General features: G+C 69.9%; 51 protein-coding genes (1 of these 51 running past the window's edge). 14 read left to right on the top strand and 37 right to left on the bottom strand.

Features of this window, described 5'->3' with window-relative positions:
• A protein-coding gene (locus ABZ863_RS08615; protein WP_358532513.1) for an arylsulfatase crosses the window boundary here: on the bottom strand, positions 1–1,082 show its beginning. It extends 1,123 nt beyond the left edge of the window; 1,082 of the gene's 2,205 nt are visible here — the first part of the coding sequence; it begins with the start codon at positions 1,080–1,082; its stop codon lies beyond the left edge, outside the window.
• Between the two features lie 335 nt (positions 1,083–1,417).
• Between ABZ863_RS08615 and ABZ863_RS08610 the strand changes: the two genes are divergently transcribed.
• The 9 genes from ABZ863_RS08610 to ABZ863_RS08570 are packed head-to-tail and all read left to right on the top strand — an operon-like array spanning position 1,418 to position 12,567.
• Entirely contained in the window at positions 1,418–2,899 is a 1,482-nt protein-coding gene (locus ABZ863_RS08610) for an ABC transporter substrate-binding protein (RefSeq protein ID WP_358532511.1), read from the top strand.
• Positions 2,900–2,901: 2 nt separating this feature from the next.
• Positions 2,902–3,855, top strand: a complete 954-nt coding sequence (locus ABZ863_RS08605) for an ABC transporter permease (RefSeq protein WP_358532509.1) — start codon at positions 2,902–2,904, stop codon at positions 3,853–3,855.
• Entirely contained in the window at positions 3,852–4,733 is an 882-nt protein-coding gene (locus tag ABZ863_RS08600) for an ABC transporter permease (protein ID WP_358532508.1), read from the top strand. The genes ABZ863_RS08605 and ABZ863_RS08600 overlap by 4 nt, the downstream gene beginning before the upstream one ends.
• Positions 4,730–6,772 (top strand): ABC transporter ATP-binding protein, encoded by a 2,043-nt coding sequence (locus ABZ863_RS08595; RefSeq protein ID WP_358532506.1) that lies wholly within the window; start codon positions 4,730–4,732, stop codon positions 6,770–6,772. Before ABZ863_RS08600 ends, ABZ863_RS08595 begins: the two co-directional genes overlap by 4 nt.
• Positions 6,762–8,192, top strand: a complete 1,431-nt coding sequence (locus ABZ863_RS08590) for an MmgE/PrpD family protein (protein ID WP_358532504.1) — start codon at positions 6,762–6,764, stop codon at positions 8,190–8,192. Before ABZ863_RS08595 ends, ABZ863_RS08590 begins: the two co-directional genes overlap by 11 nt.
• Positions 8,189–9,397 carry a cytochrome P450 gene (locus tag ABZ863_RS08585; protein WP_358532501.1) on the top strand — a complete coding sequence of 403 codons (1,209 nt, stop codon included), beginning with the start codon at positions 8,189–8,191 and terminating at the stop codon, positions 9,395–9,397. Before ABZ863_RS08590 ends, ABZ863_RS08585 begins: the two co-directional genes overlap by 4 nt.
• Before the next feature lie 2 nt (positions 9,398–9,399).
• On the top strand, positions 9,400–11,115 hold the full coding sequence (dhaL, locus tag ABZ863_RS08580; protein WP_358532499.1) for a dihydroxyacetone kinase subunit DhaL: 1,716 nt from the start codon (positions 9,400–9,402) through the stop codon (positions 11,113–11,115).
• Entirely contained in the window at positions 11,115–12,068 is a 954-nt protein-coding gene (locus ABZ863_RS08575; RefSeq protein WP_358532497.1) for a PDR/VanB family oxidoreductase, read from the top strand. Before dhaL ends, ABZ863_RS08575 begins: the two co-directional genes overlap by 1 nt.
• Position 12,069: 1 nt before the next feature.
• Positions 12,070–12,567, top strand: coding sequence for a MarR family winged helix-turn-helix transcriptional regulator (locus tag ABZ863_RS08570; protein WP_358532495.1), 498 nt, complete (start codon positions 12,070–12,072; stop codon positions 12,565–12,567).
• Between the two features lie 35 nt (positions 12,568–12,602).
• Here the strand turns inward: ABZ863_RS08570 and ABZ863_RS08565 are convergent, their stop codons facing one another.
• Positions 12,603–13,487, bottom strand: coding sequence for a helix-turn-helix transcriptional regulator (locus ABZ863_RS08565; protein WP_358532493.1), 885 nt, complete (start codon positions 13,485–13,487; stop codon positions 12,603–12,605).
• Between the two features lie 187 nt (positions 13,488–13,674).
• On the opposite strand from ABZ863_RS08565, the gene ABZ863_RS08560 reads away from it, so the two are divergent.
• On the top strand, positions 13,675–14,553 hold the full coding sequence (locus tag ABZ863_RS08560) for an SDR family NAD(P)-dependent oxidoreductase (RefSeq protein WP_358532491.1): 879 nt from the start codon (positions 13,675–13,677) through the stop codon (positions 14,551–14,553).
• 33 nt (positions 14,554–14,586) lie between these two features.
• Here ABZ863_RS08560 and ABZ863_RS08555 read toward each other — a convergent pair whose 3' ends face one another.
• The gene (locus ABZ863_RS08555; protein WP_358532488.1) at positions 14,587–15,192 is read right to left on the bottom strand and encodes an XRE family transcriptional regulator; all 606 of its coding nucleotides are present in this window, start codon (positions 15,190–15,192) and stop codon (positions 14,587–14,589) included.
• A gap of 87 nt (positions 15,193–15,279) precedes the next feature.
• Between ABZ863_RS08555 and ABZ863_RS08550 the strand changes: the two genes are divergently transcribed.
• Together ABZ863_RS08550 and ABZ863_RS08545 are read left to right on the top strand one after the other, a co-directional pair.
• Positions 15,280–15,906, top strand: coding sequence for a class I SAM-dependent methyltransferase (locus ABZ863_RS08550; protein ID WP_358532486.1), 627 nt, complete (start codon positions 15,280–15,282; stop codon positions 15,904–15,906).
• Positions 15,907–15,937: 31 nt separating this feature from the next.
• Positions 15,938–16,438, top strand: coding sequence for a DinB family protein (locus tag ABZ863_RS08545; protein ID WP_358532484.1), 501 nt, complete (start codon positions 15,938–15,940; stop codon positions 16,436–16,438).
• A gap of 37 nt (positions 16,439–16,475) precedes the next feature.
• On the opposite strand, the gene ABZ863_RS08540 is transcribed toward ABZ863_RS08545, so the two are convergent.
• Genes ABZ863_RS08540 through ABZ863_RS08520 form a run of 5 tightly spaced genes read right to left on the bottom strand, consistent with a single transcriptional unit; the run spans position 16,476 to position 21,279 of the window.
• Positions 16,476–18,155 (bottom strand): allophanate hydrolase, encoded by a 1,680-nt coding sequence (locus ABZ863_RS08540; RefSeq protein ID WP_358532483.1) that lies wholly within the window; start codon positions 18,153–18,155, stop codon positions 16,476–16,478.
• Positions 18,152–18,847 (bottom strand): urea amidolyase associated protein UAAP2, encoded by a 696-nt coding sequence (locus tag ABZ863_RS08535; RefSeq protein WP_358532481.1) that lies wholly within the window; start codon positions 18,845–18,847, stop codon positions 18,152–18,154. The genes ABZ863_RS08540 and ABZ863_RS08535 overlap by 4 nt, the downstream gene beginning before the upstream one ends.
• 28 nt (positions 18,848–18,875) lie before the next feature.
• On the bottom strand, positions 18,876–19,724 hold the full coding sequence (locus ABZ863_RS08530) for an urea amidolyase associated protein UAAP1 (protein ID WP_358532480.1): 849 nt from the start codon (positions 19,722–19,724) through the stop codon (positions 18,876–18,878).
• Positions 19,721–20,770, bottom strand: coding sequence for a hypothetical protein (locus tag ABZ863_RS08525; RefSeq protein WP_358532479.1), 1,050 nt, complete (start codon positions 20,768–20,770; stop codon positions 19,721–19,723). Before ABZ863_RS08525 ends, ABZ863_RS08530 begins: the two co-directional genes overlap by 4 nt.
• Positions 20,767–21,279 (bottom strand): RidA family protein, encoded by a 513-nt coding sequence (locus tag ABZ863_RS08520; RefSeq protein WP_358532477.1) that lies wholly within the window; start codon positions 21,277–21,279, stop codon positions 20,767–20,769. Before ABZ863_RS08520 ends, ABZ863_RS08525 begins: the two co-directional genes overlap by 4 nt.
• A gap of 81 nt (positions 21,280–21,360) precedes the next feature.
• Here ABZ863_RS08520 and ABZ863_RS08515 point away from each other — a divergent pair, with 81 nt between their 5' ends.
• The gene (locus ABZ863_RS08515; RefSeq protein ID WP_358532475.1) at positions 21,361–21,861 is read left to right on the top strand and encodes a RidA family protein; all 501 of its coding nucleotides are present in this window, start codon (positions 21,361–21,363) and stop codon (positions 21,859–21,861) included.
• Positions 21,858–23,090 carry an MFS transporter gene (locus ABZ863_RS08510; RefSeq protein WP_358532474.1) on the top strand — a complete coding sequence of 411 codons (1,233 nt, stop codon included), beginning with the start codon at positions 21,858–21,860 and terminating at the stop codon, positions 23,088–23,090. Before ABZ863_RS08515 ends, ABZ863_RS08510 begins: the two co-directional genes overlap by 4 nt.
• 20 nt (positions 23,091–23,110) lie before the next feature.
• Here ABZ863_RS08510 and ABZ863_RS08505 read toward each other — a convergent pair whose 3' ends face one another.
• The 29 genes from ABZ863_RS08505 to ABZ863_RS08365 all read right to left on the bottom strand — a co-directional run bounded on the left by ABZ863_RS08505 (position 23,111) and on the right by ABZ863_RS08365 (position 57,397).
• Complete coding sequence (locus ABZ863_RS08505) at positions 23,111–24,169, bottom strand: ABC transporter ATP-binding protein (protein ID WP_358532472.1); 1,059 nt, start codon at positions 24,167–24,169, stop codon at positions 23,111–23,113.
• Positions 24,166–25,041: an ABC transporter permease gene (locus tag ABZ863_RS08500; protein WP_358532470.1), complete on the bottom strand. Its 876-nt coding sequence runs from the start codon at positions 25,039–25,041 to the stop codon at positions 24,166–24,168. Before ABZ863_RS08500 ends, ABZ863_RS08505 begins: the two co-directional genes overlap by 4 nt.
• A gap of 4 nt (positions 25,042–25,045) precedes the next feature.
• On the bottom strand, positions 25,046–25,915 hold the full coding sequence (locus ABZ863_RS08495) for an ABC transporter permease (protein WP_358533154.1): 870 nt from the start codon (positions 25,913–25,915) through the stop codon (positions 25,046–25,048).
• 216 nt (positions 25,916–26,131) lie between these two features.
• Positions 26,132–28,393, bottom strand: coding sequence for a N,N-dimethylformamidase beta subunit family domain-containing protein (locus tag ABZ863_RS08490; protein WP_358532469.1), 2,262 nt, complete (start codon positions 28,391–28,393; stop codon positions 26,132–26,134).
• Between the two features lie 16 nt (positions 28,394–28,409).
• Positions 28,410–30,041 carry an amidohydrolase gene (locus ABZ863_RS08485; RefSeq protein ID WP_358532467.1) on the bottom strand — a complete coding sequence of 544 codons (1,632 nt, stop codon included), beginning with the start codon at positions 30,039–30,041 and terminating at the stop codon, positions 28,410–28,412.
• Positions 30,026–31,099 (bottom strand): extracellular solute-binding protein, encoded by a 1,074-nt coding sequence (locus tag ABZ863_RS08480; protein WP_358532465.1) that lies wholly within the window; start codon positions 31,097–31,099, stop codon positions 30,026–30,028. Before ABZ863_RS08480 ends, ABZ863_RS08485 begins: the two co-directional genes overlap by 16 nt.
• A 94-nt stretch (positions 31,100–31,193) precedes the next feature.
• Positions 31,194–31,640 (bottom strand): hypothetical protein, encoded by a 447-nt coding sequence (locus ABZ863_RS08475; RefSeq protein ID WP_358532463.1) that lies wholly within the window; start codon positions 31,638–31,640, stop codon positions 31,194–31,196.
• Positions 31,637–32,413 carry an amidohydrolase family protein gene (locus tag ABZ863_RS08470; RefSeq protein ID WP_358532461.1) on the bottom strand — a complete coding sequence of 259 codons (777 nt, stop codon included), beginning with the start codon at positions 32,411–32,413 and terminating at the stop codon, positions 31,637–31,639. The genes ABZ863_RS08475 and ABZ863_RS08470 overlap by 4 nt, the downstream gene beginning before the upstream one ends.
• The gene (locus ABZ863_RS08465; RefSeq protein WP_358532459.1) at positions 32,413–33,492 is read right to left on the bottom strand and encodes an extracellular solute-binding protein; all 1,080 of its coding nucleotides are present in this window, start codon (positions 33,490–33,492) and stop codon (positions 32,413–32,415) included. Before ABZ863_RS08465 ends, ABZ863_RS08470 begins: the two co-directional genes overlap by 1 nt.
• 1 nt (position 33,493) lies before the next feature.
• Entirely contained in the window at positions 33,494–34,957 is a 1,464-nt protein-coding gene (locus tag ABZ863_RS08460; RefSeq protein ID WP_358532457.1) for an amidase family protein, read from the bottom strand.
• Complete coding sequence (locus ABZ863_RS08455; protein ID WP_358532455.1) at positions 34,954–35,973, bottom strand: hypothetical protein; 1,020 nt, start codon at positions 35,971–35,973, stop codon at positions 34,954–34,956. Before ABZ863_RS08455 ends, ABZ863_RS08460 begins: the two co-directional genes overlap by 4 nt.
• Complete coding sequence (locus tag ABZ863_RS08450; RefSeq protein WP_358532453.1) at positions 35,970–37,316, bottom strand: amidohydrolase family protein; 1,347 nt, start codon at positions 37,314–37,316, stop codon at positions 35,970–35,972. The genes ABZ863_RS08455 and ABZ863_RS08450 overlap by 4 nt, the downstream gene beginning before the upstream one ends.
• Positions 37,313–39,031 (bottom strand): gamma-glutamyltransferase, encoded by a 1,719-nt coding sequence (locus tag ABZ863_RS08445; protein ID WP_358532451.1) that lies wholly within the window; start codon positions 39,029–39,031, stop codon positions 37,313–37,315. The genes ABZ863_RS08450 and ABZ863_RS08445 overlap by 4 nt, the downstream gene beginning before the upstream one ends.
• 55 nt (positions 39,032–39,086) lie before the next feature.
• Entirely contained in the window at positions 39,087–39,416 is a 330-nt protein-coding gene (locus ABZ863_RS08440) for a hypothetical protein (protein WP_358532449.1), read from the bottom strand.
• A gap of 7 nt (positions 39,417–39,423) precedes the next feature.
• Entirely contained in the window at positions 39,424–40,935 is a 1,512-nt protein-coding gene (locus ABZ863_RS08435; RefSeq protein WP_358532447.1) for an FAD-dependent oxidoreductase, read from the bottom strand.
• On the bottom strand, positions 40,932–41,591 hold the full coding sequence (locus ABZ863_RS08430) for an isochorismatase family cysteine hydrolase (RefSeq protein WP_358532445.1): 660 nt from the start codon (positions 41,589–41,591) through the stop codon (positions 40,932–40,934). Before ABZ863_RS08430 ends, ABZ863_RS08435 begins: the two co-directional genes overlap by 4 nt.
• Complete coding sequence (locus tag ABZ863_RS08425) at positions 41,588–42,607, bottom strand: hypothetical protein (protein WP_358532443.1); 1,020 nt, start codon at positions 42,605–42,607, stop codon at positions 41,588–41,590. Before ABZ863_RS08425 ends, ABZ863_RS08430 begins: the two co-directional genes overlap by 4 nt.
• Positions 42,608–42,611: 4 nt before the next feature.
• Positions 42,612–43,625 (bottom strand): hypothetical protein, encoded by a 1,014-nt coding sequence (locus ABZ863_RS08420; RefSeq protein WP_358532441.1) that lies wholly within the window; start codon positions 43,623–43,625, stop codon positions 42,612–42,614.
• Between the two features lie 209 nt (positions 43,626–43,834).
• Positions 43,835–45,301 carry an aldehyde dehydrogenase family protein gene (locus ABZ863_RS08415; protein ID WP_358532439.1) on the bottom strand — a complete coding sequence of 489 codons (1,467 nt, stop codon included), beginning with the start codon at positions 45,299–45,301 and terminating at the stop codon, positions 43,835–43,837.
• Between the two features lie 36 nt (positions 45,302–45,337).
• A complete protein-coding gene (locus tag ABZ863_RS08410; RefSeq protein ID WP_358532438.1) occupies positions 45,338–46,867 on the bottom strand; it encodes a glutamine synthetase family protein in 1,530 nt (509 codons plus the stop codon).
• Positions 46,860–48,188, bottom strand: a complete 1,329-nt coding sequence (locus ABZ863_RS08405) for a Rieske 2Fe-2S domain-containing protein (RefSeq protein WP_358532436.1) — start codon at positions 48,186–48,188, stop codon at positions 46,860–46,862. Before ABZ863_RS08405 ends, ABZ863_RS08410 begins: the two co-directional genes overlap by 8 nt.
• Before the next feature lie 64 nt (positions 48,189–48,252).
• Complete coding sequence (locus tag ABZ863_RS08400) at positions 48,253–49,194, bottom strand: PDR/VanB family oxidoreductase (protein ID WP_358532434.1); 942 nt, start codon at positions 49,192–49,194, stop codon at positions 48,253–48,255.
• Positions 49,195–49,324: 130 nt separating this feature from the next.
• The gene (locus ABZ863_RS08395; RefSeq protein ID WP_358532432.1) at positions 49,325–51,280 is read right to left on the bottom strand and encodes a primary-amine oxidase; all 1,956 of its coding nucleotides are present in this window, start codon (positions 51,278–51,280) and stop codon (positions 49,325–49,327) included.
• Positions 51,277–52,851, bottom strand: a complete 1,575-nt coding sequence (locus ABZ863_RS08390) for a gamma-glutamyltransferase (RefSeq protein ID WP_358532430.1) — start codon at positions 52,849–52,851, stop codon at positions 51,277–51,279. The genes ABZ863_RS08395 and ABZ863_RS08390 overlap by 4 nt, the downstream gene beginning before the upstream one ends.
• Position 52,852: 1 nt before the next feature.
• On the bottom strand, positions 52,853–53,953 hold the full coding sequence (solA, locus tag ABZ863_RS08385) for an N-methyl-L-tryptophan oxidase (RefSeq protein WP_358532429.1): 1,101 nt from the start codon (positions 53,951–53,953) through the stop codon (positions 52,853–52,855).
• A complete protein-coding gene (locus ABZ863_RS08380) occupies positions 53,950–55,212 on the bottom strand; it encodes an aminotransferase class V-fold PLP-dependent enzyme (RefSeq protein ID WP_358532427.1) in 1,263 nt (420 codons plus the stop codon). Before ABZ863_RS08380 ends, solA begins: the two co-directional genes overlap by 4 nt.
• A 104-nt stretch (positions 55,213–55,316) precedes the next feature.
• Positions 55,317–55,673, bottom strand: a complete 357-nt coding sequence (locus ABZ863_RS08375) for a cupin domain-containing protein (protein ID WP_358532425.1) — start codon at positions 55,671–55,673, stop codon at positions 55,317–55,319.
• A 77-nt stretch (positions 55,674–55,750) separates the two neighbouring features.
• On the bottom strand, positions 55,751–56,473 hold the full coding sequence (locus ABZ863_RS08370) for a GntR family transcriptional regulator (protein WP_358532424.1): 723 nt from the start codon (positions 56,471–56,473) through the stop codon (positions 55,751–55,753).
• A 189-nt stretch (positions 56,474–56,662) separates the two neighbouring features.
• Positions 56,663–57,397 carry an NAD(P)H-binding protein gene (locus ABZ863_RS08365; RefSeq protein WP_358532423.1) on the bottom strand — a complete coding sequence of 245 codons (735 nt, stop codon included), beginning with the start codon at positions 57,395–57,397 and terminating at the stop codon, positions 56,663–56,665.
• Between the last annotated feature and the right edge of the window lie 274 nt (positions 57,398–57,671).

Below are 57,671 nucleotides of genomic sequence, written 5' to 3'. Positions count from 1 at the left end.
TTCGCGAAGGACAGTGGACCGCCGAGATCGTCGTAAGCCGCCAGCATGTCCTCGAGCGACACGCGGACCCCGTTCAACCCCGTGTAGTCGTTCACCGATCCTTCCGGGCCGCCTTCAGCGCTGGCGCCGTTGTCACCCTGGATGTAGAACACCACCGTGTTCTCCAACCGCCCGGCACGTTCCAGTTCGCCAAGCACCCGGCCGAGCTGATGCTCGAAATGGCTCAGCTGCGCGGCGTGGACCTCCATCATGCGGGTGGCGAGCTTGCGTTGCTCCGGGGTGAGCGAGTCCCAGGCGGGAATCCCGTCCGGGCGCGGGCTCATCCTGGTATCGGCGGGGACGATGCCCATGGCCTTCTGGCGTTCGAAGGTCTCCGCCCGTACCTGGTCCCAGCCCTGGTCGAAACGCCCGGCGTACCGCTCGATCCAGTCCTTGGGCGCCTGGTGCGGTGAATGTGCGGTGCCCGGCGCCAGATACAACAGGAACGGCCGGTCCGGGGTCAGCGTGCTCTGCAGGCGAAGCCAGTCGATCGCGTGGTCGGCGAGATCGCGGTCGAGGGTGTAGTCCGGATCGTCTTCCGGCGGCGCGATCGGGGTTGTTCCTGAGATCAGCGTGGGCCGGAACTGGCTCGTCGCGGCGCTCTGGAACCCGTAGAAGTAGTCGAAGCCCATCCCCGTCGGCCAGCGGTCGAACGGGCCGGCCGGGGTGATCTCCCAGTCCGGGGTGTTGTGGTTCTTGCCCAGCCACGCCGTGTTGTAGCCATGCGCACGCAGGATGTGGCCGATCGTCGGCGCCGATTCCGGGATCACCGAGGAATAGCCGTCCACATCAGTCGCCATGTTGGTGAGCGCACCGGTATTGACCGAGTGATGATTACGGCCGGTCAGCAGTGCGGCACGCGTCGGCGAGCACATCGCCGTGGTGTGGAACTGGTTGTACCGCAAGCCCTCCCGACTGAGCGCGTCCATGACAGGCGTGTCGATCGGCCCGCCGAACGCGCTCGACGCGCCGAAACCGACATCATCGGTCAGGACGATCAAGATGTTCGGGGACCCGGGTGCGGCTGGCGGACGGCCCAGCATGATGTGCCTCCAACTTCTGCGGTGGATGCGACAGACGACTCGTGTTCGGTGACCTGAATGGACAGACCAGGCGCTGCTCTCGGTGAGCATCTTGCTTGCCAAAGTTGAATGTTGCAATAACAACTCGCGTGTGTCAATGTCGACGATCGAGCCTGGCCAACGATGATCGAGCCAGGCCGACGCAGGACACTCGATCAGATCGGTCCCCAACACCAACGACGGTGCAGGAAAGGGAAAGCCCGATGGATCAACGACGATCTCCGCATCGCGCTCCCAGTACTATCTCCCGGCGAACCGCCCTGCTCGGACTCACGAGCGTAGGCTGCGGTGCCGCCTTGAGCGGCTGCCGGCTGGCGGTCGACGAGGCACGCGGCGAGTCGCACGGTACCGCGCCGCGCGCCGGCGGCACGCTGACGATGGCGGTGAACATCGACGCCGACCCTGCAGCCGCCCAGTCGCAGCTGACCAGCTCGATCACCTGGCGCCGGCTGGTGTTCGAAACGCTCACCGCCTACGACGAGAACGGCATCCCGCAACCACAGCTGGCGACCGGCTGGGAGTTCTCCGAAGGCGGCCGGGTGCTCACGCTTCGCCTGCGGCCGGACGTGTTGTTGCATTCCGGCCGCGCAGTAGACGCGCGCGACGTGATCTACTCGCTGGGGCGTACCGCGGATCCGGACGCCCGGTCGCAGGGGCGGTCGATCGCATCGGTGATCGCCGACATGACCGCCGACGACCCGCACACGGTGCGCATACGACTGCAACGCCCGGCATCGAACCTGTTCGACCTCTTCGAGCTGGCATCGGTCATCGACCACGAGAGTGCGAACGACCTCGCCCGCGGCACCTCCGTGATCGGAACCGGACCGTTCACCTGGGAATCCTGGACACCGGGCGACTCACTCCACCTGACCCGCAACCCGCACTACCGCGTTCCCGGCCGGCCGTATCTCGACCGGATCGAGCAGTCGACGATCATCGATCCGACCGCCTTGGTCACGGCTATCCGGGGCGGCCGTGCCCATGTCGGATACGGGTCCGCACCGCTGGACGCGAAGGGCCTGTCCGCCGACGGCCGCTTCGAGATCGGCCTTTCCGCGGGAGCGGCGTATTCCCTGGGGCTGGACGTCCTGGCCCCGCCGTTCACCGACATCCGGGTGCGCCAGGCGATCGGTTACGCGATCGACCGGGAACGCATCCGCACCCAGGTCTTCGCCGGTTACGGCGAGGCCAGCAGCCTCTGGTGGACCCGCAACGAACCGGGCTGGGACGAGACGCAGTCGACGACCTACCGGTACGACCCCGAGCTGGCGCGCTCGATGATCGCCGCCGCGGGCGCGACCGGCAAGCGGATCGTCATGGACGTGCGAGGGCTGGTGTCGGTACGCAGCATGGCCGAGATCGTGCGCTACGACCTGGAAGCCGTGGGGCTGGGCGTGCAGATCCAGATACTCGACAGCGCCACCTTCGACCAGCGCCTCGCGACCGGGAAGCTGAATCCGTTGTGGGCGACCGCATTCGGGATCGCAGATCTGGGCGCGGCAACGCTGGTCAGCTCGATCCCGCCGTTCCTGCCCTCGGGCAACGCGTCACATTTCCGCGCCGACGCCTACCAGGCGATCGTGCACACGGCGCTCACCGCACCGCCGGACAAGCGCAAAGCCAGCGTGCACGCACTGGGCGCGTACCTGCAGGAGCAGGCGTTCGACCACAGCCTCGTCGTGGCCCCGCTGATGACGCTGCGGTCCCGGCGCGTCCGCGACGCCGCGCAGACCAGGCTCGGCGCCCTCGTCCTCGACAACGCATACCTGGTGTGACCATGGCCCGCTACCTTCTGCGCAGGGTCCCCTCGGCCCTCCTCGTACTGTTCGCGACCTCCGTACTGGCGTTCGTCCTGCCGCGGCTGGCGCCGGGCGATCCAGCCGTGACCATCGCCGGCCCCGACGCGACCGCGGCCGAGGTCGCGGCCATCCGCGCCGACCTCGGACTCGACCGGCCGATGGTGACGCAGTACCTGCACTGGCTCGGCGACGCGCTGCACGGGAACTTCGGCACCTCCTACCTCACCGACCGCCCGGTGACGCAGCTCCTGCTCGACCGCGCCGGCAGCACGGTGCAACTCGCCATCCTCGCCGCACTGCTCATGGTGGTGCTCGGGCTCGGCCTGGGAATCATCGCCGGTTCCGTCCGCCGCCGTTCGGCTCGCAGCGCCCTCGACCTGTTCTCCACGACGCTGCTCGGGACACCGCCGTTCCTTTCCGGACTGCTCTTGGTGCTGCTGCTGGGCATCGCGGTGCCGCTCCTGCCGGTCAGCGGGGAGGTTTCCCTGTTCGCCGACCCGGTGATCGGCATCCAGTACCTGCTGCTTCCGGCACTGGCGCTGGCGTTGACGCAGTCCGCGGCGATCGCGCGACTGGTGCGCAGCGCGATGGACCAGGCCCGAGGCGAGGACTACGTGCAAACGGCGATCGCGAAAGGCGCCTCGGACACCCGCGTGACGCTGCGGCACGTCCTGCGGAACTCATTGTCGAGCGCGCTGGTGACCTTCGGCATCCGGTTCGGCGAACTGCTCGGTGGCGCGATCGTGGTCGAGGCCATCTTCGCCCGCAATGGGCTGGGCACGCTGGCGGTGACGAGCGTGAACCAGCGTGACTACGCCGTCCTGCAGGCCATCACGCTGCTGGCCGTCGCCATCGCCGTGATCACGCAACTGCTCACCGAGATCGGGCTCGCCGCGCTCGATCCCAGGATCAAACTGGAGAGTGCGCGATGACCGTCGACTCGCAGGCGCCGGCCGCGACCGCCGGCCCGACGACACCACGACCGACACGGCACCGGACCTTGCGCCGTTACCTTGGCGCGCTGCGCCGCCCGCGCGGCGCCGTGGGGATCACGCTGCTGGGCGTGCTCGTGGCCGCCGCGGTGCTGGTGCCGCTGTTCTCCTCCGGGTACGACGCCCAGTCGATGAACACCTTCGCCGGACCCAGCTGGGCGCATCCGTTCGGCACCGACGAGCTCGGCCGCGACATCGCCGTCCGGACGCTCTACGGCCTGCGGATCGATCTGGTCCTGCTGTCCGCCGGCGTGCTGACGGCCATGGTGCTCGGCACCGTCCTCGGCGCCATCGGTGCGCTGTCCCGGGCGCTCGGCTTGTTCTTCCAACGGGTGTTCGACATCATCCAGGGCTTTCCCAGCCTCATCCTCGGCATGGTGGTCGCCTTGCTCGTGGGCCCTGGCATGCTCGCCCTTTCCATCAGCATCGTGATCTTCGCGCTGCCCGGCTTCGGCAGGCTCGCGCGGGCCGGGTTGCTCTCCCAGGAACGCAGGGAGTACGTGCTCGCGGCACAGACGATGGGCATCCCGCGGTGGCGGGTGCTGGTCCGGCACATCCTGCCCAACACGATCGACCCGATCATCGTCCACACCGCGATCGCGATGGTGATCGCGATCTTCCTCGAGACCGGGCTGTCGGTGGTGGGCCTGGGTATCCAGCCACCCGAACCGTCGCTGGGCTCGCTGCTCAACAGTGGTGTGCGGTTCCTGTCGCTGGCCCCGGTCTACGTCCTCGGACCCGCGATAGTCCTGATTCTGCTCGCCTTGTCCTTCAGCCTGCTCTCCGACGCACTCAACGAGGAGGTGCTGCGGAAATGACCACGACCCTTCCCCCCGGCGACGGGCTGCTCGACATCGACGGCCTGCGGATCCGGTTCCCCAGTACGGACGGCGCGGTGACGGCCGTCGACAACGTGTCGCTGCGGATCCATCGCGGCGAGATCGTCGGCCTGGTCGGCGAGTCCGGCTCCGGAAAGTCGGTGACCGCACGCAGCCTGCTGCGCATGGTCCCGGAACCCGGCCAGGTCGCCGGCGGCACGATCAGCTACGGCGGCGACGACCTGCTCTCGCTCGGAAAGCGGGAGATGCGGGCGATCAGGGGCGACCGGATCGCCATGGTGTTCCAGGACCCGCAGGCCTCCCTCAACCCGGTCCTGACCGTCGGTGCACAGGTGGCCGAGGCACTGCTCGTGCACGGCACACCACGCCGGCACGCGTGGACGCGCGCCGCCGAGCTACTCGACCTGGTCGGCATCCCGGACGGCGAACGACGGCTGCGCGACTATCCGCACCAGTTCTCCGGCGGCATGCGCCAGCGGGTCGTCATCGCGATGGCATTGGCCCGCGAGCCCGAGATGCTGGTCGCGGACGAACCGACGACCGCGCTCGACGTGACGATTCAGGCGCAGATCCTGCGCCTGCTCGCCGAGCTGCGGGAGCGCACCGGTGTCGCTGTCCTGATGATCACCCACGACATGGGCGTGATCGCCGAGCTGTGTGACTCGGTGGCGGTGATGTACGGCGGGCGCATCGTCGAGCGCGGTGCGGTCGACGCGGTTCTGCGCACACCGGCGCACCCGTACACGCGGGCGCTGCTGCGCGCCATGCCGCGCCTGGACACGCCGATCGGGCAGCGGCTCACCGCGATCCCCGGCCAGCCACCGGATCCGGCGAGGCTCCCGGACGGCTGCGCCTTCCACCCGAGGTGCGCGCTGGCGGTGGACCGCTGCCGTTCCGAAGTACCGCCGCTCGATCCGCTGCCTGCGAGTCCCGGACGGCTCGCCGCCTGCTGGGAGATCGGCAGCACCGCCCCGGAGCCCGCCGGTGGCCCAGCCGCACCCGCTCCCATGGCTGGTTCGGGTAAAACGATCCTCGATGTCGAGGCCCTGCGGGTGAACGTCGGCAGCCGCCGTCGCCCGGTCTTCGCCGTCGACAGTGTGGATCTGCGCGTCCGGGCCGGCGAGACGGTCGGGCTGGTCGGCGAATCGGGCTGCGGCAAGTCCACCCTCGCCCGGACCCTGGTCGGCATCGAAACACCGCACTCGGGATCTGTCACCGTGCAGGGGCAGGACCTCAACGGGCTGTCCGGGCGTGCGAGGCGTGCGATGCGACGCAGCGTGCAGTACGTGTTCCAGGACCCGTACGCCTCGCTCAACCCACGCCGCACCATCCGCGAGGCCCTGGAGGAGGCATTGCAGGCACGGGGCGTGCCGCCGCACGAACGGCCCGGCCGGGTCGTCGAACTGCTGGAGCGCGTCGGCCTGGCGGCACGGCACCAGGAGCGGCTGCCGCACGCGTTCTCCGGCGGTCAGCGCCAGCGGATCGGCATCGCCAGGGCTCTGGCAGTCGAACCCGAGTGCCTGGTGCTGGACGAGCCGGTGTCCGCATTGGACGTTTCCATCCAGGCACAGATCATCAACCTGCTCGGGGACCTGCGCGACGAGCTCGGCCTCGGTTACCTTTTCATCGCCCACGACCTGGCGGTGGTACGGGCCATCAGCGACCGGACGATGGTCATGTACCTCGGCCGGATCGTGGAGAGCGGCCCCACCGAACAGCTCTTCGCCAGGCCACGGCACCCCTACACCCAGGCACTGCTGTCCTCCTCGCCGCAGGCCGAGCCGGGCGCGCGGCGGGAGCGGATCCTGCTCCGCGGTGACCTGCCGAGCCCGAAGGATCCCCCGTCCGGCTGCCGGTTCCGGACCCGCTGCCCCATCGGCCCACTGGCCCATCCGGACCGGACGATATGCGCCGAACAGTCGCCACCGTTGCTCGCCGACGACACCGGGCACGGCGCGGCCTGCCACTTCCCCGGTGAGCTGCTGGGCCTCACGGAAAGGGATGCCCATGCCCGCTGACGACGAGACGCTGTCGGAACGACTCGTCAGGGCTTTCCTGACGAAACCGGCGGCGCAGCTGCCTGACACGGTCCTTCGCGCGGCGGTGGACCGCGTGGTCGACACGGTCGGCGTGGGACTCGCCGGCGCGAGGACCCCGGCGGCGGAGGCCGTGGCGCGTGCCGCGCTCGCCGACGCCGGCCGGTCCGGCGTGCCGGTATGGGGGCACGGCGTCCGCACCCCCGCACGGACGGCCGTGCTGGTCAACGGCACCGCCGCACACGCGCTCGACTTCGACGACAGTATCTTCGGCACGATCATGCACATCGGCGCGCTCGTCGTCCCGGTGGCACTGGCTGTGGGCGAGGAGGTCGGCGCGACCGGCCACGAGCTCCTCGCTGCCGTCGCATGTGGATACCAGGTGGCCGACGTCCTCGGCGGGCTGGCACCCGCGCAGTTCCAGCCGCGCGGCTTCCAGCCGTCCGCGGTCCTCGGGGTGTTCGCCGGTGTCATGGTGGCGGCACGTCTGCGCGGTCTCGATGCCGAAACCACGGTCGACGCCTTCGGCCTCGCCGGCAGCATGGCAAGCGGGCTCATGGAGTTCGTCGTCAGCGGCGGCGACACGAAGCCACTGCAGCTCGGCTGGGCGGCGCAGTCGAGCCTCTACGCCGTCGATCTCGCCATCGCGGGCGCCCGTGGACCCAGGACCGTGCTCGACGGCAGGTTCGGCATCTTTCAGTCCTTTGTGGATAAGACCGTGCCGCCGGATGTCACCATGTGGGCGGACCACGCGATCCTGCGCGTGGCCACGAAGCCCTACCCGGTGTGCCACGGGATTCACGATCCCGCCGACCTCTGGCTCGACGTGGCGCAGGAGATCCGCGACCGCGGCCTCGACCCGGTCTCCGACGTCGAGCACCTCACCTGCCTGGTCTCCGAGTTCACCGCACGCCTCACCCTCGATCCGCTACCGGTCAAACGACGGCCGCTGAGCGCGCATCACGCCCGGTTCAGCATGCCGTACTGCCTGGCCCGCATCGCCATCGACGGCGAACTCGGTCTGCGCAGCTTTCGCACCGGCCTGCTCGAGGACCCGGCGGCCGCGGCGTTCATGGACAAGATCGACTATGAGGTGGTCCAGCCGGGCGCCCACACCGACCTGGCCCGCGTCGGGCTCCGTGTGCGCCTGGCCGGCGGTGAGGTACTGGAGCGCTTTCTCGAACGCGCGCGCGACGCGCGGCAGGACCTCTTCGGACCGGCCGAACTGCGGGACAAGTTCCGGCAAACCACCGGCGGGCACGGCGAACCCGACGCGGCGCTCGCCGCCGCGACAGCGATCCACGAGGAGAACGACGCGTCTGCGTTCTTCGCGTGGCTGGGTGGCCGAGGCCACCCAGTGGCAACTGACCGACCGGAGCCAGAAGGAGCCGCAGGGAATTGACCGATCTTCGACCAGATACCGCGCCGGTGTCCGATGTGGATCCGTTCGCACCCGCGTCACTCGCCGACCCGATCCCGGTCGACGAAGCGCTACGCGAGCTGGGACCGTTGGTATGGCTGAGAAAATACGATCTGTGGGCGACCGGACGTCATGAGACGGTCGAGCGGATCTTCCGCGATCCGACAGTGTTCGAGTCATCCGCGGGTACGGGGCTAACCAACATCAAACATGAGGAGAACTGGCGTCCGCCGAGCGTGATCCTGGAAGCGGACCCACCCGAGCACGGCAAGTACCGCAAGGTGATGACCACTGTCCTGTCCCAGCGGGTGATCCGCCGGCTGAAGGACGAGTTCCGTGCCCACGCCGATGACCTGGTCGCCGACCTGGTGGGTCGCGGCGAGTTCGACGCGGCGAAGGACCTCGCGGAGGCTTTTCCGTTGCGTGTGCTGCCCGACGCGGTCGGGCTCGCCCCCGAGGGCCGGGAACACCTGCTCACCTACGCGAACCTCAACTTCCAGGCGATGGGGCCGAAGAACGCGCTCTACCAGGAGGCGGTGGCGAACGCCGTCGACGCCACGCAGTACGTGAACTGGCAGATGCGCCGCGAAAACCTCGACGAGGACAAGCTCGCGGGAAGCATCTTCGCCGCGGCCGACAAGGGCGACATCTCAGCCGAGGACGCGGGCATGCTGGTGCGGACGTTCCTGTCCGCCGGACTCGACACGACGATTCTCGGCATCGGTATCGCCATCAAGGCACTGGCGGACAACGAAACCGCGTGGCAAGCCCTGCGAGCCGACCCATCGCTTGCGCGGACCGTCTTCGAAGAAGGGTTGCGGTGGTACGCACCGAGCCCGTTCATCGGCCGCACGACCACCTGCCCCGTGGAGATCGACGGCGCGTTCCTGGGGGCCGCGCAGAAGGTGCTCCTGCTCGTGGGCGCCGCCAACCGCGATCCACGCAGATGGGAACGGCCCGAGCAGTTCGATCTGGCGCGGGACACCTCCGGCCAGCTCGCGTTCGGTACCGGAATCCACGGCTGTGTCGGCCAGATGATGGCCCGGATGGAGGCCGAGGTGGTGCTGAGCGCCTTGGCGGAACGCGCCGGGTCGGTGGAGCTCGCCGGCCCCCCTGCGCCGAAGTTGTCAAACTGGCTCCGCGGCTATGACTCGCTTCCCGTCCGTGTCACGCCGAAGAGGGGATGACCATGCACAAGATAATCAACTCTCCGGCGAGCGCCGTTGATGACTACGTGAACGCACTGGCCGCACGTACGCCGAGCCTGGCCCGCGTCGCCGGGTGGAACGTGCTGGCCCGCGCGGGCTCGGATCCCGCGCAACTGCGAGAGGTGGCCGTCATCTCCGGTGGCGGGTCCGGTCACGAACCGGCCCACGCCGGTTACGTCGGCGAAGGGATGTTGCACGCCGCCGTGCTGGGCGAGGTCTTCACGTCACCGTCCGCCGACGCCGTCCACGCCGCGATCAAGGCGACCGCGGGTCGCGCGGGCGCGCTTCTGGTGGTCAAGAACTACACCGGGGACAAGCTCAACTTCGGGATAGCAGCGGAAATGGCGAAAGCCGACGGTATCCCGGTGGAGACCGTGCTCGTGGGCGACGACGTGGCGCTGCCCGGCGAAACCCGGGTCGGCCCGCGCGGCATCGCGGGAACCGTGCTCGTGCACAAGATCGCCGGCGCGGCCTCCGCCCGCGGCATGAACCTGGCCGAAACCGCCGAGGCGGCCAGTGCGTTCGCCCGCAAGCTGGGCAGCATGGGCGTCGCAACCGGCCCGTGCACCCTGCCCGGCGCACTCCGGCCGAGCTTCGACCTGCCGCAGGGCGAGATCGAATGGGGGCTCGGCATCCACGGCGAGCCAGGGCGGGAACGCGGCTCGGCTCACTCGGCCAAGGGCATCGCGACGCGGCTCGTCGGTCACGTCGTGGAGCAGAAGGCCATCCCGCCGGGCGCTGCCGTCGTGGTCCTCGTCAACGGTCTCGGCGCCACAACGGCGCTGGAGCTGGAAATCGTGGGTGCCGAGGTCCAGTCGGCGCTCAACGAACATCGCATCCACCCGGTCCGGATGTGGACAGGGAGCTACCTCACCGCGCTCGACATGGCCGGGGTGTCGGTATCGCTCGCCCAGGTCACCGACGACGAACTGGAACTGCTCGATGCGCCGGCGTCCACTGTGGCCTGGCGTGCGGCGCCCCGTCTCGATCCGGGCATGAGCCGGACCAGCCTGGTCATCGCCGATGCCGGTCCGGACAACGACGACGGGCGAAACCGGCGAGCGGAGGATCTGTCGGTCGCCATAACAGCGGTGACCGCTGCGGCCGAGGCCGTCATCGCCGCGGAACCGGCACTGACCGACCTGGACCGCGCAATCGGTGACGGCGATCTCGGCACCAACCTGGCCCGTGGGGCACAACGCATCCTGGCAGCTGTCGGCACGCTGAGCAGGCTCGGCAGCCATCAGCTCCTGCTCCGCGAACTGGCGGCGCTCCTGCGCAGGCATGTCGGTGGCACCTCCGGTCCGCTCTATTCCCTGCTCGCACTGGGCGCTGCCGAAGAGCTGGCCCGCGCCGATCCCTCGCCGGGAACCTGGGCGAGGGCCTTCGCCGCCGGAACCAGCGCGGTGCGCCGAGTCGGCGGGGCGGAGGTCGGCGACCGGACCATGGTCGACGCACTGGCACCGGCCGCGGAAACGCTGTGCGAGGCCCTCGACGATGGCCGTCCGGCCGAGGCGGCCGTGCGGCTGGCGCTGTCCGCCGCCGAGGCGGGCGCCCGTGCCACCGAACAGATGCACGCCGGGCTCGGGCGGAGCAGCTACCTGGGCGAGCGGGTCGCCGGCCATCCGGACCCCGGGGCGGTCGCCGTGGTGGTCTGGCTCAGGGCCGTGGCCACCTGTCTGTACGGAGACAACTGATGAACGAACCGATGCCGTTGCGGGTCACCGCACGAGAGCCGATGGCCGACGATGTGGTGGGCCTCGAACTGGCGCGGGCGGACGGAACCGAGCTGCCCGCGTGGGCTCCCGGCGCCCACATCGATCTGCACCTGCCGGCCGGGCGCGAGACGATGATCCGCCAGTACTCGCTCTGCGGCGACCCCCGGGACCGCAGCAGGTACCGGATCGCCGTGCTGCTCGCGCCCTCGGGCCGGGGCGGCAGTCGGCACATCCATGATCGGCTCACCGAAGGCGATACCGTCCTGACTTCACCGCCGAGAAACACCTTCGAGCTCGTGCCCGCGGAGCACTACGTGTTCGTCGCCGGAGGAATCGGAATCACCCCGATCCTGTCGATGGTCCATCGGGTGGCGAGCAGCGGGACGAGCTGGGAACTGCACTACACCGGGCGTACCCGCCGCTCGATGGCCTTCACCTCGCAACTGCCCGGGGCGGGCGGCAGCGTCACGCTCGCCCCCCGTGACGAGACCGGGCGGCTGGACGTAACGCACCTGCTCGGTATGGCCAGAACCGATACGGCGGTCTACTGCTGCGGCCCCGAATCCTTGCTCGAGGCAGCGGAAAAGGCGACGGCCCACTGGCCCGCCGGAGCACTGCACGTGGAAAGGTTCGTCAACTCCCAGACCGTGCACGAACCGGGCGACGAGCCGTTCGACGTCGAGTTGGTACTCAGCGGCAAGACCGTCACGGTCGAGCCGGGAGTGTCCATCTTGACCGCCGCCGCGTCAGCCGGGGTCCGGGTGTTCTCCTCGTGCCGGGAAGGCACCTGCGGCACGTGTGAGACATTTGTCGTGGACGGGCAGGTGGACCACCGCGACGCCGTGCTCACCGACGAGGAGAAGGAAGAGTCCGAAGTGATGATGATCTGTGTATCGCGTAGCCGCGGTGGCACGCTACGACTGGAGCTCTGACATGGCCGACCGCGTCGTCCGGGAAAAGCTCGCCACGACCATCGTCAGGGACGACTACCTTCCCGCCCTGATCGCCCTGATCGCCAACGATCTGCTGTGGACAGGCACCCGGATCTACCACCAGAGGTTCGGTATCCACACCAACGAATGGCGTGTCCTGAGTGCCCTGGGCAACTGCCCCGGCGCGAACGCGAAAGAAGTCTGCGACGTTCTCGGGATGAACAAGTCCGTCGTCTCGCGGAGCGCGGCCGTGCTGCGCAACGCAGATCTGGTCGTGATGGAAAAGGAGGATGGCGTACAACGCCTGTATCTCACCGAGGCAGGCGCGGCGGTCCACGACGAGATCCTCCCCATCGCCATCGGGCTCCATCAGGAGCTGATGGCGGGCTTCACCGACCGGGAACAACGGCAACTGAAGAAGTACCTGTGCAGGCTGCTGGCGAACTCGGAAAAACTCCAGCGATACGAGTCCGAGCAAACGCATGCCGACGATCTGTGAGCTCGCTCGTTCGCCGGCCGCCTATGACACCGGTCTCAAGATCGCCCGGCCCCACCATGCTCCGAACCGACACCCGGGCCGGAAGCCGTCCAGCTCGCGAGAAGATCCATGGCTCGCTGTGAGGGTGATCCGGCCTCGGTGGTGTAGACGAACAAGGTGATGTCGGGATCGCCCGGCAGAGCGAGGGTCTCGTACTCGACAGTGAGATCCCCGACGAGGGGGTGGCGCAGACGCTTCGAACCGTGGGTGCGCTGGTGGACCCGGTGCTGTTCCCACCACTGGTCGAATTCGCGGCTGTGTTCGCGCAGTTCGGTGACGAGGGCGGCCGTAGCGCTGTCGTCTGGGTCGCGGCCGACCTCGAATCGCAGGCTCTCGACCGCGGCGCGGGCCTGGTCCTGCCAGTCGACGAACAGCGCCCGGGCGTCCTCGTCGAGGAACATCCAGCGTGCGTAGTTGCGTTGCTTCGGCGGCAACCTGTCGAAGTCGGTGAACAGTGCTTTGGCCATCCGGTTGGCGGCCAGCACGTCGGTGCGGCGGCCGAGAACAAGTGCGGGCTCGCCGTCGAGTGAGTCGAGAAGCTGATAGAGCCCTGGACGCACTCGTTGGACGCCACGGGCTCGTCGGTGGGCCGGTGCCGCGGTCAGTCCGATGAGATCCTCGAGATGCGCACGCCCTGCGGCGTCGAGTCCGAGAGCGCGGCCGATGGCCTCGACCACAGCAGCGGAGGGCATGATGCGCCTGCCTTGTTCGAGACGGGCGTAGTAGTCGGTGGACACCCCTGCCAGCAGCGCGACTTCCTCGCGCCGCAGACCGGGCACGCGGCGCACGCGCCCGTCGGGCGGCAGGCCCGCCCATGACGGGTCGACCTGGCTGCGGGCTCGTCGCAGGAAGTCAGCGAGTTCGCGGTTGGTCTTGGCCATGGAACCGATTGTCCCCAACCTCGCCCAGTTCGCGAGTGGACCTGCGCGTCCTAGGTTGCCCAGTCCGCGGTCGCAGAGGGCGCGAGATGACCGTCCACAGCGGCTTCTCGTGAGCCACGCTTACGTCGTGCCGGCGCCGGGTACCGCCTGGACCGCGCTCCCTATACAACGTGAGTTAAGGACGACAATGAGTTTCCCGAGGAATCGACCCGCGATCTGGTTCGTCACCGGTACTTCCCGCGGTCTGGGTCTCGAGTTGGTCAAGCAGCTGCTCGAGCGCGGCGACAACGTCGCCGCGACGACACGCTCGACCGAGCGGCTGCTTTCCGCGCTCGGCGACCGCGTCGACACCTCCCGCCTGCTCCCGCTCGCCATCGACCTGCGCGATGACGAAGCTGTCACGCAGGCGGTCCACCACACCAGCGAGCGCTTTGGTGGCCTCGACGTCGTCGTCAACAACGCCGGTTACGGCTTCCTGGCGGCGGTGGAGGAGACCAGCGACCGCGAGGTCCGCGACATGCTCGACGTCCAGGTCGCCGGTGTGTGGAACGTGTTGCGTGCCGCTTTGCCGATCCTGCGCGGGCAGAGGAGCGGCCACATCGTCAACGTGTCGTCGGTCCTCGGGCTGACTGCGGTCCCGGGCTGGGCGCTCTACTGCGCAGGCAAGTTCGCGCTGGAAGGCCTCAGCGAGGCCCTCGCAGCGGAGGTCGCTGACTTCGATGTCAAGGTCACCATCGTCGAGCCCGGCTACTTTCGCACCAACTTCCTCACCAAGGACTCGCTCGCGTTGCCGGCCGACACCACGCAGGCGTACCCGGCTGTCCGTGAGATGACCGTCGACCACCTGAACCTGCAGGGTGGCCAGCTCGGTGACCCGGTCAGGGGCGCGGAGGCGATCATCAGCCAGGTCGTCAGCGGTGATGGCCCACTGCGCCAGTTGCTCGGTTCGGACGCTCACTCCTTCGCCAGCGCCAAGGTCGACGCCCTGCGCGCGAACGTCGACGCCGCCGCAGAGACCGCGGCCGCGACCGACTTCCCCGCGACTGAAGTCCCGCCGACGCCCTGATCGCAGCGCTCGCCTGGAACACGCGCGGACCCATCACCGCTGACTTCCGCCGTGAGACGGTCGGTGGGGGTCGGCGTGAATATGTGTGCGCATTCCTTGCGGGTCGAACAGGATGAGTAGCTCGACGACGCCGCCGTCGGCGCTACCCAGCCAGTGCGGCAAGGACGTGTCGAACTCGGCTGCCTCGCCGGGTGGCAGTGTCAGGTCGCGCTCGCCGACGATGAGCCGTAGGTGCCCGTTGAGCACATACAGCCATTCGAAGCCGTCGTGGATCTGCGGGGTCGGCTCGCGCGGTTCGGGCTGGGCGGGGATGAGCATTTTGAACGCCTGCACCCCGCCCGGCCGCCGGGACAGCGGTATGAAGGTCATCCCGAACCGGTGGATCGGCGTGAGGTGGATGCGGGGGTCGCCGGTGCGCGGGGCGCCGACGAGGTCGTCCAGCGGAACGTTGTAGGTGCGGGCCAGCGGCAGCAGCAGTTCCAGGGTCGCGCGGCGCTGCCCGCTTTCCAGGCGGGACAGGGTGCTCTCCGACACGCCGGTTGTCGTCGCGAGGTCGGCGAGGGTGATGCCGCGGTGACGGCGCAGCGCGCGAAGTCGTGGCCCCACCCCGTCGAGCACATCGTCCGTTTCGCGGTCCACACGAACATCTTGCCAGAACCGCAAGATTCCGTGCCAGGTCGGCGCATGCCTGGCGAAACTGGGCCTACACCAACGGAAGGAACACCGATGAACGCCACTGACGCGGTCACGTTCTGGGACGAAACGCACGCGGCGCGGCCAGCGGCCCACGACCCGCGGCCGAATGCCCGGCTCACCGAGACGGTCACTGGCCTGTCACCCGGCGACGTCCTGGACCTCGGCTGCGGCGACGGTGGCGACGCGCTGTGGCTCGCCGGCCGGGGATGGCACGTCACCGCTGCCGACATCTCGGCCGTGGCGGTCGAGCGGCTCGCCGCCCTCGCCGACGCACACGGCCTCGGCGACCGCGTCACCGCCGTGCGGTACGACCTGGGCGGGGCTTTCCCGCAGGGCGAGTTCGACCTGATCTGCGCCCACTACCTGCACTCCCCCTTCGACCTGGACAGAGCAACCGTCCTGCGCTCGGCCGCGCACGCGTTGCGCCAGGGCGGGCGGCTGCTGGTCGTCGACCACGGCTCGGCCGCGCCGTGGACGTGGAACCAGGACCACGACGTCCGGTACCCGAGCCCGCGGGAGGTTGCTGCGGACATCGACCTGGACGCGGCGACGTGGGCGGTCGAGCGGGCCGACACACCCCGCAGGATCGCGACCGGACCAGGCGGACGCACCGCCGAGGTCATCGACCACGTCCTGCTGATCCGCCGCACCACCTGACACTCGCCGCGCACGAAGGAAGGAGACCGCCATGCCCGCCACCACGCGCCGCAACCGCCGCCGTGACACCCCACCGCCCCGCACCGGAAGCAGCGAGACCGAGGTCCTGCGCGGATTCCTCGACTACCTCCGCGCCTCGATCGCCGCGAAGGTCGACGGCGCACCCGAACCACACGTGCGAACAGCCGCGGTGCCGTCGGGCACGAACCTGCTCGGCCTGCTCAACCACCTGACCTGCGTCGAACGCTCGATCTTCCTCGGCGAGAACGTCACCGACTGGCAGGCGACCTTCCAGGCCGCGCCAGCGGACAGCGTGGCCGACGTCGTCGCCCGCTACCGCGAGACGGTCGAGCGCGCGAACGACGTACTCGACGGGTGCACCGATCTCGCCACACCGGTCCCCCGACCGCGACCGGGACGCCCCGCTCCCAGCGTCCGCTGGGCACTCACCCACATGATCGAGGAGACCGGCAGGCACGCGGGCCACGCCGATATCCTCCGCGAACTGATCGACGGCGCGACCGGGCGCTGACAGGTCCACAGATCATCCATTGTGGACAGACAACATCTCAACGTTCTCGATGGCCCTGGTAAGCCCGCCAGCCGCCGTAGGCGGTGATGTCGGGCGCGCCCTCGAGCGCGACTGCCTCGCAGAGGAAGCCGGCGACGGTCCGGCCGTCACCGAGCCGCACCGGTCCGATCCCCATCGGCGCGGGCAGGTTCGCGACGAACGTGCCGAAACCGGCCGCGGGCAGCCGCCACAGCTCGCCCGCGACAGCGGCTCCGCCAGCGGCGACACGTGCCAGACCGGGCTTCGGCGGCGTGGTGGGCAGCGCGTACAGCCGGTAGGTCGGCGCGGTGCGTACGTCCGCGACGAAGCTGCCACCGGCGGAGACCAGCTGGTGGTTCAGCGGCTGGCCGCGCAGGTGCGCCCCGACGACGAGCAGCTCGACCGCAGGGGCAGCGATCCGCTCCGCGAGCTGTGCCAGCGTGCGATCGGCGAAGGGGGCGCCGGTGAGCATGACTCCGAACGGCAGCCCGGCGACCGCGCCCGCCGGGACCGCGAGCGCGCTGCGGTCCAGCAGGTTCGCGAAGTTCGTGTAGCGGCCCATCCGCGCGTTCGCGCCGACGGGATCCACCGCGACCTCCGCGAGCGTGGGATGCCAGGTGGTCGTTGGGGTGAGGAGCGCGACCGCGCCGTCGAGCCGGGAAAGCCCTTCGTGGCCGAGGAGATCGAGCCGCTCGCAATCGCGGACGTAGTCGACCGCCCCTGCCTGCGCGCCCGCCAGGATGATCGCCGCGACCGTGGGATCGAGATCGTCGCCGACGAGTTCGGGGTGCGCCGCGATGAAGTCACCCACCGCCGCCGTGCGCTCGGCGACGAACGCCCCGCCGTACAGCAGCGTGGCCGCTTCCAGCAGCGGCGCGATGTCGACCTCGACGATCTCGGCGCCGCCGGCGGCGAGATCGGCGACGACACGGGCGAACGCCTCCGCCCAGCCGTCCGCGAGGCCGGCCAGCTGTTCCGGGGTGGGCACGGCGACCCGCGGCGAGGCGTCGAGCGCGGGTGCCGGCTGGTCCGGCCGTGCCCGCGGGTCGACACCATCGGCACCGCTCATCAGCTCCGCCGCGCGCCGGGCCGTTCCGAGATCGCGGGCGAACACGGTGACGCAGTCGAGCGTGCGGCAGGCCGGGACGACCCCCGTCGCGGGCACCAGTCCGGCAGTGGGCTTGACGCCGTAGACACCGTTGAGGGCGGCCGGCACCCGCCCCGAGCCCGCCGTGTCGGTGCCCAGCGCGAGATCGACGATCCCGAGCGCCGTCGCGACAGCCGAGCCGGAGCTGGACCCGCCGGAGATCCGTGCCGGGTCCCACGCGTTGCGCACCGCCCCGAACGGGCTGCGGGTACCCACCAGGCCGGTCGCGAACTGGTCGAGGTTGGTCTTGCCGATCACCACCGCACCAGCCGCGCGCAGGCGGGCGACGGCGGTGGCGTCCCGGTCCGGGTCATACGCGAACGCGCGGCTGCCCGCTGTCGTCGGCAGCCCGGCGACGTCGATGTTGTCCTTGACCGCCACGGCCGTACCCGCGAGCGGAAGCCGCTGTCCGGCGGCCACCCGCCTGTCGATCTCCTCGGCCTCGGCCAGCGCCGTCGCCTCGTCGCGCACGGTGATCCACACCTCGGGCCGGCCGGTCTCCCGCAGGCGGGCGTAGGCCGCTGCCACCCGCGCGAACGCCGCGCCGGTCATCGCCGCGTCACAATCATCCGCAGCGGCGTGCAGTCGAAGTCGTTGCAGGGGTTGTTCATCTGCGGACAGTTCGACACGATCACCAGCACGTTCCGCTCCGCGTGCAGGGCCACCCGCCTGCCCGGCGCCGACATCCCGTCCACGATGCCCAGTGAGCCATCCGCCTCGACCGGTACGTTCATGAACCAGTTCAGGTTCGACACGAGGTCGCGCGCCCCCAGCCCGTGGCGGGCGCCCTCGGCGAGGAAATTCTCGCGGCACGCGTGCTGGTAGGCCGTGTGGTGGCCATAGCGCAGCGTGTTCGACTCCTTGCTACAGGCGCCACCGATCGTGTCCTGCCGGTCCACCTCATTGCCCACGACAGTCATGAGGGGGCGACCCAGGTTGCTGCGCAGCACCGTTCCGGTGCGCACGTAAACGTTGCCCTGCCAGGCAATCGTGTCCGCCGCGCTGTACCTCTCGGCGGTGGCGGCGCTGTCGTCAGCGGCGTAGAAGAGACAGTCGGCCGACTGGTTGCCGCCGACGTCGACGATCGTCAGCACGTCACCCGCCGCCACGACACCCGACCACGCGGCCCGCGAGGCGACGCGCGCGTCGAGCACGACCTCCCCCGGTACGAGCGGGTCCGACCAGTCGAGCGGGCTGGCGGGGTCGTGGACGGGCCGCGGCGGAACCGTGGTCGCGATGCTCATCTCGTACTCCTCGTTCGTCGCAAGCGGTTCACAGCCCGGCCAGCTCTGCGTAGGCGATCGTGTTGCGGTAGGCGCGTTCCCGCTCCGGCGAGGCCACCGCGACGGCATCGTCGAGAGCCGTCGGCCGTGACCGCCAGGCATGCACACGCAGCGGCCCGGCGATGTAGTCCGGGCGCGGATCGCGCGGGTGCGGGCTGTTCACGACCAGAACGATGAGCGGGAGCTCCGCCAGCAGGTCGACGGACCGGCCAGGCCCTGCTGAGCCGGTCCATTCCAGCGCGCCGTCGGCGGCCACCCGCACGCCCTTGAAGAACGACACCGCGGGCGGCAGGTCGCGCGGCTCCAGTCCGTGCTTGGCACCGGCCAGCCGCAGCAGCGCGTGGCCCGACGGCGACGGGCCCTCGGGGGCCGCCTCACCGTATTTCGCCTCGTTCCACGCGTCACTGCTCACGCCGCAGAACGCGTCGTGGTGGCCCGAGGTGTCCGAGACGACCGTGGCGAGTACCCGGCCGTCACCGGAGAGCAGCGGGTGGCCCGGGCCGAGGTACGCCTGCCACGAGATCTTCTGCGTGTCAGCGACGTTGAGCCGCTCCCCCGGCGCGAGTGCGTTGTGAACGAGAACGCCGGCGCAGGCCTCGCCGTCGACGTCCTCGAGGCGCAGCCGGGTGCCGCGTGTGACGCGCAGGTGCGTGTAGCCGCCGGGCGCGACCGTCTCCGCCCAGGTCAGCGAGGCGGGGTCGACACCGTCGGGAGGGAACGGCGTCTCGGTGGGCGGCAGGTAGGGCATCCACTCGGAGACGGACGCCCGGCCGCGCGCGTCCGTCCGCGCCTGCCCGACGCTCGCCAGTCCGCCGTCATCGCGCCGGCCGATCGTCATGTCGATTCCTCCTCGCTGTGTATCCCGTATCCCCCGCCACCGGCCCGGTCGAGGATCCTGCGTGGCTCGGCCACGAGCATCCGGTCGAGGCGCCCGGCCGGGACCCCCGCCGCGAGCAGCGCCGGGATGATCCGCTCCAGCAGGTAGCCATAGCCGTAGCCGCCGTACGTCCGCAGCTGTGCCTTCGTCCACAGCGACTCGCCGAGCACGTGCCGCGAAGCGGGATGTTCCGCACAGAAGCGGGCGAAGAAGTCCAGGCGCTCGCCGTCGGACGGGTTGTGGACGCGGCCGGTGTGACCGGCCTCCGTCCCGTAGCACATCTCCAGCACGGCACCGGCCGCGGCGAGGTCGGCCCAGTATCCGGCGTCCAGGTACTCGTCGGCATTGGTGAAGACCACCCGCTCGGCCGGCAGTCCCTCGGCGGCGCACAGTGCGAGCACCTCAGGGCCGCGGAATGCCTCCGGATCCAGCCGCACCGTGACAGCGGCGCCCGCCCGGACGGCCGCCCGCGCCGCCGCGCGCAGCATGGCTCGCTCCGCTTCCGGCAGGTCCGCCGTCGTACCCATGATGCCGAGCAGACCGGCGCGGTAGCCGGTGCCCGGCACGCGATCCAGCAGCGCACCGGCCAGGTGTTCTTCCAGCCCCGCCTCATCGAGATCGGCGATCCAGCCGGGGAGCGTGGACCGAAGGTAGGCGCCGTAGCTGCACACGATCGTCATGCCTGACCGGCGTGCCACGTCGGGCAGGCCCGCGTGGTCGGGGCCGAGCCCCCACGAGGTGGACTCCACGAGCGCGCGCTGGCCCAGCGCGACGGCGCGGGTCAGCTCGGCGACGGCGACGCCGGGCTCGTCCAGACGCAGATTGTCGGCCAGCGCGAGCATGTTCCAGCGCAGGTAGCCCAGTGTCTCGGGGACGACACGGTCAGCGGTGGGGCCGGGCTCGGCGCCGTCACGGCGCAGCCTGGAGGCGTCGCTGAGTACGTGGTCGTGCATCGACGTGACGCCCAGCCGCTCGGCGGGGATGGGGCCCAGCACAGTTTCGATCACGCGCGTTCCCTGCTTTCGGTACGTGTCTCGACGACGGTGACCAACTCGAACACGTTGCCGCCCGAGAGGCTCGTGACGCCGATGCTCGCGGACGTGCCCCGTCCGATCTCGTCGCCGAAGACCTCGACGAAGAGGTCGTTGGCGCCGTTCGCGACCAGGTTGACGTCGGTGAAGTCGGGGGCCGTCACGACGAAGCAGAGGGTGCTCACCAGCGCCGTGACCTCGTCGAGCGACCCAGCGCCATGCCGGATGAGACCGAGCACGTTGACGGCGGTGGCGCGGGCGGCCTGGTAGCCCTGCTCCTGGGTGACATCGGCGCCGACGCGGCCGGGGAACAGCTTGGTGCCCTGCCGGTCCTCGGGAGTCATCCCGCTGATGGTGAGGGTGCGGCCGGAGCGGTGGAAGGGCTTCATCGGGCTGTAGCGCTCGCCGTAGGGCGGGTCGCTGTAGTCGGGAATCACCAGGCCCAGCTCGGCCACGCGCTGCTCGGGAGTTGAGGTCGTCGGCACAGGGCTCCTCCCGCTCAAGTGAATCCCTAAAGTGGATCCATCTTAGATAGTATCGGATACACATTACCGACGGGAGGGTCCATGGCTGGTGCGGAACAACGAGTCCGAGAGCTCCGACTCGACATCCCCGACTACGCCGACCCGCCCTACGGCCGCCGCTACGGACCCATGAAGCCGTTCCATCGCATCGGCAACCTGCTCCAGCTCAGCGGGCTGACACCAGAGAACCGCGCCGGAGAACGGCTGCACCCCGGCGTCATCGGCGTCGACGTCACCATCGAGCAGGGCTACGCCGCGGCCCGGCTGACCGCGATCCACACCCTCGGGATGATCCGCTACGCCATCGGCTCACTCGACCACGTCGCGAGCCTGTCCCGCGCGCTGTGCTTCGTGGTCTGCCCGCCGGGATTCGAGCTGCCACACGAGGTCTCCAACGGCGCGAGCGACCTGTTCCTGGAGGTCTTCGGCGAGGAGATCGGCAGCATGGGCCGCGCATCGATCGGCGCGACGACACTCTCGCGCAACAACTGCTTCGAGCTCTGGCTCGACCTGGAGTGCGTACCAGAACCGACCCGCGCATGAGGCCCGATCAGGACATCATCCGCACTGTTCCGTTCTGGCTCATCTTCACCGCCTCCGCGCTCGGCGCGATGACCAACGCGGCCAGCACACCGATCATCCCGGTCTACGTCGAGCGTGTCCTCGACGGCGGCACGACCCTGTCGGGCGTGGTCATCTCGATCGCCGCGGTCTCCTCGATGGTCGCGATGCCCATCGCGGGGCTGCTGGGCGACCGGCGCGGATACCGGACGGTGGCGCTGACGGGCGGCGCGCTCGCCGGGCTCGGGATGATCCTGCTGGCGGTCGTGCCGTCGCTGTGGGGAGCCGGTCTGGGCCGCATCCTGTTCGGGCTCGGCAACGCCGCGGCGATGACGCTCGTCATGACCTGGCTCGTCGCGATGGCACCCCCGGCGCAACGGGGCAGGGCGCTGAGCATCTTCGGGCTGAGCGTGTGGCTCGGGCTCGCCCTCGGCCCACAGGTCGGCGCCGCCGTCAACCAGGCGAGCGGACCCGCCCAGGTGTTCGTGGTGTGCGCACTGCTCGAGCTGGCCACCGCCGGGCTCATCGCCTGCCTGCCCCGGCCGCCAAGGCCAGCACATCCGGACCCGCCGGCCGCGAAGCCACGGCGCGCGGCCGGGGTCGGCCGGGCCTTCCGCGCGGTCTGGGTGCCCGGTGTCGTCGCCGCGGCGGCCTGGTGCGGCGAAGGCCTGATGCTCGGGTTCCTCATCATCCACCTCGAAGCCGGTGGTGTGCCGTCGAGCGGGATCCTGGGCGCCGCGTCGGTCTTCGCGGTCTTCTCCGTGAGCGTCATCGGAGCACGCATGGCCCTCGCGAGCCTGCCCGACCGCCTCGGCCCACTGAGGTCGACCGCGATCTCGCTGTGCGCGCTGGCGGCGGGCCTCGCCATGCTCGGCTTCGCCCGTAGCTTCTGGACCGCCGCGATCGGCGCCGCCCTCATCGGCGTCGGCTTCTCACCCCTGTACCCGTCGCTGACCATGCTCGCCACCCGTGGCCTGAGCGTCGCGAACCGGGCGCTCGGGCTGGGCATGTTCTCGAGCTTCACCAGCGTCGGCTTCGCCAGCGGCGCCCTCGTCGGCGGCCTCGTGATCGCCGTCGCGTCGACAACCTGGGCGTTCGTTCTGGTCGCGGGGCTGCAAATGGGAGCGCTGGCCGTTGTCACGGTGTTCACCCGCGACGACTCTCCACGCGAGAGCCCCGACCAGGACCCACCCCGCGACCCCGCCGCGTAAGCCCTGCCGTCTTGGCAGAATCAGGCGGCGACCATGGCCGGCTTCGCCGGTGGGGCGGCGATGACGTGCACGCGCTCCGGGTCGCGGCAGGCGAGCCTCGCCCGGGTGCCCACCACGAGCGACGACACGTCGGCCGATGGGGACAGCGAGCACACCACCTTGCGGCCCGCGTCCGTCAACAGCTCCAGCCGGAACCGGGTGCCCTGGAAGCTCAGCAGGTGGATCGCGCCCTCGACGTGCCAGGCGGGACACGGCTCGCCGTCGGCGACGAGCTCGAGGTCCTCCGGGCGCAGAACGGCGGTGCCGTCGACATCGGAACCGTCCGCGCCATCCAGGATGCGCCCACCAGCGGTGGGCAGCAGGTTCGCCTCACCGAGGAAACCGGCGACGTAGGAGTTGACGGGATGACGATAGAGATCCTCGGGCGAGTCGACCTGAACGAGGACACCATCGCGCATGATCGCGACACGATCGGACATCGTCAGGGCCTCCGTCTGGTCGTGCGTCACGGACACCGTGGTGATACCGACCTGGCGCTGGATGCGCGTGACCTCGACCTGCATCTGCTCGCGCAGTTGCTTGTCCAGCGCCGCCATCGGCTCGTCGAGCAACAGCACGCCGGGGTTCGCCGCGAGGGCGCGGGCGAGCGCGACGCGCTGCCGCTGGCCGCCCGAGAGCGACGCCGGCGAGCGATCGGCCATCCCCGGCAACTGGACGAGCGCGAGCATCTCGTCAGCCACGGCGCGCCGCTCCTTGGCCGGACGCCGGGCCGCGCGCAACGGGAAGGAGACGTTCGCACCGACGGACATGTGCGGGAACAGCGCGTAGGACTGGAAGACGACGCCGACGTTGCGCTTCTGCGGCGGTCGTTTGTCCACATTGACGCCATCGAAGGTGAGGTGTCCACTGTCGACGGTTTGCAGGCCCGCGATGACGTTCAGCAGCGTGGACTTGCCACTACCGCTCGCGCCGAGCAGCGTGACGAACTCTCCCGGCTCGACGTCGAGCGACACGCCCTTGAGCACGTGGTTGTGGCCCAGCGTGACGTGCACGTCCTGGATCGAGAGTGCGATGGTCATCGGGAAGCTCCTTCGAGCGCGGCCGGCCGGTCGGCGCGGCGCGGGGAAAGCGCGCGCCTCGTCCTCCGCCGCCGTACGGCGTTGCTGACGGGGATGATGGCGAGCACGAGGATGGCGAGGAACGAGACAAGGGTCGACGCCGCTGTCAATTCGGGCGAGAACGCCTCCTGCGACGCGTTCAGCATGCGCAGCGGCAGCGTCTGCTCACCAGGTGGCATGAGAAACACCGCGAGCACGACCTCGTCGAAGACGACGACGAACGCGAACAGTGCGCCCGACAACAGGTACGGCACGAGCGCGGGCAGCTCGATCTTCCACAGGATCAGCGGCCACCGGGCGCCGAGGGTGCTGGCGGCCGGGCGCAATGCGGGATCGATCCGGGCCAGGCCGCCGGAGACGATCACGAAGACATATGGCAGGGCGACCAGTGCGTGCCCGACGATGAGCGCGACGAGCGTGCCGCGCAGGAAACCGAGTTCCATGTTCACGCCGTGGAGCCCGACCGCGTAGGCGATCGGCGGAAGTGCGATCGGGACGATGAACAGTGTGCGGATCCAGCGTTGCGCCAACCGGTTGCGGACCCGCGTCAGCCCGATCGCTCCCAGCGTGCCCAGCACGGCGGCGATGAGGGTCGAGACGGTCGCCGTCCACAGCGACAGCTGGAACGACTCCATCCAGCGGCGGTCGCTGAGCACCTCGGTATACCACTGGAGGGAGAAACCCTCGGGCGGAAACAGAATGAAACTGCCCCCGGTCCACGACGTCGCGACGAGGATGAGGAACGGGACGATCAGGAGCAGGCTCGCGAGCACCGCCACCACGATGACGGGAATCCGGTACCAGCCGAGACTGCGGCCGACGGGTGTGCTCATCGCGTCATCCCCATTTCTCGCTGACCCGGAAAAGGCGGTCGGCGATGAGGTAGACGATCATCGTCCCGCCGACGAGGAGGATGCTCATCGCCGCCCCGATGTCCGGCCGGTTGGCCTGGTTCATCTGCGCGTTGATGACGCCCGACACGGTCATGTTGCTGGGCCCGCCGAGCAGGAGCGGCGTCACGTAGAAGCCAAGGGACATAACGAAGACGAGGATGCCGCCGCTCAACGCGGGCGGCAGGATCTGCGGCCACGTCACGGCGCGGAAGGTCAGCCACGGTCCGGCTCCGAAGATGGTCGAGGCGTTGAGCTGTTCACGGTCGATCGACTGGAGGGCCGACATCACGGGCAGCACCGCGAACGGCAGCATGACGGCCACCATCGCCGGATACATGCCGATGGTCGTCTGGTACAGCTCGATCGGCTCGTCCGCCAGACCGAACAGCCCGAGGAACCAGTAGATGGCGCCCCGTGGCAGCTCGAGCAGCATCCAGCCGAAGGAACGCACCATAATGGACGTCCACAGTGACAGGATCAGGGCCGCGACGAGCACGAACCGCAACCATGCCGGTGCGGCGACGACCGCGAGCGCGTATGCGGTGCCCAGGATCATCGTCAGGATCATCACGATGACGGCCATGACGACCGTACGCAGGAGTGACGCGGCGAAGGCAGGCACCTCAAAGGCGTCCGTGTACGCCGTGCCGCCCTCCAGCGACTGCGTGACGAGTGTCAGCAGCGGTAACCCGAGCGCCAGCACGAAGAAGATCAGGGGTGGCCACAGCAGCCACCTCGCCTCGGCTTTGGACACTCCCAGTGGCTTGCGCACCGGCGCGTCCGCTCGCGCTCGGGGTATTGCGGTGGATGGCATGCTCACGTCGACATGCTCCGAGATCGACGTTTCCGGGGTGTTTCACTGACGGTCGTCATGAGTTGCCTCGCCTTCCACGCGGATCGGCTCGCCCGCTCAGCCGGCCGGCCAGGCCGTGTAGGCGGTCATTCACGTACCCACTCAATGGATCCAATCTATCCAAGCATGGATCCTGAACTGTATCGGCGATGTTAAAGGTCCGCAACAGGCGGTTTGTCAGTCGAGAACGGGCGCGCCCGAGAGGAACCGGTCAACGACGTTGCCGAGCAGGCGCGACACGGACGTTTCCCCACCGGCACCACCGAGCGCGCCTGCGAAGGCGATCGATCCGGTCGAGAACACCGCCCCGCCACCCGAGCGCGGGACCAGCACGAGATCGGAGCGAACCCTCGGATTGCGCGCACCGCCCAGCACCCGGCTGGTCATGTTGAAGTTCTCGCGCGCTTCGAGCATGTCGTCGCCGTGCCCGACCGACGTCGCGAGAACGACGGCGTCGGCCGACGTTCCGAGCAACGGACTGGCCGAGTCGATCTCCAGTCCCGCCGCGCCCCCGGCGACGCCGTAGCGCCCGAAGTCGCGCTCGGAAGCGTCCAGAACGCCCTCGAACACCCACCCGACCCGTGGATCGTCGGTGGCGCGGCGATACCCCGCGGACGCGCCGGGGTTGCCGGCCGCGACGAACCCGACGCCGAACGTCTTCTGCGGGGCACGCCCGCGGAAGCGCCAGATCCCGCCCGGCTCGCCGGTGAACGACAGGTGGTACTCCCCCGGATCGGCGCACCATGCCTGGGTGCCGCCCCACCGGCGGATCTCGATGACCTGCTCGTCGTCCGGATCGAACCCGGTGACCCAGTACATTCCGTTGCCGCCGAGGTAGAGAAGGCGGCCACCGGTCGAGACGTACCGCTCATAGGCGTCGAGCATGGGGCCGCTCGCGTACTCGGGGTGCGATCCGGTCAGCACGGCCGCGTAGCGCGACAGCAGGCTCGCGCCTTCACGGTGCAGCTCGAGGTCGGTCACCACGTCGTACGGACGGCCGGTGCGTTCGAGCCAGTCGACGATCTGCATGTCACCGGTGAACTGCCAGACCGGCGCGTTGTGGTCGTAGGCCCGCTCGCGCATCGTGAGGATGGGCCGGCGCCAGCTGGAGTAGAAGACCGGTGAGCCGTCGCCGTGCACCTCGTACAGCGACAACCCCAGCTCGCGACGCGCGTTACGGAACAGCTCGAAGTCGTCGAGTGTGGGCACCTGCTGACTCCACACCTGCGTGCGCGGGCTGTCGACGCCAACATGGTCGTTGGCGTACGCGAGGTAGGAGTTGGTCGGCAGGACGAGCAGCAGCGGCGCGGTGGCCGTGCCCTCGGGTGGTCCGACGAACACCGGGACGAGATCCGTTGTGTGGTCGCTGGCCGTGAGCCGCACGGCGTACACCCCGCTGCGCAGGTCGTCCGGCAGCGCGATCCCGCCCTGCGACAGCCAGCCGCAGTCGGTGAGATCGTCGCGGTGGAAGTGGATCGCCGCGTACTCCGCCGGCGCGAACCGCGCGTCGGTGACGTCGCCACACCAGCTGGAGGCCGTGACGGCACGGTGCGGATGCTGCACGGCGGCACCGTGCCGCCCGTGACCGCTTACATCCGTGATGCGCGTGGTGGCGGCGACGCCGCCAGCTCCGATGTCCGCACCCAGGTCCCACGCCGCCACCACCGCGAGATGCTCCGCCAGCTCGCCGCGAGAGCCGGTCGCCGCGGCGTCCGCCACAATCACCGGGTTCTCGATGCGACCGTCGAAACTCAGCTCGGGGCCGTCCGGGCGCAGCGAACGGCACCCCCACAGCAGCGGCCCGCGAGCCGGAACAACCTGTGCCCCAACAACAACCGACGCGGCCACGGTGTCGCAGGGCGCCCGCACGAACCGGTTCGATGCGAACGTCCCGGCCGGGGTGACCTCGATCCGGAGTCGCTCGCCGGGCCGGCCGGGGATCACCGCCCTGACCTCGACCCAGCAGCCCGCCGCGAGCGGAGCGCCGACGGCGAGGCTCACCGGACCGGACGTCGTGCACACCCCGGCACAGGCCCGCCCATCGGACCCGACCCCCACCCACCAGCCGGTGCCATCCGCCGCGTGCGCGATCGCCACCTGCGGGCCGAACGCCGGATCACCCGGCGTCGTCGGCATGAATGCGAGCGCGACGACCAGGCCGTCCTTCCCGATCGGCGGGATGCCGTCGAACCGCGCGTACGAGCCGAGCGCGGTCGGCTGGTCGATGCCACGCGCCGAGACAGGCACGGCACCGGTTACGTTCTCGGCGCGCCGCCGGACCCCGGCCGAGGGGATCTCCAGTGCCAGCAGCCGGACGAGCTCACCTCGCCAGTGCTCGGCCCCTGTGCTCACCTGCAGCGCGACCGTGTCGCCCGGACGGTAGGAGACGCGGTCGGTGTAGCCCAGTACGCGTGGTGGCACGGTCGCTTCGTCACCCATCAGCGTTCTCCCATGGTCAAAGCGCGAAGACCTCACGTCCGCCGACGACGGTGCGCAGCACCATGGCACTCGCGAGCTCGTCGTCATCGGCCTCGACCGGATCGACGCTCACCTCGACCCAGTCGGCCAGCTTTCCTGGCGCGAGACTCCCGCGCTCGTCATCGGCGAAGCAGTAGTAGGCGGCGTCGACGGTCCACATGCGCAGCGCCTCGGCCGGGGTGAGCGCCGAATGCGGCCCGAGCGGTGCGTCCCGGCCGCGTACCCGCCGGGTCCGCGACTGCCACATACCGAACAGCGGAGACATGGGGAAGTCGGGACCGTCCGAGCCACCGGCCAGCCGCACACCGGCGTCCGCCCAGGCACGCAGCGGAGCCAGGTCGCCTGCCGGCGCGCCGAAACGGTCGGCGATCCCGGCGCCGACCCGCCAGTGCATGGACGGCTGCGTCGACAGGACTACGCCCAGCCGGGCCGCGAGCTCCATCGACTCCGCCGACGGCCACAGGTAGGCGTGCATGACCGAGAACCGGAGGTCGCGGACGGGACGCAGCCGGTCGGCCCGCGCCATGCACTCCAGCACGATGCGCACAGCCTCGTCACCGACGGTGTGGACGGCCAGGGACCAGCCGCGCGTGGCGCAGTGATCCGCGAGTGCCTGGAACGTTTCGGTGGAGCAGACCTGCGTGCCGTGGTAACCGGGCTTTCCTGGCCATTCGCGGCTGAGCAGCGCGGTACCGAAGCCGCCGGTGCCGTCGAAGTACACCTTGAGCGGGCCGATCCGCAGCCGCTCGTCACCGAACCCGGTCACCGTGCCGAGACCGGTGAGGAACTCCTCCGGAGGGACCGCGGTGTCCACAAGGGGCATCGCCAGCGTGCGCAGCGTCAGCGTGCCACTGGTCCACGCCTCCTGGTACACGGCCAGCTCAGCCGGTGTGAGACCGGGCTCGGCGGCGCCGACGACGCCGAGGCTGTGCAGGTGTGCCTGGCCCTCGGCGAGGGCGGCATGCAACTCGTCCAGATCGACCGGCGGCACCTGTGAGAACACCAGGTCCGCCGCAGGCCGCTCGATGAGCACGCCGGTCGGTTCGCCGTCGTCGTCGCGTTCGATGGTGCCGCCGGGCGGGTCCGGTGTCGTCCGGTCGATCCCGGACCGTTGCAGCGCGGCCGTGTTCACGATCGCGTCGTGCGTGCGGCGATCGAGGTAGAGGGCCGTCGTTCCCGAGACGGGATCGAGGTCGTGCCGGTTCGGCAACCGGCCCTCCGCGAGGTCTTCGGCGTGGAAGTGCGCGCCGACGACCGCCCAGTCGAGCCCGGGGTGGCGGGCCAGCCAGTCGCGCACCCGCTCGACGACCTCCCGCACCGATCCGGCGTCGGAGATCGTCAGCCGCCGCCGCTCCAGACCCACGACGAGCGTGTGCACGTGTGCGTCGATGAAGCCGGGCAGCACGGTCCCGCGAGCCTCCTCGACCCGGGCCGACGGCTCGAGCGCACGCAACGCTGCCGCCTCGCCCGTCGCGACGACGCGACCGCCACGCACGAGCATCGCCTCCGCGAGCGGTCGCGCGTCGTCCATCGTGCGGACCCGGCCGCGGACGATCACGGGGTGACCGTCCGTGGCCGGGCCGGTGGCGGCGATCAGCCGGCCAGCCACGACGTGTACCAGTTGAGCAGCTCCTCGGTCGCTTCCGCGCGGGCCTTCGAGTCCTGGTAGACTACGGCGGTGTGGCTGGGCGCGTTGGCGAGGTTGTCCTGGACGTCCGCCGGGATGTGCTCGTACGCCTCGGGGTTGCCGGGGCCGTAGTTGGTGCGCGCCGCGAACTCGGCCTGCCGCTCCGGGTCGTGGAAGTACTCCGTGAGCGCCAGGATGTTCTCGGCGTTCGGCGCCTGCTTCGGGATCGCGATCACGTTCGGAGCCACGACCGCCTGGTCCCACGAGACCGTGACGTCCTGGCCCGCGTTGCGCAGGGCCGAGAACTGGCCGCTCGGCCCCATGGCGACGGCGGCCGTCCCCGACACGAGCAGCTGCTGGATCTCCGGATACGACATGTAGAACACCATGTTCGGGCGCAGCTCGTCGAGCTTCGCCGAGCAGCGGTCGAAATCGAGCGGGTACAGGTTCTCGGGGGCGACACCGTCGGCGAGGAGCGCGATCTCGCACGAGCTGTCGTAGCTGCCCGGTGTGCCGGGCCAGGCCCGCTTGCCAGGGTAGGTCTGGACGTCCCAGAAGTCGGCCCACGTCTTGGGACCGCCGTTCGGGAAGGTGTCGCTGAGGTAGCCCTGCGCGTGACCGACGTAGAAGGTCCCGAACGCGTAGGCGCGGATGTCCTCGGGCAGCGCCTGGTCCTGGTACTCGGCCGGGATCTGGGTGACGTTGTCCTTGTTGGCGTACACGAGGTCGAGCCCGACGTGTGTCGCGTCGTAGTCGCCTTGCCCACCCGACATCATCGCTTCCTGCATGGCGTCGTTGACCACGACCGAGACGACCTCGACGCCCGTGTTCTCCGTGAAGGGAGCGAAGTAGATCTCCTGGCGGGCCTCGTTGGTCGGACCGCCGAAGTCGGCCCAGATGATCTCGCCGCTCAACGCGGCCGTGTCCCCGCTGGTCTGCGCTTCGCCGCCGCTGCCGCATCCCGCGAGCAGGGCGATACCGGCGGCCGCGGCGCCGAGCCGGATACGCGCTCGGCGAATGTCCGTGCGTGTGCGCGCCATACGAACTCCTTCATCACCAGAATTGTTGGATCCAACATACTCAGCGATGGATCCAATGGGGTTTCAGGAAGGTTACACTCGCGACCGCCGCATGTCACCAGGTACGCGAGCGCTTCGCGGGCAGCAATTCGGTCGCCGTGACGGCGACGATCTCGTCGCCACGCGTCACCCAGACCCGCGCCACTGGCCAGTAGTCGCTGAGCAGCTCGGCGCAGACCCCGCACGGCTCGATCAGGTGCCGGGTCCCTGACGGCCGCCGAAGCACGCTCACACAGCTCACGACGACCGCGGCGGCGCCGGTCTCCGCCGCGTATGCGAACACGTTCCCCGCGGCCACACCCTCAGCGCACACCGCACTGCGCCGCGCGGACCCGTCAACGTGCACGCCGAGCCGCACGGTCCCGTCGGTGAGCCGCATCGCGGCGACGACCTCGTGCCGTCCGGTCTCATACACCCGGTCGAGAAGCGCTGCCGCCGCGCTCATCAGCTCGGCGTCGTCGTCGCTCATCTCCGGCGGCCGGGTCAGCGGCGGCCTGCTCATGACCGGCCCGGCGCACCGATGCCGAGCAGCTTCGCGTAGTTCCCGCCCTCGACGAGTGCTCGGTCGGCCTCGCCGGGGATCGCCTTCCTGATCTTCAGCCGCTCGATGTCGAAGTCGGAGCCGGGCCATTCCGTGCCCATGAGGATCTTCTCGGCGCCGAGCCGCGCGTAGGCGCGCTTGACGTCGGCCATGAGCGTCGCCGACGTCTCGAGGTAGATGTGCGACCGGCGTTCGGCCACGATGATCGCCTCGGGCACATTCCAGACGGCGCCCATGTGGGCGATGATCGTGGGCACGTCCGGATGATCCTTCGCGACCTCCTCGATCGCGAAGGGCGCGCAGAACGCGTCGTCGAGCGCGTTGATGAGCACCACCATCCCGTGTTTCGCGCACTCCCGGAAAACCGGATCGAGCAGACCGTGGTCGGCCACGTGGTAGCCGTGCAGGCTGGGATGCAGCTTGAGACCACGGATGCCGGCCTCGGCGAGGCGGCGGATCTCGGCGAGCGCGTCATCCGCCTGCGGCATGACCTGACCGAAGCCGATGAACCGCTCCGGGTAGGAGTCCTGCATGCCGATGATGAAGTCGTTCTCGATCCGCTGCGAAAGCGAGCACACCATCGCCATGTCGACACCGGCGGCATCCATGTCGCGGAGGATCCGCCGCGGGTCGAAGGGAACGTGCGCGGGCGGCGCTTCCCCAGGGCGGACGCCGGTGAGGTAGTCCGAGCGCCCCCGCACATCCTGGGTCGTGTTGTAAGCGTCGATGATCATCAGCCGGCCAGCCACTTCGTGTAGGCGTCGAGCATCGCCTGCTTGTTGTCCGCGCGCCATTGCTCGTTCCACGGGATCACGAGGCCCTCGTGCTCCGGCGCGTTGGCGAGGTTCGCGGCGAACTCCGGGTCCAGCCGCTCGAACACGGCGGAGTTCACGGGGCCGTACCCCGTCCGCTCGACGAACGTCGCCTGGTTCTCCGGATCGTTCATCCACTCGGCGAGCGCCAGCACCGCGTCAGGGTTGCTCGACCGTGGCGGGATCACGAAGCCCTGCGGTGTCGTGAACGCCTGGTTCCACTGCACCGTGACGTCCTGACCGGCGTTGCGCAGCGCGGAGAACTGACCGGTGACCGACACCGCGATCGCCGCGCTCCCACTGGCGAGCAGCTGCTGCACCTCGGCGTAGGACTGATAGAACACGAGGTCGTCGCGGATCGTGTCGAGCTTCGCGATCGCCCGGTCGAGGTCGAGCGGATAGAGGTCCTCTGGCGCGACGCCATCGGCGAGGAGCGCGATCTCGAACGAAGAGTCGTAGAACGGCGGCGATCCCGGCCACGCCCTCTTCCCCGGATACTTCTGGGTGTCGAAGAAGGCGGCCCAGTTCTGCGGACCCCCGTCGGTGAAGGTCTCCGTCAGCCACCCCTGCGCCATGCCGAGATAGAAGCCGCCCATCAGGTACGGGCGCAGCTCGTCCGGCAGCAGGTCGGACCGCGCCCCTTCCGGCAGCTCCCGCATCCCGTCGGGATAGTTCAGGATCTCGGCCGCGCTGACCTGGAAGGCGTCGTAGTCACCGGGTTCGCCTTCGAGCATCGGATAGGAGATGGCGTCCTCGATCGAAACGGAGGTCACCTCGACGTCGTGTTCGTCGAGGAACCCGTCGAAGTACGCGACCTGACGGCTTTCGTTCGTGGGGCCGCCGAAGTCGGCCCAGATGACGGTGCCGCTGATGCCGCCGTCCGCATCGGCGGCCGCATTGTCGGAGCCGGCGCAGCCCGCGAGAAGCACGCCGACCGCGGCGAGGGCGGTGAGGGCAGAGCCGGAAGCGACGTGCCGCCGACCGCGAATGAAGGTGGTCATATCAACAAGCTCCCGGGTCAGGCCGATTGCTGGATGCGAACTCGAGGGGGTGGCGGCCGGCGGGGCCAGCACAGCCGAGCACCGATTCGATGCCCGCCGTGGCACAAAGCAGATCGAACTCGCCGCGGTGGCGCCCGACGACCTGCAACCCGACCGGCAGTTCGCCGCTGAACCCGCCAGGTGTGACGACCACGGGATGTGCCGTGACGGTGAACCGGTTCGCGAGCATCTGCCAGCGGAAGTACCGGTCGTATTCGACGTCACCGACGCGATCGACCCATTCCACCTCGGCCGGTGGCGCGACGACGGGGGTAGCGGGCGCGATGAGCACGTCGATCTGCTCGAAGAGCCGTTCGGTGCGACGGAAGATCTCGGTGCGCTTGCGCAGCGCGTCGGCGAGCTGGCCGGCCGTGAGTCGCTCGCCCTGGCGGATGTTGCGGACCAGATCGGGGCGCATGCGGTCGGGATGCCGCGCCGCGTCCTCCCGGCCGAAGGCGAAGAAGTTGAACATCTCGATCGTCTCCCACGCCTCCTCGGCATCGGCCAACTCCGGCTCGAGGTCGATGATCGGATAGCCCGCGGCGGCGAGCGTGGCGCGGGCCGTCGCGTGGACGGCCGAGACCTCCGCGCTGATCGGGACGCCATCCGCCGTCGCGCTCCAGCCGATCCGCACGTGCGACGGCGGGGCCGCTACGACGTCGAGGAAGCGACCGGGGTCCTCCGGGATCGAGATCGGCGCGTCCCGGTCGGCGCCGCTCATCGCCGCGAGGCCGAGCGCCGCGTCGAGACTGGAGCGTGCCATGGGGCCGAGCACACCGTGCGCGGTCCAGCCGTTGTCCGGCCGCCCGCTGGCGACGCGGCCGGGCGTCGGGCGCACACCGACGACGTTGCAGAACGCCGCGGGGTAACGCAGGCTCCCGCCACTGTCGGAACCGTCGGCGATCGGCAACATGCCGGCCGCGAGCGCCGCTGCCGCACCACCGCTCGATCCGCCCGCGTGCCGTGACGTGTCGAACGGGTTGCGGCAGACGCCGTGCAGCGGATTGAACGTGAGGGTGCCCAGTCCGGCTTCGGGCGTGTTCGTCTTGCCGATGATGATGGCGCCGGCCTCGCGGATACGGCGGACCATGAGGGCATCCCGCGTCGCGGGCGGCGCGTCGGCGTAGACGGCCGAGCCGTGCCTCGTCGGGAGCCCTGCGACGTCCATGAGGTCCTTCACCGCGGTGGGAAGGCCATGCAGAAAGCCAACTTCGTCGCCTCGGGCCACCGCGTGGTCGGCCTCGCGCGCCGCCGCGAGTGCCTCCGGCTCCGGAATCATCGACACGATCGCGCCGATCTTCTCGTTCGTCTCGGCAATGCGGTCGAGATGGGCACGCATCACCTCCTCGGCGGAGATCTCCCTGGTGCGAATGCCACGCGCGAGGTCCGTCGCGCTCCACCAGTACAACGGGCTGTCGGTCGTCATGGGGACTGATCCGTTCTGTCCAGCAGCGCGGCGGGCCGCGCGATGAGCATGTCGTCGATCCGTTGGGACGAAACGCCGAGGCGGGCCAGCGCGGGCGCGATGCGCCGCACGACGTGGCCGTAACCCATGCCGCCATGGCAGGTGAGCTGTCCCTTGGTCCACACCGAGCACGTCAGTGTGACCGCGGCTGCCGGGCGGTCGGCGAGCAGCGCGCGGAGGAACTCGAGACGCTCGCCGTCGGTGGCGTCGCGGGCGCGGTCGGCGAAGTAGTTCTCGCTGCCGAAAGCGAACTCGACGGTCGCTCCGGTGTCGGCGATCTCGCGCACGTACGCGCCGTCGAGCACCTTGTCGACGTTGCAGAAGAGGACACGCGCGGGATCCAGTCCCTCGGCAGCGAGGATCGCCGCGACCTCCGGCCCGCGCCGGGCCGCGGCGTCAAGCCGGATGCTCACGGCCGCGTTCGCGGCGGCCGCGGCCCGCGCGGCGGCGCGCAGCGCACGCCCCTCCGCCGCCGTGATCTCGGCACTCGTGCCGAGCAGCCCCAGCAGGCCAGCGCGGAATCCGGTGCCGGGAACGGCCTTCGTGAGCGCCGTCGTGAAGGCGTGTTCCATCTCCGCCTCGGTCTGCGCGGCCCACCAGCCCGGCAACGTCTTGTCGATGTAGCTGCCGTAGGCGGCGACGATGTGCACACCGGCGGCACGCGACACGGCGGGAAGGTCGGCGTGCCGCGGCCCCATGCCCCACGACGTCGCCTCGACGATCGCGCCAAGACCCGCCGTCGCGGCCGCGGCCAGTTCGGTGGCGGCCGTCTCGGGCGAGTCGAGCGTGAGGTTGTCGGGCAGCGAGAGATAGCTCCACCGCAGGTCGCCGAGGATCTCGGGACGCACCGGCCCGTCGAGCACGCGGCCCTCGCGCGTCGGCCGGACGAGGCCACGCGAGTCGGTGAGCACATGCTCGTTCGTGGCCACCCGGCCGAGCAGCGCCGCCTCGATCGGGCCAAGGACGGTCTCGATCATCCGGCAGCCTCGTCGTAGACCGTGCGGCCGCCGACGACCGTGCGGCGCACGATCAGCGTGCGCAGCTCGTCGATCGGCACCGCCGTGGGATCGCCGGACCACAGTGCCCAGTCCGCGAGCATGCCGGGGCGCAGCATCCCGCGGCTGTTCTCGGCGAGGCTCGCGTAAGCGGCCCCGACGGTGTACGCGGACAGGGCCTCCTCCACCGTGATCGCCTCAGTGAGGCTCAGCGGCTCGTCCTCGCCGCGCACCCGCCGCGTCACCGCCTGCCAGATGAGCTGACGCGGATCGAAGGCGAAGAACGGGCCATCGGAACCGAACGCGACGACAGCGCCTGCGTCGAGCCAGCTGCGCACGGGATTGGCGCGCTCTGCCCGTTCCCCCAGCTTGGCGCGCAGTCCCGCGCCGTTGTGCCAGATGATCGACGGCTGCAGTGACGCGATGGCGCCGGCCTCCGCCGCGGCCGCGATCGTCTCCGCGCTCGGCTCGAGGTAAGCGTGGATGATCTGGAACCGGCGTTGCGCGACCGCGGCACCGGCCTTGGCGTACTCGCGCGCGACGAGGGCGATGGCCGCGCCGCCGACCGCGTGGGTGCCGACACCCCAACCATGGTCGGCACAGAAGCTCACGAGCCGGGCGAAGTCCTCATCGGAGATCCGCTGCAGTCCCCGGTAGCCGCTGTCGTCCCACGGTTGTTCGAGCAGCGCCTGGCCTTTGAGCGCCTCACCGTCGGCGTAGACCTTGATCGGCCCGATCCGCAGCTCGTCGTCACCGAACCCGGTCGACACCCCGACGCCATCGAGGTGCGCGATCACCGCGTCGACGTCGGGCGTCGCGGCCGACCCGGGCTCGAGGTACGGCATCGCGACAGTGCGCATCGTGAGCGCACCACGCCTGCGTGTTTCCTGGTAGCCGCGCATCTCGTCGATCGTCGCGGCGGGATCGATGATGCCGGTGAAGCCGAGCTGATGAAACAACCGCTGGGCGAGGCGAATGCCCGCGACACGCTCGTCCAGCGTCGGTGGCGCTTCACGCGGCCAGTCCTCGTCGTGAAAGGTGCGGTCCATCGTCTCGATGAACTCGGCGAGACCGGTGTCCTCCGGCAGGTGGGCCAGTGCTTTGAGGCCGCCCCGCTGCAGGTGCAGGTGCGCGTCGATGAGGCCGGGCAGGAGCACGCCGTCGAGCGCGTGCTCGGGAGTGCCTGCGGGCATGGCCTCCCGCACGTCATCGACGCTGCCGACCGCGATCACCCGGCCGGCGGCGACCGCCAGCGCCGCCGCGCGCGGCCGCCTCGGATCCATCGTCACGACGGGCGCGATATAGATGGCAGGCGTGCCGGTCACGCGACCACCGCCTGGGCCGGTTGCCGCGGATCGGCTGCGGACTCCAGGAATCCGGTGCGCGCGTTGCGGTAGATCGCCTCAACGGCTGCCGCGTCACGGGTGAAAGCGGGCCAGCGCCGGACATCGTGGCCCCTCCGTTCCAGTCCCATGTGGACGGAGGTGTCGAACCGGTCCTCCAGGAAAACGTGCGCCGCGAGGTAGTCGAAGGGGGCGAAGGAGTTCGGGAAGCTCCACGTGGAGAAGCGCGGCGCGTTCACGGCCTCCTGCAGCTCCATTCCGAAGTGGAAGGCGTTGAGGAACACCTGGAGCATCGCCTGTACCTGCATGTCACCGCCAGGGCAACCGAACGGCAGCACACTGCCGTCGTCGCGCACCGCGATCGCCGGGTTGGGCGTCAACCGCGGGCGCTTGCCCGGGGCGACGCCCGAGGGATGCGCGGGGTCGGGTCTCGACTGCAGGCCGCGCAGCGAAGGCACGATCCCCGTGCCGGGGATGACGGGTGAGGTCGACGCGCCATCCGACGGTGTCGCCGAGAACGCGTTGCCCCACCGGTCGACGACACACACGTAGCTGGTGCCGCCTTCGCCGATGTGGCGCACCTCCCCCGCGCTGATCGCCTCGGGCAGCGCCTGCGACTCACCGAAGAGCGCGGGCGGCAGGCCCGCGAAGGCTCGCTCGGGGTCGATCGCCGCCGCGCGCGCGGCGATGTGCTCCGCGCCGAGCAGCCGCTCCAGCGGTACGTCGACGAACTCCGGGTCCCCGAAGTGGTGCTCGCGATCCGCGAAGACTCCCTTGAGCGCCTCGATGACCGTGTGCACGTACTCCGGGCTGTTGTGCGCCAGGCCGTCAAGGCCGTGCCGTTCGAGAATCAGCAGCGCCTCGGCCAGTATCGGGCCCTGGCACCATGCCCCGCAGGTCAGCATCGTGAAGTCACGCCAGCGGGTCGCGACGACGGGCTCGTAGCGCGAACGGAACTCGGCGAGATCGTCCCGGCGCAGATAGCCGCCGTTCGCCTCGTGATAGGTCACGATGCGCTCGGCGATCTCGCCCTCGTAGAACGCCGCCCGCGCCGCTTCGAGGCCGGTGACCCGATCGCCACCGGCGCGCTCCTCCGCGTCGATCATGAGCCGGATCGTGCGCGCGAGGTCGGCCTGCACGAACCGCTCCCCCACCCGGGGCGGCCTGCCTCCTGGCAGGTAGATCGCCGCGTTCGCGGCCCACTTCCGGTAGCCCGCCTGCCGTTTCGCGATGCCGTCCGCGAGCAACGGAAAGACGGCGAAGCCGTCGCCCGCGAGCCGCGCCGCGGCGGCCGCGACCTGAGCGAACGTCATCGTTCCGTAGTCGCGCAGCGCAGTGATCCACGCGTCGGGCGCGGCTGGGACGACGGTGCGCAGGAGACCGGTGGGGATGGTGCCGCCGTGCTGGGTCAGGAACAGGTCCGCCGGAAGCCGCCGCGGCCACACCCCGAGCCCGTCGAGACTCACGGTCGTGCCGTCGGCGAGGCGGATCATGATCGGTGCTACACCCGCGAAGTTCACCTCGTCGGCGTGCAGAACGGCCAGCGCCATGCCCGCACAGCAACCCGCGTCGACCGCGTTGCCGCCCGCCTCGAGGATCGCGAACGCCGCGGCAGAGGCCAGGTAGTGCCCGGATGACGCCGAGTGCCGGGTGCCGAGCAACGTGGGATTCGGAGCCGGCCAGCTGGGTGAGGTCACGGTCGCACCTTCCTCCGATATGGACACTGTGGACAATCCGATGTAGACAAACGGTTCACCAGTCGATCCCGTAGTCCCGTAACCGGTGTTCCAGGACAGCGTGCTCCGCCCCGCCCCGGTCGGGGTAGCGCCGCGGATCGACGATCACCGGTGGCCGTCCCCGTGTCGCCGCCCGGACACCGATGGCGAAACCGTCCGCGAGCCGCACGATCACGTACCTGGGCAGGTCGGGATCGGGATTGCGCCGCACGAAGTCGAGCACCTCGGCGATATCGGGGTCGTAGGGCGGTGCGGGCCGGGCGCGGGCACGCTCGATCAGCTCCTCGGTGACGAGCGCCCGCACCCGCGTCCGCAGGATCTCGGCGTCCTGGATCGACAGCACCATCGCCGGGTCACCGTTGCCCGAGCAGCAGCCGGGATACCTTCTCCCCCACCACCACGGCCGGCATGGCCGTCGTCGCGCGCGGGATCCTCGGCATGATCGAGCAGTCCACGACGCGCAGCCCTTCGATCCCGTGCACCCGCGCCTGTTCGTCGACGACGGCAAGGGGGTCGTCGCTGGTGCCCATCCGGCAGGTGCCGACGGGGTGCCAGTAGTTGTCGGGGTTGCGGTACAGGTGGGCGACAAGCGCGTCACGGTCGAATGTCTCAGGTCCAGGGTGGATCTCGGTGCCGACGAGCGGCGCCAGCCGGGAGTCCGCCGCGAGGTCACGCAGGATCGCGGCGCCTTCGGCGAGTACCGCGATGTCGATGCCCTCCGGGTCGGCCAGGAAGCGATGGTCGATGACCGGTTTGGCCTCCGGATCCGGGCTACGCAGCCGCACGAACCCGCGAGAACGGGGCTGCAGGGCCGAGACTCCCACGCTCCAGCGCTTGCGCTCGCTGAGGTGGCTCGGGCTGTACGGCAGGAAATGCAGGTCGAACGCCTCGATGTCGAAGCTCGACGCCGCCTTGCCCATCGCCTGCTCGTCAGGGCACCAGCCTGCCGCGCGCGCCCGCTCCATCGCGGCCGTCATCTCGTCGGAGCCCGACCAGCTCATCAGCAGGAACGGCTGATCGTGCAGGTTCTCGCCGACGCCGGGCAGGTGCCGCACGAGCGGAATGTCCAGCGCGGCGAGCTGAGCGTACGGGCCGATACCGGAGCGCAGCAGGACGGTCGGCGAGTTGTAGGCGCCGGCGGCCAGCACGATCGTCCCGGCGCGCACCGTCGCCGCACTGCCCTGATGGCGGACCACGACACCGGTCGCGCGTCCCTTCGTCACGATCACGCGGTCGACGAGGGCGTCGGCCACGATCCGGAGGTTCGGCAGCGCGCGCACCGGATCGAGGTAGGCGAAGGCGGTGTTGACTCGCACGCCGTCCTGAATATTGACCGACTCCGGCGCGAATCCCGCGGACTCGTCGACATTGTTGAGATCGGCAAGGCAGGGCATCCCGGCAGCGGGCGCCGCCTCGTACCACGCTCGCTGCCACGGGGTCAGATCTGCGGCGGAGTAGGTGTGCACCCGCATCCGGCGCGTGCCCTCCTCGAACAACGGCAGCACGTCGTCCGTGGACCACCCGGTGAGCCCGGACTCGGCCCACGAGTCGTAGTCGCGCCGGTGCCCCCACGTCTGCGTGCAGCCGTTGAAATCCGAGCAGCCGCCGATCGCGCGTGCCCGCTCGAAACCGACGACCCACGGGTAGCTGTCGCCGGAGTCATAACCCCAGTCGTGCGAATGTCCCAACCGGGTCGCGTCGACGATGTCGGCAGGCCACGCCGCGCTCCCTTCGGGACCGAAGTCAGGGCCCGCTTCAAGGACGAGCACCTCCCTGCCCGCCTCGGCGAGCCGGGCCGCGACGACGTTGCCCGAGGTGCCACCCCCGATGACGACGTACTCGGACTCCTCTGGCAGCGCACTCACGGCTCAGTCCCTTCGCCCGCGCCGGTCGCAGCACGCTGGGTGAGCCACGCCGCGACGTCGTCGGAGACGACGAGCGCGTCGCGTTGCAGGTACTCGATCGCCTCGAGCGCGTACCCGTGCGCCCGCTCGCTGGAGCCGCCCACGCAGTCCGTGATCACCCGGACGCGGTAGTCGTGCTGATGCGCGTCGACCGCCGTGTAGTGGATGCAGACGTCCGTGAGCCCGCCGACGAGCAGGAGCGTCTCGGCGCGGTACGCCTTCAGCACGATCTCCAGCTCGGTGCCGAAGAAGGCGGAGTAGCGCCGCTTGCGGATCACGAACTCCTCGGGCCGCGGGTCGAGCCAGGACGCGAGCTCGGTGCCGTCCTCACCTTCGATGCAGTGCGGGCCTTCCGCGCCGTCGAGCTCGCGGCCGATATCGACGAGCGACGGCTTGTGCACCTCCTGGATGTAGACGACGGGCACGCCGGCGGACCTGGCGAGGTCGATGAGCCGCCGCACGCGAGGGGCGCGCTGCTCGCGTCCGCCCATGACGGGGATGCCACCCTCGCCCGGTGTGGTCTGTCCTGACCCGCCCTGGATGTCGACGACGACGAGGACGGGGCGTCCGGTGATGTGGGCGCGGGCAGGGTCGGGATTCGCTGTAGTTGCTGTCATGGGCGGTCCAAGAGGCGTCGGGGGTTATGGATGAGGATCGTGTCGGCGACGGTGGTGTCGCCACCGGCGAGTTCGGTGATCGCCGGCGCGATGCGGCGGAAGAGATGGTCGTAACCGTTGCCGCCGTTGCGGTGGAGGTTGGCCTGCGTCCACACGTCGGCGCCGATGACGAGCTGCGCGCCGAAGCCCTCGCTCAGCAGCCACTCGACCATCTCCAGCCGCTCGGCGTCCGTCGGGTTCCGCAGCGTCGGCGAGCCGTAGTAGAAGTCCGAGCCGAACGTGTCGTAGGCCAGCACGGCACCGGCCTGTGCGATCTCGCGGTGGTAGCCGCGGTCCCACAGCTCGTCGAGATGGCCGATCACGACCCTGTCGGCCGCCATTCCCTCGTCCAGCAGCGCGGCCAGGACGGCGGTGCCGCCTTGGCCACGGAAGGACTGGTGCGTGTAGACGGTGGCACCGGTGCGTGCCCCGGCGCGACCGGCGGCCCGCACGAGCCGCCACTCGGCGTCGGTGACCGGCCAGCTCGTCCCGATCTCGCCGAGCAGAGCGGGCAGGATGCCGCTCGTGCCGATGCCGTCGGTCAGTTGCGAGACAAGGACTTCGGTGAGTTCGTCGATCCCCGCGTGGCGCACGTGGCCGGGCATCGTCTGCTCCACGTAGAAACCGGCGCCCACACAGACATGCACTCCGGCCCGGCGCGAGATTCGCGGCAGCTCGTCGATACGCCGGCCCATGCCCTCCAGCGTCAACTCGACGACGGCGGAGCCACCGGCCGCCCGCACATGGGAGAGCTCGGCAGCGGCGACATCAGGATCGTCCAGCACCAGGTTGTGGGGCAACGACAACGCATTCCAGCGCAGGTAGGCCGCGAGCTCCGGCCCCATCTGCACATCCTCCGGAGGCAGCTCCCGCGGCGGCTTCGCCCACATTCGCAGGTCGCTCAGCAGGTGCTCGTGCATCGAGGTCGGCCCGAGGTTCTCCGGCGCAATCGGGCCGAGCACGGTGTGAATGGGCATCCGATCACCGCCCGAAGATCGCGCGGCGCGGATTGGCTGTGTGGATCTGGTCGAGCACACCGGGGTCGATACCCGCCTCCGTGGCGAGTGTCCGGAACTCCTCGAACAGAAACGTGTAGCCGGGCCCACCCAGCGCGCGCAGGTGTGAGCGCTGGCAAACGTCCTGGGAGAGCAGGATCTGGTCCTGGTAGCCCTTCTCGATCATCGTCTTCAGGTACGACAGTCGCCGGTCGATCTGGTGCCTGATGAGCTGCCCGCCGATGCGGCACGTCATGAGGCAGTCGAACTCGACGAACGCGCCGCGGCGCATCAGCTCGAGCGAGTAGTCGACGCTCTTGACCGTGTCGGCGTGCCCGATCACGACACGCGCCGGATCGACACCCTCCTCGACCATGATCTCCAGCTGCGCCAGCCCGGTGGGGAACGACGCCGCGTGGGTGCTGACCATGATGCCGGTCTCGCGGCTGGCCCGGGCGGCCGCCCGGAACGAGCGCTCCTCCACCGCGGTGATGTGCGAGAGGTCCGACGCGATCTCGCCGATGATGCCCGCGCGCACGCCGGTGCCGGGGATCTCGTCAAGCAGGTCGGCGATCAGGAACTCCGCGATCTTGTTCGTGGAGTTGCGGTCGAACCAGCGCTTGTCGAGATATGTGTCGTAGTAGTGGCCGGTGCCGAGAATGACCTGCACGCCCGTCGCCTCGGCCATCGCCTTCGTCGCGAGCACGTTCGCGATCGAACGCGAGCCCGTGTCCGGATTCTGCTGCAGCACGCGCAGGTCATCGCTCCAGCCGACGGGGGCGGCATAGTCGCTCAGCTCGCCGTTGGTCATGTCGATCAGCGTCGAGCCCCCCGCCGCGGTGAACAGCGTCAGCTCGGCCTCCATCTCCGACCACACGTTGAGGTAGCCGTCCTGGGGCGTCGTCCTCGTCATGTTGATGAAGACGTGCTCGTGCGGCAGCGTGATCCCGAGCTGCTCGGGCAGCAGGGGTCCCGTGACGCTCTGGACCGTGTCGACCATCTCCGAAACTCCCTAGTGCATGTCTGATAAGCGGCGGAGCCGCTTGCTGTGGGCCACCAGCTCGCACCGCCGCGGGTTCTCAGGCGCTTCCTCGCGAGGACAGCTCCGACGTAGTGAATTGGCATTCATAAGGAGGAGATCCCACAGCGAGGGAGCGCCTGAGGTTCCGCCACCCGCACCGCCACAAAAACCACCTTCCAAGATCTCCGCTAGATCGCGATCACGACGCTCTTGGGTTCGCAGAACCCGCGTAGTCCCTCGTCGCCGAGGTCCCGGCCGAGACCGGACTCGCCGACGCCGCCGAAGGAGAGGGCAGGGTCGAACACGTTGTAGGTGTTCACCCAGACCGTTCCGGCGTGGATCGCCGCCACCATCCGGTGCGCCCGCGACAGGTCCCGGGTCCACACAGCCGCGGCGAGCCCGTAGGCGGTGTCGTTGGCGATCCGGATCGCGTCGTCCTCGTCGTCGAACGGGATGATGCCCACCACCGGCCCGAAGATCTCCTCGCGTGCGATGGTCATGTCGTTCGTGACCCCGGTGAACAGGGTCGGCTCGACGTAGAAGCCCGGGCCGCGCGTCCCGCCACCGGCGACCAGCGTGGCGCCCTCGGCGACGCCGGTCCGGATGTATCCGAGAACCCGCTCGCGCTGTTCCTCCGACACCAGCGGGCCGACGGTGACGCCGCCCGCGAGCCCGTCTCCGACCGGCACCGCCGCGACGGCGTCGGTCAGGCGCCGCGTCAGCTCGTCGGCGATGGATCGCTGCACGAGCAGGCGGCTTCCCGCCGTGCACATCTGGCCGGAGTGCCCGAAGGATGCGCGCATCGCGGTCACGACGACGGCGTCGAGATCGGCGTCGGCGAAGACGATGTTCGGGCTCTTGCCGCCGAGTTCGAGGGTGACCCGCTTGAAGCCGTCGGCTGCGGCGTGCATGACGGCGTGCCCGACCTCCGTCGATCCGGTGAACGACACCTTGGCGATGCCGGGGTGGCGGGTGAGTGCCGCACCGACCCGGCCGTCGCCGGTCAGGACACTGACGACGCCGTCAGGGACGCCTGCCTCCTGCAGAATCCGCGCGAGGCGCAGCAACGTGAGCGGCGTGTCCTCAGCGGGCTTGGCGACGACGGTGCATCCCGCGGCGAGGGCGGGGGCGAGTTTGAACGCCGCCGTCATGATGGGGAAGTTCCACGGCAGGATGACGGCGACCGCGCCGACGGGCTCCAGCACCGTGTAGACGTGGTGGCCGCCCCCGGCAACGGAATCGATGGGAATGACGGCACCGTCCAACCGCGACGGTGCCCCGGCGAAGTGGCGGAACGTGCGCGCGGCGGTGGCGGTGTCGGCGCGTGAACGCTCGATGGGCTTGCCGTTGTCGCGGGTTTCGAGGATCGCGAGCTGTTCGAGGTCGTCCTCGATCAGCTCGGCGACGCGGTTCAGGATCCGCGCCCGTTCGAGCGGCGCGAGCCCCCGCCAGCGCCGGTCCTCGTGCGCGGCCACCGCGACCGTGACAGCGGCGTCGACGTCGGCGTCGGTCGCCTGGGCGACGGTGGTGAGTACCTCCTCGGTGGCAGGGTCGATGATGGCGCGCACCTCGCGTTCACCCCTGTCGATCCACTCACCGCCGCACAGGAACGGCTCGTAGCCGGGCAGCGGCGGCACCGCTGGCCTGATCGTCATCCGTGCTTCCTTCCGGTCGGCTCGGCTTGGCGTGGCTCAGAAGATCTCGAAGTACTCGCGCTGCTCCCAGTCGGAGACGTGGCGCAGGTACCGGTCGAACTCGGCCCGTTTGATGGCCGCGTACCACTCCACGACGGTGTCGCCGAGCGCGGCCCGGAACGCGGCGTCGCCGGTGAGAGCGTCGACGGCCGCGCCGAGGTTCGACGGCAGGCGCTCGGCGTTCTCGGCGTAGGGCTGGGACGTCGGCGCCGGAGGAACGAGGCCACGGTCGATCCCGTCCATTCCGCTCACCAGCTGGGACACGATGTAGAGGTAGGGGTTCGCGGCGGGCTCGCCCGAGCGGTTCTCCAGGCGCGTCGCCGGGTCGCCGGGGCCTCCGACGGCGCGGATCATGGCGCCCTTGTTGTCGATGCCCCAGGCAATGCGGTCGGGCGCGAGTGAGTACGGCTGGTAGCGCTTGTAGCCGTTCACCGTCGGTGTGGTGAATGCTGCCGCGGCGAGCGCATGGTCGAGCAGGCCGGCGAGGTAGCCCGACCCGACGGCGGAGAGCGGGACTCCCGGCGTCTCCGGCACGAACGCCCCGGCGCCCGTCGCGAGGTCGTACAGCGACTGGTGCAGGTGCCATCCGGTCGACGCGGTCTCGGCGCCCCGCGGCCGGGACATGAAGGTCGCGTGGTAGCCGAGGCTCGCGCTGATGCGGCGCACGGCGGTGCGGCACAGGACGATCGCGTCGGCGACGTCGACAGCGTCACCCGCGTCCATGGTGAGTTCCAGCTGGCTGGGCCCGAACTCCAGCTCGATCGAGCGCAGCGGCAGGTCGAGCAGCGTCAGCCCGCGGTAGAGCGCGTCCACGAGTGGCTGCATTGCGTCGAGACCCTCGTCATGCAGCAGCTGCGCCCCACGGGTCGTGGGTAGGGCGGCGGATGGGGCTCCGGGTCGTCCGGGACCGCCGACCTGCTCGGGCGCGAGGCCCGTGCCGGGGTCGCAGAACACGTGGAACTCCAGCTCCGCGCCAACGGTCATGCCGTAACCGCGTGCGGCCAGGGTCGCGATCTCGTTGCGCAGCAGCGAACGCGTGCAGAACGGGACCGGTGCGCCGGAGGGGAACCGGACGTCGCACAGCACGCTGGCGGTCCGCTCGGTCCACGGCAGCACGCGAAATGTCGTGGGGTCGGGGACGAGCACGATGTCGCCGGCACCGCTGAAGCCACGGACACCCACCCCCGTGTCGGCGGAGAACACCGGGAAGACCGACTGCCCTGAGGTGTCCTTCAGCAACAACGAGCTCGGCGCCGTGATGCCGGAGCGCAACGCCGCCGGAACCGCGGCCCTGGCGAGCGTCTTGCCGCGCAGAATGCCGTGCTGGTCGACGAAGGAGAATCGCACCATCTCGATGCCGAGCTCGTCGATGACGCGGCGCAGCTGGCCCGCCGCCGCGTACTGCGCCTCGGTCCACAGGTCGTGGCGGTCGATGAAGCCGCCCCGGTCCTCCCGCAGCAGCGGCCGGGCCGACACACCTCCCCCTGCCGCCGCGACCGGGCGCTCGTCGGCGTTGCGCTCACGCATCGACGGGGATTCCGGTTCCAGTGGCCCACGGCGAGGCCTGCCGTCGCTGCTGGTCGCGTTCGATCCAGCGGGTCTGCCACACGTCGTTGCCGGCGATGGTGTCGACGGCGAGTGGCCCGGTCAGCGTGGCCGCGTCCGCGTCGCTGACGGGGTGCGCCGGAGTCTGGCCCCCGGCGGCGAAGGCGTCGATGGCGCGCAGCAACAGGCGCCGGTTCGCCGTGACCGCGCGGTCGGAGACGCCGAGCCGCTCGACGGTGCGGTCCTGGATGGGCCCCATGCTCTCGACCGCCCACTGGTCGTGAACGTTGATGTCCAGACCCATCCCGGTGTAGGTGAGCTCTTTCTGCTCCCGCGGGTCGAAGCCCCAGTTGTTGCCCCGGTTCCGCAGCGGCCGGTAGTCCGGGAGGCTCACGCCCTCCAGGCGCTGCTGGAGGAGGGTGTCCTTGTCCGTCGGCTCGGCGAAGTCGTACCAGATCATGTACCAGTAGTGGTTTTCGTCGTCGATCGGCACGTGCCACTGGGTGAAGACCTTGGAATTACCGAACGGCACCACGAAGGCGTTGGGGAAGAGCAGGTTCGTGACGCGGACGTGCTTGACGTCCTCGGTCAGCTGACGCAGCGCGAAGACCCGCAGGCCGTGCTCGGCGCTCTCCACCTCGATGTCAGGCCGGTAGTTCTCGCCGACGAGCATCGAGAGCTTCTGGCCTGTGCCCTCGACCTCCTCGCTGAACTGCTGTCCGTAGACCTCGCGCGGATCCTCCTGGATGAACCGGTGCAGGAACGAGACGTGGCTCGGGTCGATGCCGCCTTCGAGCCCCTGCAACCAGTTGCACTCCCACAGGCCCTTGAAGGCGAAGGTGTACTCCTCCGGCGCGACGAAGCAGTCGTAGTGGGGAAAGGGTGGCGGGTCGCCCGCCCCCAGGTAGGCGAAGATGATGCCGTTCTTCTCGACGCACGGGTAGTTGGCGATCCGGATCTTGCCGAGGAACTGGCTGTGCTCCGGCTCGGCAGGCTGCTCGACACAGCGTCCTTCGCTGTTGTAGAGCCAGCCGTGGTAGAGGCACCGGATCCCGTCGTTCTCGAGCCGCCCGAAGGACAGATCGACGCCACGGTGTGCGCAGAACCGGCTGATCAGCCCCCAGCCGCCGCTCTTGCGGAACAACACGAGATCTTCGCCGAGCAACCGGATCGCCTTGACCGGCCGCTCGCCCGGCATCTCGGAGACCAGCGCGGCCGGTTGCCAGTAGGAGCGGAGCAGTGCGCCCAGTGGGGTACCGGGACCAGAGCGGGTGATCTTGTCGTTGTCTTCCTGCTTCAGCATGACGCGCGACTCCTCGCTTCCTCCGCCATCGTATCCGATTCTATGATGATTGTATCCAATAATGCTAGGCGTCAAGGACGAGCAGTGGGCACGCGGCCCGCGAGACGCAGACCATCATGCAGTCGTTACGGGCACGTTCCTGTGGTGTGAGCACGAAGTCGCGGTGCTCGATGTCGCCCTCCAGCACGCGGGTCTCACAACTGCCGCAGATGCCCTCCTCGCAATCGGTGAGTACGTCGGCACCACCGGCACGCATGACGTCGAGGACCGACTGCCCCGGCGGCACCTCGAACTCGGCACCCGTCCGCGCCAGGCGCACGGTGAAGGCGCCGCCGGGCTCGTACTCCATCGCGGGAGCGGAGAAGTACTCGCACCGCAGCCGTTGTTCGTCCGGAACCAGCTCGCGCAGCTCCGCCAGCATGCGCTCGGGCCCGCAGGCGTACACGAGCACACCAGGGCGGGCCGCGACCTCGCGGGCGAGGTCGGCGCGCTTCGCCTCGTCGCGCGCGACGACGACCACATCACCACCGAGCGCCGTGAGCTCGGTGAGAAACGGCATCCGTGCGCGCGAGGCACCCAGGTACAGCAGCCGCCACGCCGTTGCGTCCGCAGCGGCCCGGCGCGCCATGGGCAGCAGCGGCGTGATGCCGATACCCCCGGCGATGAACAGGATCTCCCGCGCCGGTTCCAGGGCGAAGTGGTTACGGGGACCGCGTAGGCTGAGCACGTCGCCGGGACGCAGCGACTCGTGCACGTACCGCGAACCGCCCCGGCTCTCGTGCTCCCGCAACACGGCAATGCGGTAGCGGGGCGCCGCGGGATCGCCGCACAGCGAGTACTGGCGCACCGGAGTCCCGGCGGCGACGAGGTCGATGTGCGCGCCCGGCTCCCACGCGGGCAGTGTTCCGTCGATCGCTTCCAGCTCGACCGAGAGCACGTCCTCGGCCTCGAGTGTCAGCGACCGCACGCGGACGGCGAACCCGGGCGATTCGGCGCTGGTAGGCATGCCGCCGGTCCTAGTGGGTGAGAGCCTGCTGGCGAATCCTGCTGATCGCGGTATTCGCGCCCAGATGGCCCCTGACTGCGTTGTCGGCAAGCCCAAGTACGGTCCAGTACGAGGACTCACCTCCGCCTTGTCAGGAACCATCTGCATCACGAATCCCACCGATCGAGGATCCGCCAACAGGCTCTGAGACGTGGCAGTGCGCCGTCTGCTGTGACGGCGGGACATCGAGCGCGGGGTTGCGATCGAAGAACCCGTCCGGTTCGAGACGCAGCCCGATCCGCTGCACGGGCATGATCGGCCAGTCCTCCGGCCGCGCGTAGTGGTGTGACGCGATGATCGGCCAGAGCACCAGCTCGGCGCCGTCGAGCGGACGATCCGCGCGCTGCCACGCCGCGACGCCCTCCTCGCCCAGTGGCGCCTGGTTCGGGTACTCCCCCGCGATGAACCGCTCGGCAGGGTCGTAGGCGGTCGCCCACAGGTGCTTCGCGATGAAGGGCGCCTTGCGCTCGACGACGCTGCCGGGCCGCGCGAACAGGCGCGTCGTGTTCGGCAGGGCGAGCCGGAACGAGGTGGGCTCGCCGAACCGGTTGGTGCGTTCGGTGCTCTCGACGCGCCAGTGCACGGCACGCGACGGATCGTTCGAGCGGGCGGCGTCCCGCTCCGACGGGATGACGGTCGGCACCATCCGGCACGCGTTGCCGTACGGGTTGAGGTCCTCGTCCTCCTCCACCTCGGCATGCACCTCGACAAGCCGGTTGAGCGGACCGTCGATCGCCGTGTCCAGCCGGATCGCGAAGTAGTGCTGGTGCGTCGGCGCCTGCACGCCTGCGCCGACGAGGCGGCCGAAGCGCGGCAGCTCGCCGTCGCCGATGCCCGACACCGAGAGAATGCCGGTCAGCTTGATCTCGAGCTCGATCGACCCGTCCTGGTAGAGGGACCAGTAGAAGCCGTAGTCGTAGTTCGCGACCGTCGCGAAGAAGGAGATGACGAGCCTGCGCGAGCGGCGCACGTCCGCCTCGCCGGTCCGCGTGTTGACGTGCTTCCAGAGGACGGAGAAGTCCTCCTCGTGCATGCAGACGCCGTTCGTGATCGTCTTGACGTCGCCGTGGCCGTCGAGCACGTGTGCGTCGAAGTAGTGGATCTCGCCGAGGCAGTCGCAGCCCAGCTCCAGCGACGCGGTGAGCGGGCCCGCCCCGTACTCGCCCCAGTCGAAGAAGTTCTTGCGATAGGCGGTCGGGTCCGAGTCGAGGTAGGGGACGTACATCTCGTTGACGGCGGCCCGCCGCAGTACCGGCCGCACCGTGTCGCCGTCGCGATACACGAGATCGTGCAGCACGAGCCCTTCGCGGTGCGTGAAGCCGATCCGGAACGACCAGTTCTGCCACCTGACGTCGTGACCGTCCACTGTGAAGCCAGGCCCGTCCGGCTGGCTGATCTCCAGTGGCGCGACCTCGCGGTCCGGCCCCCACGTGCCGGAGCGGTACACGCCGGTCTCACTCGCCATCGGGACCACGCCGTGATCCTCGATGCGGACGATGTCGAGCGTCTCCAGATCGATGATGGGCACCAGCCCCGCGACCGGGCGCGCGTAGCCGTTGTCGCTCTCCGACTCGCGATGCCACACCGTGCCCCACGACAGCCGCCGGTCGGCAAGGTCCTCGGGTTCGAAGCCGGTGATCGACTCCGGGTCGACCCAGACCAGCGAGGTGTCGTCGATGCCGCGCTTGGCCAGTGCCTCCTTGAGCAGCGGGTGGTTGCGGGCGGCCTGCGCGACGAGCCGTGCCTCCTCGGACGAGACGCCGGGGCGTTTCGCCTCGACCGGCCGCCACGCGACCACGGACGCGGGCCGGTCGGAGCCGGCCGTCCATGCCGTGACCTCCCACGCCGCGTGCACGTCGGGGTTGATCACCACGAGCCGCACCGGGCGGCCCTGACCCGGCGCGAGACCGCGGGCGAGCCCCTCCTCCACGGCGATCCCCCAGAACCGGGGACGGGTGCCGATGCGCTCGTCCTGCCGCACGAGGGCCACGACGCCGGCGATCTCCTCAGGGGCGAGCGGGTCGCTCCACACGTGTGCCGTGGTCATTTCTCCTCCATGGGGCTGGCGGGGTTGGCTGGGTTGGTGTGCTCGGCCCGGACGAGGACACCGGCGCCGTCGGCGCGGGGGTCGCTGGCGGCCTCGAACGTGAGTCCGGCTGGTCCCGTGCGACGGCGCACGACCTGGACATGTCCGGCGGCGTCGGCCGGAGCGGGAAACGATGCGACGGGCAGGCCGGCCGCCCGCGCGGCCGCCGCGACCTCGGTGCCGACGCCCGGCTCGGCGACGAGGGTGAGTTCGGCGTGACCGAGGTCGACGTCGCCGACCACCCAACGGGGCCGGGCCAGGACGTCGCCGAGCGGCTGCGTCACGTCTGTCAGCGCTGGCAGCAGCTGCGCCAGGATCCAGGGCTGGGCTCGTCCACCCTGGCAACCGGTGACGACCGTTGCCCTGTCGGAGTGGACGATCACCGGGCACAGCGTGTGCGGGGGCCGCGCTCCGGGCGCGAGGTACGCGGGTGAGCCGGGGTCGAGGCTGAAGGCCGCGCCACGGTTGTGCAGCACGATGCCGGTCTCGGGTTCGAGCAGCCCGGCCCCGAAGCTCTGGAACACGCTCTGCACGATCGCGACGCTCCAGCCGGAGTCGTCGCTCGCGGTCACCGCAACGGTGTCACCGGTGGCGGGCGGCTCGGACCGGCCAGGGGCGGGCGTGGCGTCGAGCACGAGCAGGGCTTCGAGGTCGCCCGCACCGTGGCGCGGATCGCCGAGGTGCGCGGCCCGCGCGGCGACACCGGCCAGGCTGGCATCGAGTACGCGTACCGGGTCGGGTTCGCCGGCGGCATTGTGCACGTCGTGCACGCCGAGCACGGCACGCGCGACACCCAGCAGCACCGGCCCGACGGAGGGTGGCGGTGCGACCGACCAGGCCCGGCCTGCGATCTCGCAGGTCACCGCTCGCGACGTCTCGGGCCGGTAGCCGGCGAAGTCCGCGAGCGTGTGCGCGCCGCCACGCTGGCGCAGCATCCTGACGAGGGCCCGTGCCGTGTCGCCCTCGTAGGCGTCACGCGGATCATCGGCGAGGCGGCGCAGGGTGGCCGCGAGCGCCGGTTGCCACAGCACCGATCCGCGCCGCAGCGGCTCGCCAGTGGGCGCGAACACCGAACGCAGTCCGGGGTCGGCGAGGATCGCCTCGCGGCGGGCGGTGAGCGCGCGCCCCAGGCCCGCGCTCACCCGCGTGCCGTCCTGGGCCACGACGGCCGCGGTGCCCAGCGACGCGGCGAGTGGCAGCCGAGCCCCCAGCCGGACCAGCTCGACCCAACCGGCGACGATTCCCGGCACGGTCACCGAGTGCGCGCCCTGCCGGGGCATGGCCGGCCAGGTCGTCGACACCCGGCCGATGTCCCGCGGTGCGGTGCCCGCCGCGACCACAGCCGTTGTCACGCCCTCCGGCGAGCGGACCAGCGCGACGAGATCGCCGCCGAGCGCGCACTGGTGCGGGTACACGACCGTGAGCATGACCGCGGCGGCGACCGCCGCGTCGAGCGCGTTGCCACCTGCCTCGACAGCGCGTTCTCCGGCGGCGACCGCGTCGCGGTGCGGGGCTGCGAGAGCGACTGTCACGTCACAGTCCCCGTCGTGCCGTGGAGATGAAGTCCAGATCCTCGCGAGGGACGCCGTCGCACAGGTCGGCGACCGCGTCCCCGACGGCGGGCCCGAACTTGAAGCCGTGCCCGGAACAGGCCGTCACCACCACGACCTCGGGAGCGCCGGCGAGCGGGCCGATGATGAACCGCTTGTCCTCGGTCATCGTGTAGAGACACGAGGTGGCCTCGACCGGCGTCGTGTCCAGGCCGGGCACGTAGGACTCCAGGAGAGCCCGCAGCTCGGTGATCTCCCGTGGGCTCGGCGGGGCGGGCGCCTCCTCGGGGTCCCAGCTCAGTCCCGCATCGACGCCGAGCTTCACCCCGTTGCCGTCGGCGTCCGGGATTCCGAACACCAGGCCCTCCGGCCGGTCGACGGAGAACGCACCGAGTCGTGGGGGTAGTCCGGCTGGTTGGTGAGCGCGCACCGTTAACGTGAGGATCCGCCAGACGTCCAGCAACGGCGCCAGCGACGGAAGGACGGCGGCGGCCCAGCTGCCGACGGCGACGACGAGGCGGGCCGCCGTCAGCACACCGGCATCGGTCGTGACCCGGACGCCCTTCGTCGTGGACTCCCAGCCGCGCACTCGGATGCCGTGCCGCAGGTCCGCGCCGTGTGTGACCGCCGCACGGCGCAACGCCCCGAGCGCGCGGGAGGCCTCGATGACGCCCGCGCCGGGGTCGTGGACGGCCCGGTATCCCTCCGGCACGGCGAAGCTGGGCATGCGGCGCGCCAGCTCACCGGCGTCGTCGATGGTCACGCAGCCCGGACCCTGTAGCTGGGCCACGCCGCGGTGCGCGTAGAGCCCGCCCGTGCGGTGCACGAGCCGCTCGCCGGACTCCGCTTCGAGCGCCGACCAGGCCGCGAAAGCCTTTCCGACGAGGTCGTTCCACACGGGATTCGGGTAGGCACGGCGGATCATGCGGGTGCGTCCGTGGGAGGAGCCCCGATCGTGGTCAGCGGGGAAGCGGTCCAGCGCGATCACGCGGCGGCCGCGGCGCGCGAGGCTCGCCGCGGCGGCGCTGCCGTGAACGCCGAGGCCGATCACGATGACGTCGGCTTCGTCCGGAGACCGCCTCATCCGCGCGCCTCACCATCGCGCCCGGCCGCGACGAGGCGGACGGCATCGACGAGTGCACCCAGGTCGTTGTCATCGTTGTAGACGTGGACCGACGCCCGGACGACCGAGGACAGCTTCCGGACGCCGAGGTCCCATTGGCCGTGCGTCGCGGGGACCGAGACGACCCGCACATTGCGCGCGGCGAGCCGCTCGACCACCGCGCCGCATTCGACGCCGTCGACGACGAAGGTGACGATCGCGGAAGCCGCGCCCTCCGGGTCGGTGATCATCACGCCCGGGATGTCCGCGAGCGCGGATCGCAGCAGCCCGGCGCGCGCCCGGAGCCACCGTTCGGTGCTCTCGGGCGAGCGCGCGATGGCTTCGCGCACTGCGACGCCGAGGCCGAGGCGGGCGGCGACGGCGCTCTCCCACGACTCGAACCGCCGCGCGTCGGGGCTGAGTTCCCAGCCCGACTGTGTCACCCATTGCGCACCACGCACGTCCGGCGCCGTCGGCTTCAGCCGCTCGATGAGCGACTCGTGAACGTAGGCCAAGCCGGTGCCCCGCGGGCCGCGGAGGAACTTGCGGCCCGTCGTGACCAGCGCGTCGCAGCCGATGGCCCCGACATCGACTTTCAGGTGCCCCACGGACTGTGTCGCGTCGAGGAGGTAGGTCGCGCCGTGGCGCCGGGTGATCTCGCCGATGCGTTCGGCCGGCTCGATGAGCCCCGACGACGTGGGGATGTGCGAGACGGTGACGATCGTGGGCCGCCCGTCGGCCAGCAGTGCGTCGAGGGCGTCGACATCGAGCCTGCGCTGGGCGTCGACGGGTGCGACGACGAGGTCGGCGTCGTGGCCACGAGCGATCGTCATGAGATGCATCGCGTGGCTGACGTAGGTCGTGCTCGACGCGACGATGCGCGTGCCGGACATGGCACGCAGCGCGTCCATGAGTACCCGCAGACCTGTCGAGGCACTGTCGAAGAGGGCGATCTCGTGCGGGTTGGCGCCGAGGAGTTCGGCGGCTGCCGCGTAGACGTCGTCACTGCGCTCGCGGACCGCCGCCGCGGCCTCGTAACCGCCGTATCGCTCCTCCAGGCGAAGGTGCTCGACGACGGCCGCGATGACACCGTGCGACGGCAGTGCCGCGCCGGCGGCGTTGAAGTGGTGGGACAGACCCGCGCCGACGGTACGCGCACGCTCGGCGGCGACGTCGATCTCTGTGTCGATCTCTGTTCGCGCGCCGAGTGCGGTGACAGGTGCCGCCCCGATCGAATCCATCTGTTATCGCCCTTCCGGCCGTCAGGGATCCAAACTTAACACGTATGGATCCAATCTGCACCCAAGCGTTGGCCTTTGCCTGGTCACAGTGGACAGGGGCGCGCTCAGGGCTTGTAGACGACGAAGACCTTGCGCAGCCGCTCGTGCACGGTCCATTCGCCACACCAGCCGACAGGGAAGTACGCGGTCGCCCCGGCCGCGATCTCGACCGGCTCTTCGCCGTCGCGCTGAACGGTCATCCGGCCGGAGACGACATGGATGATCTCGCCGCGGGAACGGAACTCCCACCTCGACCTGCCCGGATCGCTTTCCCAGACACCGGAGATCACCGTCCGGTCGTCATTGGTGAAGTCCACGCGGCTGCGCACGAGGATCTCGCCGTCGAGGGGCTCGGCACTCGGCGGGCCCAGCGGCTTCTCTTCGAGGCCAACGGCATCGAGAGGACGATTGGTCACGGTCACGGCAGGCTCCCATCTGGTCGAGGAACACCCGCAGCCTAACGCGCCGCATCCAATTTTAAGAAGCTGGGATCCAATCCCTACCCGCGGAAGACCGTCGACGAGCGCTTCTCGTACCACTCCGCCAGCTGGTCGCCCGCCTTCACGACGTGCTCGCGCATCTCCGCCGCCGCGGCTTCTGCATCGCCGGCAGCGAGTGCGGCGATGATCCGCTCGTGCTCGCGGAAGTTCTGGTCCCTGTGACGGGCATCGGTGACGATGAGCTGGGCTGACACGTTGCGCGGGAACGTCTCGTTGATGTCGTTGACCACCCTGGCGAGGCGCGCGTTGCCGGAGATGTCGGCGATCAAGGTGTGGAAGCGATCGTTGCCAAGCCGGCTGACCGGCAGGGCAGCCGCCTTGCCCTTGCTTTCCGCCAGGGAGTTGTCGTACATCTCCTGGTTGGCCCTGCGCAGCTCCTCGAGCTGTTGGTCGGAAATCCGGCTGACCGAACGTGCCGCGGCGAGCGCTTCGAGCTGCGCGCGCACCTCGTAGGCCTCCCGCACCTCCCAGGGCGCGGGGACACGGACGACAGCTCCCCGATTGGGCTGAACCTCAATGAGGCCACCGCTTTGCAGTTGACGCAGCGCTTCCCGCACCGGGGTCCTGCTGACGCCGAAGTCGGCGGCCAGCTCGGCCTGCCGCAGTTGAGCGCCGATCGGGATCTCGCCCGACATGATCCTGCCGCGGATGCGACTCGCGAGGTCGTCGACGAGCGCGTGGCCGCTCTTGCCCTCCACGTTCAGGCCGTTGGTGTGAGGCATCCGCGGACTCGCTCCCTTCAGTTTCGGCATGCGAAGCGGGAACGGAGCGACTGAGCTCTCGGACGCAACGACGCTCCCCCGCGACCATCAACTGATGGTAGCGAATCCCAAGACGCGCCTCGTGGATCCATCTTTCAACGGCTTGTCACGAACCGAGGGGCTGTCGGTGTCCGAGCTGCCGAGCGGGAGTCAGCGCGCCAGCCACTGCCGGTAGGTGGTCTTCGCGATGACGGCGCCGTGCTTGGCGAGGAGCGCGTCGCCCTCGGCGGCGGCGAACAGGCCGGCACTGTTGTCGGTGACGACGCTGCGCTTGTCGCCCTTCGCGGCCAGGGTGATCCTGCCCAGCTCGTCGAGCGGGAAGACCTCCGGTCCCGCGATATCGCGGCTGCCCTGCAGCGGGGTGCCCATGCTGACATCGGCCACCGCCTGCGCGACGTCGTCCGCGGCAATGGGCTGGATGCGCGTGGTGGGCAGGCGGACGGTGTTCTCGTCGGCGCTCCAGGACATCGTCGCGTCCATGAACTCGAAGAACTGCGTGGCGCGGACGATCGAGTACGGCACGGGCCCGGCCTTGAGGATGTTCTCCTGCAGCGCCTTGGCGCGGTAGTAAACCAGGCCCGGCACCAGGTCTGCGCCGACGATCGAGAGGATGACCGTGTGGCCGACGCCGGCCGCCTTCGCGGCCGCCAGCAGGTTGTCCATGGTCGTCTGGAAGAACGCGAGCGAAGCCTCGTCGAAGGTCGGCGAGTTCGTCAGGTTGACGACGACCTCGGCTCCGGCCAATGCCTCGGCCAGGCCCTGCCCTGTGATTAGATCCAGACCAGTGGACGGCGAATGCGGTACCGCCTCGTGCCCGTTCGTCTTCAGGATCTTGACCACACGGGATCCGATGAACCCGGTTCCTCCGATGACAGCGATCTTCATTTTCTCAACCATCCTTTTCTCCGGCTTGGCCTCCTGTACCACGGTCAATGACATGGAAAACATCTGAACACCCCCTGTGGGGCTCCACCCGGTGTTTCATGCTGACGCCAGTGCTCCAGATATTCAGCCCAGAACAGTCCGTAAATCAACGACAAGAAATGGGTAATGCAAATCGCTTTTTAGTCCGCCGTGACTGTCTGCTCGCGGCATCGAGCGAAAGGCCATGGGGTTGCTGCATGGGTTTTCCGTGGCCAGGTGAGGATTGTGTGCAGTG

This window comes from Saccharomonospora sp. NPDC046836, from assembly GCF_040645195.1.
Taxonomy (GTDB): Bacteria; Actinomycetota; Actinomycetes; order Mycobacteriales; family Pseudonocardiaceae; genus Prauserella_A.
Note: the sequence above shows the minus strand (reverse complement) of the source record. Positions and strands in the feature narration are given on the sequence as shown.

Coding starts and splice junctions, on each gene's coding strand:
- ABZ863_RS08365 (WP_358532423.1), bottom strand. CDS start 57,397: ATGAAGATCGCTGTCATCGGAGGAACCGGGTTCATCGGATCCCGTGTG.
- ABZ863_RS08480 (WP_358532465.1), bottom strand. CDS start 31,099: ATGGCGCGCACACGCACGGACATTCGCCGAGCGCGTATCCGGCTCGGC.
- ABZ863_RS08465 (WP_358532459.1), bottom strand. CDS start 33,492: ATGACCACCTTCATTCGCGGTCGGCGGCACGTCGCTTCCGGCTCTGCC.
- ABZ863_RS08590 (WP_358532504.1), top strand. CDS start 6,762: ATGCCCGCTGACGACGAGACGCTGTCGGAACGACTCGTCAGGGCTTTC.
- ABZ863_RS08565 (WP_358532493.1), bottom strand. CDS start 13,487: ATGGCCAAGACCAACCGCGAACTCGCTGACTTCCTGCGACGAGCCCGC.
- ABZ863_RS08600 (WP_358532508.1), top strand. CDS start 3,852: ATGACCGTCGACTCGCAGGCGCCGGCCGCGACCGCCGGCCCGACGACA.
- ABZ863_RS08500 (WP_358532470.1), bottom strand. CDS start 25,041: ATGAGCACACCCGTCGGCCGCAGTCTCGGCTGGTACCGGATTCCCGTC.
- ABZ863_RS08470 (WP_358532461.1), bottom strand. CDS start 32,413: ATGATCATCGACGCTTACAACACGACCCAGGATGTGCGGGGGCGCTCG.
- ABZ863_RS08575 (WP_358532497.1), top strand. CDS start 11,115: ATGAACGAACCGATGCCGTTGCGGGTCACCGCACGAGAGCCGATGGCC.
- ABZ863_RS08460 (WP_358532457.1), bottom strand. CDS start 34,957: ATGACGACCGACAGCCCGTTGTACTGGTGGAGCGCGACGGACCTCGCG.
- ABZ863_RS08550 (WP_358532486.1), top strand. CDS start 15,280: ATGAACGCCACTGACGCGGTCACGTTCTGGGACGAAACGCACGCGGCG.
- ABZ863_RS08400 (WP_358532434.1), bottom strand. CDS start 49,194: ATGCCTACCAGCGCCGAATCGCCCGGGTTCGCCGTCCGCGTGCGGTCG.
- ABZ863_RS08510 (WP_358532474.1), top strand. CDS start 21,858: ATGAGGCCCGATCAGGACATCATCCGCACTGTTCCGTTCTGGCTCATC.
- ABZ863_RS08430 (WP_358532445.1), bottom strand. CDS start 41,591: ATGACAGCAACTACAGCGAATCCCGACCCTGCCCGCGCCCACATCACC.
- dhaL (WP_358532499.1), top strand. CDS start 9,400: ATGCACAAGATAATCAACTCTCCGGCGAGCGCCGTTGATGACTACGTG.
- ABZ863_RS08545 (WP_358532484.1), top strand. CDS start 15,938: ATGCCCGCCACCACGCGCCGCAACCGCCGCCGTGACACCCCACCGCCC.
- ABZ863_RS08560 (WP_358532491.1), top strand. CDS start 13,675: ATGAGTTTCCCGAGGAATCGACCCGCGATCTGGTTCGTCACCGGTACT.
- ABZ863_RS08595 (WP_358532506.1), top strand. CDS start 4,730: ATGACCACGACCCTTCCCCCCGGCGACGGGCTGCTCGACATCGACGGC.
- ABZ863_RS08455 (WP_358532455.1), bottom strand. CDS start 35,973: ATGATCGAGACCGTCCTTGGCCCGATCGAGGCGGCGCTGCTCGGCCGG.
- ABZ863_RS08475 (WP_358532463.1), bottom strand. CDS start 31,640: ATGAGCAGGCCGCCGCTGACCCGGCCGCCGGAGATGAGCGACGACGAC.
- ABZ863_RS08540 (WP_358532483.1), bottom strand. CDS start 18,155: ATGACCGGCGCGGCGTTCGCGCGGGTGGCAGCGGCCTACGCCCGCCTG.
- ABZ863_RS08410 (WP_358532438.1), bottom strand. CDS start 46,867: ATGCGTGAGCGCAACGCCGACGAGCGCCCGGTCGCGGCGGCAGGGGGA.
- ABZ863_RS08570 (WP_358532495.1), top strand. CDS start 12,070: ATGGCCGACCGCGTCGTCCGGGAAAAGCTCGCCACGACCATCGTCAGG.
- ABZ863_RS08440 (WP_358532449.1), bottom strand. CDS start 39,416: ATGGTGCTGTCGATCCAGGACGCCGAGATCCTGCGGACGCGGGTGCGG.
- solA (WP_358532429.1), bottom strand. CDS start 53,953: ATGAGGCGGTCTCCGGACGAAGCCGACGTCATCGTGATCGGCCTCGGC.
- ABZ863_RS08380 (WP_358532427.1), bottom strand. CDS start 55,212: ATGGATTCGATCGGGGCGGCACCTGTCACCGCACTCGGCGCGCGAACA.
- ABZ863_RS08420 (WP_358532441.1), bottom strand. CDS start 43,625: ATGGTCGACACGGTCCAGAGCGTCACGGGACCCCTGCTGCCCGAGCAG.
- ABZ863_RS08605 (WP_358532509.1), top strand. CDS start 2,902: ATGGCCCGCTACCTTCTGCGCAGGGTCCCCTCGGCCCTCCTCGTACTG.
- ABZ863_RS08495 (WP_358533154.1), bottom strand. CDS start 25,915: ATGCCATCCACCGCAATACCCCGAGCGCGAGCGGACGCGCCGGTGCGC.
- ABZ863_RS08415 (WP_358532439.1), bottom strand. CDS start 45,301: ATGACGATCAGGCCAGCGGTGCCGCCGCTGCCCGGCTACGAGCCGTTC.
- ABZ863_RS08395 (WP_358532432.1), bottom strand. CDS start 51,280: ATGACCACGGCACACGTGTGGAGCGACCCGCTCGCCCCTGAGGAGATC.
- ABZ863_RS08425 (WP_358532443.1), bottom strand. CDS start 42,607: ATGCCCATTCACACCGTGCTCGGCCCGATTGCGCCGGAGAACCTCGGG.
- ABZ863_RS08535 (WP_358532481.1), bottom strand. CDS start 18,847: ATGAGCATCGCGACCACGGTTCCGCCGCGGCCCGTCCACGACCCCGCC.
- ABZ863_RS08515 (WP_358532475.1), top strand. CDS start 21,361: ATGGCTGGTGCGGAACAACGAGTCCGAGAGCTCCGACTCGACATCCCC.
- ABZ863_RS08505 (WP_358532472.1), bottom strand. CDS start 24,169: ATGACCATCGCACTCTCGATCCAGGACGTGCACGTCACGCTGGGCCAC.
- ABZ863_RS08405 (WP_358532436.1), bottom strand. CDS start 48,188: ATGCTGAAGCAGGAAGACAACGACAAGATCACCCGCTCTGGTCCCGGT.
- ABZ863_RS08530 (WP_358532480.1), bottom strand. CDS start 19,724: ATGACGATCGGCCGGCGCGATGACGGCGGACTGGCGAGCGTCGGGCAG.
- ABZ863_RS08370 (WP_358532424.1), bottom strand. CDS start 56,473: ATGCCTCACACCAACGGCCTGAACGTGGAGGGCAAGAGCGGCCACGCG.
- ABZ863_RS08490 (WP_358532469.1), bottom strand. CDS start 28,393: ATGGGTGACGAAGCGACCGTGCCACCACGCGTACTGGGCTACACCGAC.